We start from the raw sequence: 57671 nt of genomic DNA on the forward strand, positions 1-57671 counted from the left end.
CTTCTGATCCTGATCTTCGGCGTAAAGCTGAACCAAAGCGGGGCCCCGGTGGAAACACCGGGGCCTTTGCCTTTGGAGGAAGCCCCGATCTAAAGACGCCTGATGAGCTGTTCGATGGTCCCGCGCCGTCCAGAGGCCAGGCCAAGGACCCCGGACCTGACCGCGTGATGGACTTGAAGCGACTCCTGAAGCCCGACGGGAACCGCACCGTGGCCGTGCGCGCCGAATGCCGGAACGGCGTCTGGCGCCTGGGCCGGGCGCCCGCCGGCGCGCCCCCCATCACCGACGACGACAGGGCCGTGGCCGCCGCCGGCGTCAACGACCGGCTCGGCGAAATGGACGGCCGCCTGTCCGCCCGGCCGCTGGTCTGGCGCCTGGAACTGATGAAGGCGGCCTTCAGCAACGGCCGCACCACGCCGGGCCTGTCCAGGACCTTCGCCCTCGCCGCCCTGGCGTCGCCGGACCGGCCGCACGACATCGCCGGACCTGCCGGCGAAATCTCGCCCTTCGCCATCGCCGCGGCGTTCCGCAACGCCGGCGCCCGCGTCGGCGGCCGCGGTCTGGCCAGTCTGGCGATCGGGCTTTGCGCGGGCCTGGCGGCCCTTCTCGGCCTCGCCGCCTTCGCCTGGATGGTCCTCCGGACCCTGACCTGGCCCAGCCGCCTGCCCCGGGGGATAACGGTCGCCGTCGCCGTCCATGCCGAAATCGTCAACCGTACGGGCCACATTCTCAGGGTGATCGGGGAGGTCGACCCGGCGACGACAGCCCTGATCATCATCGGACGCCCGCGGATCGGCTTCGACGCCGCCCGGGCGCTGCTGCGGGATCATGGCTGGACCGGCCCGGTGGTCCGCTGCTTCAACCTGGCCTCGGCTCTGCGCGGCCTTCCGGAAGGCCTGCGCCTTGCCGCGGCCGGTCCCGGCGCCCTGCTCGCCGGCGACTACCTGCCCTCGTTCCGGGCCCAGGTGGCCTCGATGTACCGGGTCATCTTCGGGGCCGCGACCGCCCGCTGGTGGATGACCCAGACCGCGCGGCCCGAGGTCGTGGTCTACGGCCACAACGGCCTGGCCGACACGGTGCTGCTCGACCTCGCCCAGCAGCGGGCGGGCGCGCGCACCGTTCACTGGATGCACGGGGTCAGCGCCGGCCGGATCTACGTCGGGGTCTCAAGCCTATGCGTGTTCCAGTGCGGCCACGACGCCCGCTGGCACGACGATCTGGGCCTCTATGACCGCAACCTGAGTTTCCCGGCGCCCCGGCCGGCGTTCCGGACCGGCGCGTCGGGCTGGGTGGTGATGACCAACTTCACCCATCCCGGCTATACCTTCTACCCGTCGGTGGGGCCGGCCCACGAACTGGAACTGATGGACATCGTCGCCGCCGCCGCGGCCCGGTCCGGCGTCTCTCCCGACCAGGTGGTCTGGAAGCCGCACCCCGTCTTCTACCTCGTGGAGCCCGAGACGCGGCGGCGCGTCACCGAGGCGCTCGCGACCCACGGTTTCCAGCTCTGGCCGCAGGACGACCGCGACTTCGCCCGCTGCGCCAACTTCGAGACCATCATCACCACGCCGTCCGGCGTGGCTCTCGACGTGCTCAAGCTCGGCCGCCTTCCGGTGATGGCGGCCTTCCATCCCCTCGATCCCGACCACCTGCTGTCGCGGTTCACCCTTCGGGCGGGCGACGTGGACGGTCTGATCGCGGCGGTCGCCGTGGCGCGGGACCCGGCGCGGGCGCCGGTGATCTTCGACGAAACCTGGAACGCCATCGACCCGGGCCGGACGCCGGGCTTCCAGGACATCGTCGACGCCGCGCGGACGCCCGCCGAACCCTGACCGCCGGGCTTTCTCGGGCTCTGCACCTGAGGCATAGTCGCGCCCGAGTTGGGGGTTTCATCATGTCGTTCGGCTGCATCAACCAGACATCCCTCCCGTGAGGGCGCTCAAGACCTGGCTCAAGCGCGGGCTTCCGAAGCCGCTCTTCGGGGTCGTCCGGGGCGTGTTCTTCTACGTCGAGCGCCTGCGCCACTGGGGTCTGGTCCTGATCCAGCTGCGCGGCGCCGATGCGCGATCAACCCTGCGCCTGTGGCTCAGCGCCCTGGCCGGGCCGGTCACGGCGTTCGGCAAGTTCGACCGGTGGGAGAATCCCAGGCTGCTGTTCGACGTCACGGTGCGGGCCCCGGGCATCGGCCTGTTTCACTGCCGGCCGGACATGGATGACCTGTTTCACGTCCTGCCGGCGGCCCAGGCCGGCGTCTACGGCGCGCTGAAACGGCACCTTGGGCCCGGCATGACGTTTGTCGACGCCGGGGCCAACATCGGCTTCTTCACGGTGCTCGGCGCGGGCCTGGTCGGGCCGCAGGGGCGGGTGCTGGCCGTGGAGATGATGCCCGACACCGCGGCCGTTCTGCGGCGGCACATCGCCGACAACCATATGACCAACGTCGAGGTGGTCGAGAAGGCCCTGTCCGACCGGTCGGGTCAGGAGGTGATCGCCCATACGCCGCGCCTGCACGCCGGTCAGGCGAGTATCGTGGTCGAGGACTTCGAGGGCGACGACACGATCGAGGTCCGGGTGATGACCAGCACGCTCGACGAGGCGACCGCGCACCTGCCGCGGATCGACTTCATGAAGGTCGACCTCGAGGGCGCCGAAACGCCTGCGTTCGACGGCGCCAAGGCCATGTTGGCGCGGACCACGGCGCTGGTGTTCGAATCCCGGCCCGGCGACCCGAGAGGCGCCGAGGCCATGGCCCGCATCGCGGCGGCCGGGTTCGTCCTGACATCGCTCGACGGCTACAACGTCCTGGCGACCCGCGCCTGATCAGGCGCCGGCGTCCGGGGTCTCGACGGTGTCGCGCTCCGGCGACGTCCTGGCCGGGCGCCCTCCGGTGACCAGCCTGTGCATCCAGGCGAACACGGCCACGGCCCGCGCATGGCGTTCCGACAGGCCGAACCAGGCGCCGCCCAGAACCAGGAAGGCGATCAGGAACAGCGGGATCGGCACATCGGCCAGCAGGGCCAGGGCCGCGCCGAGGCCGAGCGTCAGCGAGATCACCGACAGGGTCAGCACCACGCCGGTCGGCGTGAAGCCGCCTTCGAGCATCATGTGGTGGACATGGGTGCGGTCGGCGGCGAACGGCGAGCGGCCGTGGACGATGCGCCGGCCGATCAGCGTCAGGCAGTCGATCACCGGCGGGGCGATCAGGAACGGCGCCAGCACCGGCGTCACCGGGTAGACCGGGTTCTGGGTCAGGCGGAAGGCGGCCCAGGCGATCACCAGGCCGAGGTAGGCGCTCCCGGAATTGCCGAGGAAGACGCTGGCCCGCTTGCGCCAGGGCGTGCGCAGGTTGAAGGCCAGGAAGCCCGCCACCGCGCCGGCGATCAGCGTCAGGCCGTAGGTCAGGTCGCGGTTGCCCGCGTAGACGGACGCCGCGATCAGCATGACCAGCGCGCACAGGGCCATCGACCCCGCCAGGCCGTCCAGCCCGTCGCACATGTTCAGGGCGTTGATCAGCCCCACCGTGGCGAGCACGGTGAAGGGGATCGACAAGCTGCCGAGGGCGAGGGGGCCGAGCCCGAAGATCGGGCCGATCTGTTCCACCTGGACATGGCCGATCAGCGCGATGGCCAGGCCGGCCGCGGCCTGGGCGATGATGCGGATCTGCCAGCGGATGTCGTACAGGTCGTCGATCACCCCCGTGACCAGCAGGATCAGCGCCGCGACGCCGAGCCCCTGAAGCTGGGGCGTCAGGCGTGTGAGCAGAATCGCCGGGATAATCGTGCCCAGGGCGATGGCGATGCCGCCGGTCACCGGAGTCGGGGCCGCATGATCCTTGCGGCCGCCGGGATGGTCCAGCAGGCCGATGCGCCGGGCCAGGGGGTCGAGGAGATAGATGAGCGCGACGACCGCGCTGAAGGCGGCGAGCAATTCAAGCCCGGTCGTCTTCCACACGTTGCACTACTCCCCTGCCGCGACACTGCGCCCGGCCTGCCTCAAGCAGGGACGGACATAGCCCTCTGATCAGAGCATGGCAACCACGCCTCCATCCAGAGCCAATGAAGTAAAACGCGTGTTAGTCATGGTTCCGTCGCCTGTGCGCCAAGATAGTTTCAGGCATGGGAACTTTATCGGCGCCATGACGTTGCCGTGATCAATTCGAAACAGGAGTCGTTCGCAAGGTGAGAAATGCCGTGTTTCGCCTTGACGCTACGGACCCCGTCCCGGATAAACCGGCCGTCGGGTGGGCGGACGCGGCAGCGCGTTGCGCGCTGATCGACCGTGCCTGCCTGCCGCCCGACCCTGGGTTCGGAGCCGGTTTGTGATCGATCTACACTGTCATCTGTTACCGGGGATCGATGACGGCGCGCCGGATATCGAGACGGCGCTGGAAATGGCGCGCGTCGCGGTGGCCGACGGCATCCAGATCACGGCCTGCACGCCGCACATCTATCCCGGCATGTACGACAACAGCGGCCCGGACATCCTGCGCCGTGTCGACGACCTGCAGGTCGCGCTGGACGACGCCGGCATCGCCCTGAAACTGGTCGCCGGCTGCGACGCCCATATCACCGCCTCCATGGTCGCCGAGCTGCGCAGCGGGCACATTCCGACGCTCGCCGGGTCGCGCTACTTCCTGTTCGAACCGCCGCATCATGTGGCGCCGCCCCGACTGGAAGAGACGGTCATGGCGACCGTGGCCGCCGGCTATCACCCGATCATCACCCACCCCGAGCGGCTGACCTGGATCGAGGCGCACTACGACATCATGGCCCGCCTCGCCGCGGCCGGTGTGTGGATGCAGATCACCGCCGGAGCGGTCATCGGCCGCTTCGGAAAGCGGTCTCAGTTCTGGGCCGAGCGGATGCTGGACGAGGGGCTCGTCCATCTTCTGGCGACCGACGCGCATAATTTGCGAAACCGCAAACCCCGCATGGCGGAAGCGGTTGAGGCGGTCGCGGCGCGACTCGGCGAGCGCGCCGCCATGGACATGGTGTTGACGAGACCCCGTCTCGTGCTGGAGAACGCCGATCCGTCACGAGCCCCCGCCCCCGTTGGCGTCCCGAAGTCGCCCGCGAGGTTCAAAGCCTTGCGACGACTGTTCAGCGCCGCTTGATATGGGCGGTTCGTGCGTTGGAGAACCTGATGGTCCGTAAATTCGCTCTCGCCGTGCTGCTTCTGGCCCCGGTCCTGCTGGCCGCGTGCGCGTCCGACTCCGTCGGCACCAACGCCCAGAAGGGCGGCTATTTCGCGCCCCCCGACCCGGTGAAGCTGGCCCCGGCGACGCAGCAGGCCGGCTATCGGGTCGGCCCGATGGACGTGCTCGACATCACCGTGTTCCAGGTGCCGGACCTGACGCGCAGCGTCCAGGTGGACGCAGCCGGCCAGATCATCCTGCCGCTGATCGGCTCGGTGAACGCCGCCGGCAAGACGGTCACCGAGTTGCAGGAAGACGTCTCCACGCGTCTGCGCGAGAAATACCTGCAGTCCCCGGAAGTGACGATCTACGTGAAGGAATTCGCGAGCCAGAAGGTGACGGTCGAGGGCGCCGTGGTCCAGCCGGGCGTCTATCCCATCACCGGCCGCACCACCCTGCTGCAGGCGCTGGCCATGGCCCGCGGCCCTGACCGGGTGGCCAACGAGACGCGGGTCGTCGTGTTCCGCACGATCAACAACCAGCGCATGGGCGCGATGTTCGATATCAAGGCGATCCGGGCCGGCACGGCCGACGACCCCGAAGTCTATGGAAATGACGTGGTGGTCGTGGAACGCTCGGGTATGCGGAGCATCTTCCGCGATGCAACCGGAGCGGTTCCGCTCCTCGGGGTCTTCGGCCCCGCCTTCTAGAACTGCTTGAGACGGCCCGCGCCGCCGGCGCGGGTCGAACGGACTGGACGATTTGCGTGAGGGCCTATGAACCGCGGTGACGACGATCGGAACTGGAACGGGGATCCCGGGGACCGGGGCTACCTGACCACCGCCTCGCCGCGGCCCCTGGTGGTGCGTGGCGGACGTCAGCTCGCCACGGCCGGCCAGCGCTTCGACGAACGGGACGAGGGCGGTCCCGAGATCAACCTGCTGGCCTACTGGCACGTGCTGGTGAAGCACCGGCTGGTGATCGGCGGCATCGTGGCCCTGATGCTGGTGATCGGCGTGATCGTCACCCTGGCCACCACGCCCATCTATCGCGCCAGCGCGACCATCCAGATCGACCGCGAGGCGACGAAGGTCGTCGACATCGAGGGCGTCGAAGCCTCCGAGACCCGCGATCCGGAATTCTACCAGACCCAGTACGCCCTGCTGAAGAGCCGCTCGCTGGCACAGCGCGTCGTCCAGCGCGAGAACCTCGCCAACGACGCCGCCTTCATGAGCCAGAAGTCGACCTCGCCGCTGGCCGGCCTGGCCCGCCTGTTCGGCCGCGAGAAGGCCGCGCCGGCGCTGTCGGGCACGCGCGAACAGCGGGAGCGCCGGGCCACCGGCATCCTGCTGCGCAGCCTGTCGGTCGAGCCGGTCCGCGGCTCGCGCCTGGTCAAGATCAGCTATGAAAGCCCCGACCGCGAAGTCGCCGCCCGCGTGGTCAACGCGCTCTCGGAAAACTTCATCGGGGCCAACCTCGACCGTCGCTTCGACGCCGCCAGCTACGCCCGCAAGTTCCTCGAGGAACGCCTGCAGACGGTGAAGGCGCAGCTGGAATCTTCCGAGCGCGCCCTGGTCGCCTACGCCCAGGCCCAGGGCATCGTGAACGTCGCCGTCGCGACCACCTCGACGACCGGCACCGCCGCCGACACCGCCAGCCAGTCGCTGACGGCGTCCGACCTGGTGGCGATGAACACCTCGCTCGGCATGGCCAAGGGTGAACGCATCCGCGCCGAACAGCGCTGGCGTCAGGCCCAGGTGTCGGGCAACGCCCTGCCCGAGGTCCTGGCCAGCCCGACCATCCAGGCCCTGCGCGCGCAGCAGACGACGCTGCAGCAGAAGTACCAGGAAGGCCTGTCGACCTATAAGCCGGACTTCCCGATGATGGTCTCGCTGAAGGCGCAGATCGACTCGGTCGAAGGCCAGATCCAGCAGGAAGTGTCGACGATCAAGCAGTCGATCCGGGCCCAGTACGAGACCGCCCTGCGTCAGGAACAGCAGATGTCGGGCCAGGTGTCCGGCCTGAAGTCCGGCGTGATGGACCTGCGCAACCGCTCGATCCAGTACAACATCCTGCAGCGCGAGGTGGACACCAACCGCAGCTCCTATGACGGTCTGCTCCAGCGCTACAAGGACATCGGCGTCGCCGGGGCCGTCGGCACCAACAACGTCTCGATCGTCGACCGCGCCGAGCTGCCGCGTTCGCCCTACAAGCCGCAGCTGCTGATCAACCTGGCCATCGCCGGCGGTATCGGCCTGCTGCTCGGCCTGGGCGCCGCCTTCGGTCTGGAAAGCCTCGACGAGACGGTCAAGGTGCCCGAGGACATCGAGGGCAAGCTCGGCCTGCCGCTGCTCGGCGCCATCCCGATGCTGGAGAAGGGCGCCTCGATCGAGGAGGCGATGGCCGATGCGCGAAGTTCGCTATCGGAGGCCTACTACTCCGTTCGAACAGCGCTGCAGTTCTCGACCAACGACGGGGTTCCCCGAAGCCTGCTCGTCACCAGCGCGCGGCCGTCGGAAGGCAAGTCGACCACCGCCGTGGCGCTGGCCCGCAACTTCGCCAAGCTGGGCATGAACGTCCTGCTCGTCGACGGCGACCTGCGGAACCCGTCGCTGCACCGCGCCCTGCGCGCCGACTCCAGCACCGGCATCACCAACTACCTGACCGGCGCGGCGACGCTCGCCGAGCTGGTGCAGGTGACCGACCAGCCGAACCTGGCCTTCATCCCCTGCGGTCCGCTGCCGCCCAACCCGGCTGAACTGCTGGCGGGCGCCAAGATCCGCTCGATGATCGCCGACGCCGAACAGGCCTTCGACCTGCTGATCATCGACGGTCCGCCGGTCATGGGCCTGGCCGACGCCCCGCTGCTGGCCAGCGCCGTCGCCGGCGCCGTGCTGGTCATCGAGGCGGGTCAGACCCGCCAGGGCCTGGCCAAGGCGGCCCTGCGTCGACTGGCGCTCGGCAACGCCCGCATCCTCGGCGGCATCCTGAGCAAGTTCAGCCTCAAGAGCGCCGGCTACGGGTATGGCTACGGGTATGGCTACGGCTACGCCTATGCCTACGACTACGACTACGGCCGCAAGCAGCTTCCCGGAAAGAAGTAGGTCCGTTGATGCCGCCCGGCCCCGCCCGCGGTCCGTTGCGGGTCCGTCGATCGGAAGGCGCTTCCGATGGCGGCCTGCGGGGGCCCGTGTCCCGCCGGACCGACATGCTCTGGCTCGCCGGGCTGCTGATCCTGGGCGTCGCCGCGGCCGGCAGCCTGGTGTCGACGGCGATCGCCGACTACCTGGCCCCTGACCACCCCGCCGCGGCGCTCGCCTGGCGTCACGACTCGGCCACCGCCCTGTCGGGCCTGGCCGAGCGCGAGCTGGAGGCCGGCCGCCTGGCCTCGGCCGAGGCCAACGCCCGCAAGGCGCTCGCCGCCGATCCGCTGCAGGTTCCCGCCCTCAGTGTTCTGGGGCGGGCCGCGGAACAGCGCGGCGAGGCCGCCCGGGCCGCGCCGCTGATGACGGCCGCCGGCGCCCGCAATCGCCGGGATCCGACCCTGCAGCTCTGGCTGCTGCGGCGGGCCGCGGCGACCGGCGACTTCAACGAGGCGTTCGCCCGGGCCGACGCCCTGTCGCGGGCCGAGCCCGACCTGACCAGACGCCTGTTCCCCGTGATGATGGACATGGCCGCGCGGCCCGGCGGCGTCACCGCCCTGGCCGGCCGGCTGGCCCAGGATCCGCCATGGCGCGCGGGCTTCATGATCACCTGGGTGCGCAACGCGCCCACCGCTGACGGCCCGATCAGTTTGATGGACGCCATGGCCGTCCAGGGCGCCCCGGCCACGCCGCTGGAAAAGGGGCTGGTCCAGACCCGCCTGGTCCGCGACGGCCGGTTCCAGCAGGCGTTCGTGCTCTGGGCCCAGGATCTGCCGCCGGCCCAGCTGAACGCGCTGGCGGACGTCAACGACGGCGGTTTCGAGGGCGCGCCGGCCGAAGGGCCGTTCTCCTGGGACATCGAGCGTCCCGCGCGCGGCGTCGCCGACTTCGACAGCGCGCCGGGGCGGTCAGGCAAGGCCCTGCACCTGCGATTCGACGGCCGCCCGCCGCCGCAGATCCTCGTGCGCCAGCTGCTCGTCCTGCCGCCGGGACCGCGGATGCTGACCGGCGAGGTCAAGGCCGACCGGTTCGATACCATCGAGGGGCTGAGCTGGACCCTCCGCTGCGCCGGCGACAGCCATGCGATGATCGTCCAGTCGCCGCCGATCACCGGCGCGGGCGACTGGCGGCGGTTCTCCGTGGCCTTCGACGTGCCGGCCGACGGCTGCGAGGGCCAGTGGCTCTCGCTGACGGTTCTGGGTCAGACGGCCGGGGCCCGCCGCAGCAGCGGCGAGGTCTGGCTCGACAACATCGCGATCCAGCGCTGAGCTAGGCCAGGACCTCGCGATAGACCCCGAGAGTGCGGTCGATGACGATGGTCTCGTCGAACAGCCGCATGGCCTTCAGGCGCGCCGCCTCGCCGAGCCGTCGCGCGAATTCGGGATCGTCCTGCAGCCGCGCGATGGCCGCCGCCAGCGGGGCCGACTCCCGCACGGGACAGAGCAGGCCGTCGACGCCGTCGGTGACCACCTCGCGGCAGCCGGGCACGTCCGTGGTCACCAGCGGCAGGGCGCAGCCGGCGGCCTCGATCAGCGTCTTGGGCAGGCCCTCGCGGTAGCTCGGCAGTACCACGACATCGACCGACGCCAGCAGGCCGGCCATGTCGCCGACATGCCCCAGCCACTCGACCAGGCCCTCGTCGACCCAGCCCTGGAGGTCCGCCGCGGAGGCCGAGGCCGGGTTGCCGGGATCGGGGTCGCCGGCCAGCAGGAAGCGGATCGCGCGGCCCTCGGCGCGCAGGCTGCGGGCGGCGTCGATGAACTCCTGCAGGCCCTTGTCCCACAGCATGCGGGCGGCGAGCAGGACCCGGAGCGGCTGATCAGGGTCGCGCGGGCGGGTGTTGGCGGTGAAGCGGGACAGGTCGACGCCGGAGCCGGGGATGACGTGCACCCGGTCGGGGCGGACCACGCCGGCGCCGACGAACTCGGCATAGTCGTCAGGGTTCTGGACGATCAGCCGCGCGCGGCCGCTGTCGAAGGCGAACCGCGCCAGGGTCTTGACCACCGGCCGCAGCACCCGCGCCTTCAGCGAGTTGCTGATGAACACATAGCCCATGCCGGCGACCGCGTTGACCCGGCCCCGAACGCCGGCGAGCCGCCCGGCCAGGGCGCCGTAGACCGCCGGCTTGATGGTGAAGCCGTGGACGATGTCGATGCGCTCGGCCTTGAGAATCCGCGACAGTCGCCAGACCAGCCGGGCTTCGCCGAAGGGGTTGAGGCTGCGGCGGTTCATCGGCAACGGGCGCCAGTCGAAGCCCATGTCGCGCAGCTTCGGACCGAACTCGCCGTCGGGCGAAAGCAGCACCAGCTCATGGCCCATGTCGCGCAGCCGGCGGGCCAGCGAGAGGCGGAAATTGAACAGGTACCAGTCGGTGTTGGCGAAGAGCGCGATCCGCAGGGGTTCGGGGCCCAGCATCGGTCAGCGCTTTCCGCGCGCGAGGTCGCCGGCCGCGGCCATGAAATCCTCGTCGTACATCGGGGCGTTGCGCCACTGGTCGATGGCGGCGCGGCTGAGCCGCTCGAAGCGCGCCGGGTCGCGCAGCGCCGCGTCCACGTCGGCGACGGCCTGGTCGAGATCGCGATAGACGATGGCGTTCTCGCCGTCGCGGCAGTAGCGGGCCACTTCGCCGACCGGCGTGACCACGGGCACGAGCCCCAGCTGCATGGCCTCGACCGAAGCCATGGCCATGCCCTCGAAATCGCTCAGCTGGACAAACAGGCTGTGGTCGGCGGCCAGGGCGGTGATTTCGTCGAACGACTTCGGTCCGGCCAGGGTCAGGCGGTCGGTGACGCCCAGCTCGGCCGCCAGCTGCCGGATATCCGCCAGCTTGCCGCCGTCGGGGCCGACCAGCGTCAGGCTGACGTCGGGGTGGGCGGGCGCGAGGGCCGCGATCAGCCGGATGGCCCGGTCGATGCGTTTCTGGTGCTTGATCCGGCCCCAGTAGACGAACCGGGGCTCCGGCCGCGTCCGCACCCGGCCCTCGGGCTTGTGCAGGACGAAGGAAATGGCCCGCGCCTTGGGCGAGTCCGCGTCGCGGCCGATGCGCGAGCGCAGGGTTTCCATGGAATCGGCCCAGACCGCGTCGGCCAGCCGCCGGTTCACGGCCGTGACCAGGGCGTCCACGGCATGGCGCGACTCCGCCAGATGGAGAAAGATCACCCGTCGCGCGGGCGGGCCGAAGAAGCGGATGAGCAGGAAGGCCAGCCAGGTCTTCCACAGCGAGAAGACGATCACGTCCGGCTTCATCCGCCGGGCCTCCCTCAGCGCGAACAGGGCGCTGGCCAGGCCGCCCGGTCGACCGCGGGCGTAGACCGCGTGCTCCAGGTGACCGACGGGATCAGTCGGCTCGTGGTCGAGAAACAGCAGCCTTATCCGGCCATCCATGCGGCGCGCGGCGAAGCGCGCGGCCAACTCCACGCCGCCGATGCCGTCGTCGGGAATGATGTGCAATACGCGCGTCATGCGGCCGCCAACTGTGAACCGGGCCGCGGCCCGACGGAGATACGACTGTTTGTTTAGGACGGCCGGGGCAATCGCGGAACCGTGATTGCAGCCCTGAACGGCATTTCTCCCCATCGCCGGCGTCGCTTGAGCGAAATCAACGACCCCGGCGACGGAATGGCGCCCGCTGAGCGTTGGATGTCCAGAGATGATTATTTGGCGCCCGTTTCGGGAACCCGATTTCTACTCATGCGTCTAGGAATGTGGCAGTCAGGCGTCAGGCGAATGAAAACGCCCGTTACCTGCGGACTCAAGTTGCACTGCGGTGCGGCCTGCGGTATTGGGGACTTGCCTGCGGCGTCGTGTCGCAACAGGTCCAGTTTTTGAGGGGTATCACATGATGCGTCGTGTTGCTGTGGCTACCGCCATCGGTCTCCTGTTGGCCGGCCAGGCGATGGCAGCCGAAGTCCGCGTGGGCTCCGTTTCCGGGTCCGTGATGGTCAATCAGAACGGCAAGTTCGCCCCCGCGTCGCGCGGTGCGGTGCTCCAGGCCGGTGACCGGGTCATGGCCACCAATGGTTCGACCAACATCGTCTATGGCGATGGCTGCAACGTCACCGTGGCCGCTCGCTCGATGGCGACCATCTCCGCCGTTTCGCCCTGCGCCGGCGGCTCGAGCAGCCTGGTCAAGGTTTCGACCCAGGACCGCGACCGTGACGGCGGCGCCTACGGCTACAACAGCGACTATGACCTGTGGCTGTGGATGACCTTCGGCATCGTGACCGCCGCCGTCGTCGGCAGCGCGATCAACAACGACGAGAAGCCTTCCAGCCCGTAGGACCCCCTGAAGCTTCAGGCCATCCTTTGGGCATGACGAAACAAGCCGTGCAGAGACCTCGCGACAGCAGCCTCTCTGTGCGGCTTTTTCATGCCTGCGTGTTCGGCTTCCTGGTTCTGGCGATGCTGCTCGGCGGGGCGTCCCGCGCCGACGTTCTCGGACCTGACATCGTCGCCCTCGCCGCGCTGCCCGTCATGGGCATGGCGATCTGGCGGCTGCGATCGTCGTTCGCCGCCGAATGGCGACTGCCTCTGATCCTGCTTGGCGCGGTGATGCTGCTGCCGCTGCTGCAACTGATCCCCCTGCCGCCCGCGATCTGGACCGCGCTGCCCGGTCGCGCGCCGATCGTCGCCGATCTGCGGCTGGCGGCCGTGCCGATCGGCTGGGCGCCCCTCAGCCTCAGCCCGCAGGCCACCTGGGGCAGCTTCCTCGCCCTTTTGACGCCCGCCGCCATGCTGCTCGCGGGCCTGACCCTGTCGCCCGAATGGCGGCGCCGGATGATCTTCTTCATCATCGGCTTCGGCGTGCTCAGCGTCTTTCTCGGCGCGGCCCAGCTGGCCGGCGGCGAGGACAGCCCGCTTCGTTTTTACGCCGTGACCAACAAGAGCGCGGCGGTCGGCTTCTTCTCCAACCGCAATCATTTCGCCTCGCTGCTGATCTGCGTTGTGGTTCTGGCCTCGGCCTGGGCGGCGGACGCCGCGCTCGGCCGGACCGCATCGCGCCGGACCCTCGTGCTGGCGCTGGCGGCCGTGGCGATCGCGGTGGCCGGGGTCGGCATGACCGGATCCCGCGCCGGCCTGGTTCTCCTGCTGCCCGCCGGCCTTGGGGCTCTGGCGCTGGCCTGGCGCAACGGCGTCGGCCGCGGCAAGGGCTGGCGCGTGCTGGCGGTGCTCGGGGTCGGGTTTGTCGTCGCCGCCGTGCTGGTGCAGCTGACCTTCGGGGCCGCCATCGACCGTCTGCAGGCGGGTTTCTCGCAGGATGTCCGGCTGGTCGCCGCTTCCGGCTCCTGGTCGGCGATCAAGGCCTTCATGCCGTTCGGATCGGGCATGGGCACCTTCGTGCCGGTCTACAAGATGTTCGAAAGCACTGAGGCGGTGATCAACACCTACATCAACCACGCCCATGACGACTGGCTCGAGGTCATTCTCGAAGGCGGCGTGGCGGCGGTGCTGCTGCTGCTGGCCTTCCTCGCCTGGTTCGGGCGCGAGGCCGTGCGCATCTGGCGTCCGCTCGGCGTCGAGGCGGGCCCCGCGCGCGCGGCCAGTCTGTGCGTCCTGCTGCTGCTGATTCACTCGCTGGCCGACTATCCGCTGCGGTCGCCGGCCAACGCCGCCCTGTTCGCCCTTTGCTGCGCCACAATGCTGGCCTATCCGGTCCGGACTCGCCGGCTGGCTGTCGTCCGGACCGGCTGACCAGCTCGCTCCACTTCGTTTCTCGGGACCGCTCGCGGCATGTTCATCTACTGGATGCTCTTCCTGGTGCCGGCCCTGGCGAGCATGTCTCCGGCCAGGCTCGACCGACGGTCCCAGCTGATCATGATGGTGATCGCCGGGGTCGTGCTGTCGGTCATCGTCGGGCTGCGGGACGGCATCGGCCGCGACTGGCGCAATTACATCCGGGTGGCCGAGGCGGTCCTCTATGATCCGTTCTGGCGCTCGATGTTCCAGACAGAGCCGGCCTACGGGATGCTCGCCTGGATCAGTGACCGGCTCGGCTGGAGCAACTACGGCGCAAACTACGTCTGCGGCCTGATCCTGACCGTCGGCCTGCTGGCCTTCTGTCGTCGCCAGCCGTCGCCCTGGCGGACCCTGGCCCTGGCCATGCCCGTGCTGGTCATCGGCATCGGCATGAGCGGCATCCGCCAGGCGACCGCGATCGGCTTCCTGATGCTGGCGATGAACGCCTTCGTCGACGGCAAGCTGCGCAGCTACATTCTCTGGGTGCTGGTGGCGGTGACCTTCCACCAGACCTCGGCGGCCTTCCTGCCGCTGGCCTGGTTCATGCGCGGCCGGGTGACGGCCCTGCCGGTGATCGTGGCCGGCGGCATCTTCGTCCTGCTCAGCATCTTCGTGCTGAAGGACTCGGTCAGCTACTACACGGACTCCTACATCGTGGTGTCGCCGGAGGCGAACGGCGCCCTGCCACGGGTGGCCATGAACGTGGCCGCCTCGATCATCTTCTACTTCTTCCGAAAGCAGTGGGCGGAGCGGTATCCCGACTACACGCTGTTCTCGATCCTCGCGCTGATCGGCGTGCCGATGGCCGCGGCGGTGTTCGCCGCGCCGGTCGCCTCCGACCGCATGAGCATGTACCTGATCCCGTTCCAGATCGCGGTCTTCTCGCGCCTGCCCGAGCTGCTGAGGAACCGTAACGAGCGTCAGGCCGCGGTCGTCGGCGTGCTGGCGCTGTACGGCGCCACGCTGGGGATCTGGCTGTTCCTGTCGCCCCAGGCCGAGATCGCCTGGATCCCGTACAACAACGTCCTCTGGCGCTAGGAGCCGGTCGCCACGATGACAAGAACGGTCGCGATCATTCCGGCGCGGGGCGGCTCCAAGGGATTGCCGCGCAAGAACGTGCTGCCGCTGGCCGGCAAGCCGCTGGTCGCCCACAGCATCGACGCCGCCCGGGCCGCGCGGCTGATCGACCGCGTCGTCGTCTCGACCGATGATCCCGAGATCGCCGCCGTCGCCCGCGCCTACGGCGCCGATGTCGTCGATCGCCCGGCCGAACTGGCCGGCGACCTCGCCAGCTCGGAGGCGGCCCTGCTGCATGCCCTGGGCGTGCTGGCCGAAGGGGGCGACACTCCCGACGTGCTGGTCTTCCTGCAATGCACCTCGCCGCTGACCACGGCCGAGGACATCGACGCGGCCGCCGCGGCGGTCATCGAGGGGGCCGACACGGCGCTGACGGTGGCTCCGTTCCACTATTTCCTGTGGACCGCCGACGGCGAGGGCGTGAACCACGACAAGTCCGTCCGGCTCATGCGCCAGCAGCGCAAGCCCGAGTTCCTCGAGACCGGCGCGGTCTACGCCATGCGGGCGCCCGGCTTCCTCGAGGCGAAGCACCGCTTCTTTGGCCGGACGGCGCTGGTCGAGACGCCGATCGAGCGCCGTCTCGAGATCGACGAACCGGAGGATTTCCGGCTGGCCGAGGAGCGCCTCGGCGGCCTGCGGCGGAGGGCGGACGCGGCCAGCCTGCCCGACCCGCTGCACGCGCTGATCATGGATTTCGACGGCGTCTGGACCGATGACCGGGTGTTCGTGAACCAGGAGGGCGTGGAGAGCGTTGTCTGTTCGCGTCGCGACGGCATGGGCCTGGAGCGCCTCAGAAAAGCGGGCCTGCCGATGATGGTTCTGTCCAAGGAGGTGAACCCGGTCGTGCGGGCGCGCACCGCCAAGCTGCAGATTCCGTGCGAGCATGGTCTGGAGACCAAGCTTGACCGGATGCAGGCCTGGCTGGACGAGCGCGGGCTCGATCTCGCGCGGACCATCTACATCGGTAACGACATCAACGACATCGAATGTCTGCGCGCCGCCGGCTGTGGCGTGGCGCCGCGCGACTCCCATCCCGAAGCGCTCGCCGCCGCCGATCTGGTGCTCGACGCCGACGGCGGTCGCGGCGCGCTGCGCCTTCTCTCGGACCTGATCCTGTCGCGGGGCCCCTGACGCAAACAGACGAACGGCGCCCGCAAATCGATCCGACGGGCGGCGCGAACAAAAATCGGCAGTTTTGAAGATGCCTTGCGACGGGCAGGCGTCTAGAAATACGTTTCAAAAGGTCGGGGCCAGATCCCGCCGCAGAGTTACCGGAGTTCAAGATGGTCAAGGCCGCTAAGGTCGTCGCCGAGATCGGCTGCAACCACAAGGGTGAGATGGCGATCGCCAAGGAACTCATCCTCACGGCTGCCGTCTATTGCAAGGCGGACTACGTGAAGTTCCAGAAGCGCAACAACCGCGAGCTTCTGCCGCCGGAACAGTATGACGCGCCGCACCCCAATCCGGCCAATTCCTATGGCCCGACCTACGGCGCGCACCGGGAATTTCTCGAGTTCAGCCCGGAACAACATCGCGAACTCATGGCGTTCTGCGCCGACAACAATATCGGCTACTCGACCTCGGTGTGGGATGTGACCTCCGCCCGCGAGATGGGCGCGCTGCAACCCGAGTTCCTGAAGGTGCCGTCCGCGTCGAACCTGCACTGGGAGATGCTGTCGATCCTCACCGGCGAGTACGGCGGCGGGATCCAGCTGTCGCTCGGCATGACCACCCAGGCCGAGGAAGACCAGATCGTCCAGTTCTTCGAGAAGCGGGGCCGGGCCAAGGACCTCGTCCTCTACGCCTGCACCTCGGGCTATCCGGTGGCCTTCGGCGACATCGCCCTGCGCGAGATCACCCGCCTGAAGGAGAAGTTCGACGGCCGCGTCCAGGCGATCGGCTTCTCCGGCCACCACCTGGGCATCGCCGCCGACATCGCCGCCCTGGCGCTGGGCGCCGAGTGGATCGAACGCCACTTCACCCTCGACCGTACCTGGAAGGGCACCGACCACGCCGCATCGCTGGAGCCGGACGGCCTGCGCCGCCTGTGCCGCGACGTGCGCAATGTCGCCGAAGCCCTTGAGTACAAGCGCGAGGAGATGCTCCCCGTCGAACTCGAGACCCGCAAGAAGCTGAAGTGGGAGCAGGACCGGGACGCGGCCGCCTGAGTTTGTCGTGAAGCTTCTCTATCTCGCCGACAACAGCGACCTGTCCAACTGGGGTTGCCGCGCCACCAGCCTGTCGCTGCGACAGCTGCTGGCGGCGGCCGGGCACGAGATCATCGGAACCGTCACCGGGACGATGATCGAGTCGACCTATCCCGTCGGCAAGCGGGTCCCGGACGGCCTGTGGGCGCGGTTCTCGCGGGCGCTGAATCGCGACAAGGTCCGCAAGCTGCCGCTGACCGGAGCCGTCTTCGACGCCCTGGGCCGCCGCAACGGGCTGAGCCATGACCTGTCGGACAACATCGAGACGCTGAAGCGCGCGCGGGCCTGGGATCCGGCCACCCGCGGCCTGTTCGCCGCCATCGAGGCCTGCGAGGCGGTGGTGGTCAACGGCGAGGGCGACCTGATCTTCGGCAACCCCGCCCGGTCGCGGCTGCTCTACACCCTGACGGTCTGCGAGATGGCGCTGCGGGCCGGAAAGCCGCTCTACTACCTCAACGCCATGGCCTCGGAATGCCCGACGACCGGGCTCAACCGCGAGACCCTGGCCCTGGCCGCCGACGTGCTCGGCCGGTCCGCGGCCTTCACCGTGCGCGATCCGGTGTCGCTGGCGTTCGTGCGCGACAACATGCCGGGCGTCGAGACCCGGATGTATCCGGACGCCGTGTTCGGCTGGAGCCGCCTGCTGGCGCCGGCCGACGGACCCGCGCCCTACGACCGGTCCGCCCTGGCGCCGTTCTTCGAACGGGCTCCGGGCGCGTTGCCGGCGGCGCTGGACGGGCCTTACGCCCTGCTCGGCGGCGGCTCGCGCGCGGCGCGCGACTGGCCGGCGGCCACCGAGGCCTATGTCCGCCTGGTCGAGGCGCTGAAGGTGCTCGACCTGCCGGTCGTGCTGGCCCCGGGCTGTTCCGGCGACCTGTTCCTGCGCGAGGTGTCGATCCGCACCGGCGCGCCGATGATCCCGCTGGAGACGCCGGCCCTGGCGGCCGGCGCGATCCTCGCCAACGCCCGGGTGTTCGTCAGCGGCCGCTGGCATCCCTCGATCATGGCCGTGCTGGGCGGCACGCCCTGCGTCTTCATGGGCTCCAACTCGCACAAGACCCTGACCATCCAGACGATGCTGGAGTCGGCCGACCCGATCGAGTTCACTCCCTGTCCGACCCCGGAGGAATCCCGCCGGATCGCCGCCCGCGCGAAGGCGCTGGTGGATCTGGGCGACGCCGAGCGCGCGCGGATCCTGGCGGTCACCCGCCGCCTGGGCGCCGAAACCGCCGGCATCGTCGAGGCCGTCGGCAAGGTCGCCGGCGCCCGGATCGCGGCGGAATGATCAGGATCAGCGCGGCCATTCCCGGCAGATGTCAGTTGGCCTATCGTCGGAAACCAGCGCTATCGGGTGGAGTGTGGCGGCGATGAGCAACGAGTCCCCGGATATCGAGGCGATGCAGGCGAAGCTGGAGACGGACGGCTATGTCGTCATCCCCGGCCTGTTTTCACCCGAGGACATCGCGCGGCTGAGGACGGCCGTGTCGGGCTTCTTCGAGCGCGGCGGGGTGATCTTCAACCTCGGCCAGACCCAGCCGAACGCGGCCATCGAATGCCCCGAGATCAGCTGGCTGTTCTCCGACCCCCGGGTCGTGTCGCTGTTCCAGTCGCTCTACGACACCCGCAAGGTGCTGTTCACCGGCCACTGCGACATCCACAAGGACATGTTCAGCTCCTGGCACAAGGATACCGGGACGAACGACTGCTACTTCGATGAAGACTGCTTCGTGCCCGACTGCCGCGTGTTCAAGATGGCGGTCTATCTGCAGGATCATCTGGACGGCCACGGCCTGACCGTCGTTCCCGGCAGTCACCATCGCCGCGCCTGGGGCCGCGACGACCGCGAGGGCGTGTCGCTGCAGAGCCGCGCCGGCGACGCGGTCGTGTTCGATGTGCGACTCGACCACCACGGCCGCCTGCCGACCGCGTTCGAGACCTTCATGCTGCGCTCCAGCCGGGTCACCAAGCGTCTGCTTGGCAAGGTGTTCCCCGCCTTCCGCAAGCCCGGCGACATCCGGGCGATCTACGCCCTGCGCCGGCTGTTCGCGCGGCTGACCGGCCAGAGCATGCGGATGAGCGTGTTCTTCACCTTCGGGCCGCCGAACCGGTTCTCGACCCAGTTCGCCCGCAACAACATGGACCGCCAGCTGGCGCAGTACGCCGACGGCATGGTCGGGGCCTATCCGCCCGGCCTGGTCGAGAAGCTGACGGCCCAGGGCGTCGAGGTCTACCGCGGCGAGTCCGCGGCGGCATGACCGCTGCCGGGTCGGGGCGTCTGGAGCCGCTCGACGGCCTGCGCGGCCTGGCGGCCCTGTGGGTCTTCGTCGGCCACGCCCTGAACCTGTCGGGCGCCTGGATCCCGATCCTCGGCCGGCCGCTGCTGGCGGTCGACCTGTTCATGATGTTGTCCGGCGCGCTGATGGTCTACCAGACCACCCTGCGCGACCCGCGCGAGCCGCTGGCCCGGCCCGACACCTGGCTGAAGTTCTGGCTGCGGCGGTTCTTCCGCATCGCGCCGGTGTTCTATCTCGCATTCGCCCTGGCGATGCTGATCGGCCCGTGGCTGTACGGCCTGCGCGAGGCGGCCGGCGTCGAGCGAACCATCGACTGGGCCCGCTACCATGACCACGGCCCGGCCAACGTCCTGCTGCACCTCAGCTTCCTGTTCGGCGTCGTGCCCGGCTACGCTGACCGTTCGCCGCTGCCCGACTGGAGCATCGGCCTGGAGATGCAGTTCTATCTGGTCTTCCCGTTCGTGCTCCTGCTGCTGCGGCGCGTCGGATACGCAGCCGGCGCGCTGATGCTGCTGGCCCTGGTCGGCCTGCTCTGGCTGACCGCCGGCGACTGGCTGTCGGCCTTCTCTCCGCAGCGCCCGGCGGCCCTGCCGCTGCGGCTGAACATCTTCCTCGCCGGCATGCTCGTGATGCGCGCGCGGGACCTGGCGGGCCGGCCGAGACTGGGACTGGTGCTGGCGGCGATCGCCCTGGGCCTCGTCCCGCTGGGGCCGTTCGGCCACTGGAGCGAGCTGGTGGTCCGCGGCCTGAGCGTGGCCGTGCTCGCCGTGGCGATGATCCCCGGGCTGCTGCCGACCGGGCCTCTGGAAGCGCTCGCCAGAGTCGGGCGGGCGCTGCTGTCCTGGACGCCGCTGCGGCGGCTGGGCGACGTCTCCTACGGCGTCTACCTGATCCATCTGCTGGCGCTGATCCCGGCCGTCGTCCTGGTCACCCGCCATCTTCCGGGCGCCGCGCCGCTGGTGCGGGCCGGCGCGGCCTTCATCGGCGCGGCCGCGGTGGTCTATCCGGCCGGCTGGCTGATCTACCGGTTCATCGAGGTCCCGGGCATCAGTCTGGGGCGACGGGTGGTCGGCCGGCTCGGCCCCAGAAACCCGTCTCGATCCCCAGCTTGACCGAGGCGTAACGCCAGACGACCAGATTGCGCAGGGTGACGCTGGAGGCCATCGCCGCCGCCGCGCCGAGCGCGCCGTAGAGCGGCGTCAGGATCAGGGTCAGGATGACATTGGCGGCCAGGCCCACGGCGAAGCCGACCGTGTTCCACTTCTCGTGGTGTGACATGTTGAGGACGGCGTTGGCCGAGCCGAAGGCCGCGTTGACGATCTGGCCCAGGCACAGCAGCACCAGCGGCGGCCAGGAAGCCTCGAAGTCCTTACCCAGCAGCAGCGGCACGCCCCACTTGCCGAACAGGATCAGCGCCAGGGCCACCGGGATGCAGTAGGCGATCGACAGCCGCGCGCCCTGGGTGACGATGCGCTGGGTCAGGACCGTGTCGCCCTTCGCCCAGGCCGCGGCCAGGCGCGGCGCGATGTTCACATTGACCACGGCGTAGCCGAGCTCGGCGAACAGGGCGAACTGGGCCGCCGCCTTGAACACGCCGGTCTCCTCCCGCCTGGCGATGAAGCCGAGGATCAGCACCGCCAGCTCGCCGTCGATCACGTACATGCCGTTGCTGAGGCCCAGCGGCAGCAGGCTGGCGCGCCAGCGGGCCGACTCGTAGGTCGGGGTCGCGGTGCGGGCCTCGCGCGGCCAGAAGCGGGCCAGGATCAGCGCGCCGACCACCCAGGCGACGGCGTTGGCCCCGACGTTGGCGGCCATGGCGGCGGCCGGGGTGTGCACCGCCTGGCCCCAGGCGAACGGCAGCAGCATCAGCAGCAACAGCGCCGTGGGCCGGACGATCTGCTCGGGCGCCTGGCCCAGCACCACCTGGCGAAGGCCGCGCAGGATGCCGCCGCGCAGGGCCGTCAGCGGCATCAGCACCACCAGCCCGACGGCCCAGAACAGTCCCGGCCGGGCGGCCGGCGGAATGAGGTGCGGCAGGAAGATGAGCGTCAGGATCGCCGCCCCGACGATCGGCAGGGACATGAACAGCGAATAGCGCAGCGCCCAGGTCGCCGCGCCGCGCATGCGGCCCCAGTTCTCCGTCGCCTGGGCCGCGCCCACCTCGCGGACCAGCAGCATCGAGGCGCCGAAATTGGCCGGCAGACTGAGCACCGTGACCGCCGACAGCAGGAAGGCGTAGGTCCCGTAGCCCTGCGCGCCGAGCAGGCGGGTCAGCATCATCACCACGAGCCAGGACAGGCCCATGCCGGCGATGCGCATCAGGAAGGACGCCGATGCGCCGCGCAGCAATCCGTCGCCAAGCTTCATTCAAACCGTCCCGGAGCGGGCGTCGCCGACCCCACGCCGAAAGGCTTAGCGGAGGGGCGGAGGCTTGACCAGTTGCCCGCCGGGCGGGGACCGCTTAAGCCCGGAGACCGGAATGGCGAGAACGGTCCCGCGCATGCGTTTTTCAGTGCTCGACAGCTGGCGCGGCCTTTGCGCCCTGTGGGTGGCCCTCTACCATTTCCGCGTCCTCAGCCACGTCAACGACGCCTGGCTGACGCGGCACGGGTTCATCGCGGTGGACTTCTTCTTCGCCCTCAGCGGCTTCGTGATCGCCCACGCCTATGGCGACAAGCTCACCAGCGGCGTCCAGCGCGTGCGGTTCTTCCTGCGGCGGTTCGGGCGGCTGTATCCGCTGCACCTGGCCACCCTGGCGGTGGTGGTGGCGATGGAAACCGCGCGCTGGGCCGCCGGCCGCCAGCTGGGCCACGACATCGGCCGGCCGGCCTTCGAGGGCGAGACCAGTCTTACGGCCCTGGCGGCAAACCTCGTGCTGATCCAGGGGCTGGGGTTCTTCCAGAAGTTCAGCTGGAACATCCCGAGCTGGAGCATCAGCGTCGAGCTGGCGGTCTGCGTGATCTTCGCCGTCACCTCGATCCTGCGCCGGCCGCTGGCGACGGCCCTGGTGCTGGCGGGCGGCGCGAGTGTGCTGCTCTACTGGCTGGCGCACAACGACCCGTGGGAGGGACATACGGCCCTGACGCGCGGCGTCTGCGGCTTCTTCATGGGCGTGCTGGCCCAGCGGCTGCATGGCCTGTTCCGCCAAAAGGGCTGGTCCGTGCCGGGCTGGATCGAATTCACCGCGCCGGTGCTGGCGTTCGGCGCCATGTGGTTCTGGGACCAGACGCTCTGGCCGGCCTCGGCGCTGATGTTCGCCATCATCGTGTTCATCTTCGCCTTCGAGGCCGGCCCGCTGTCGCGGCTGATGAAGATCCCGGCCCTGATGGCCTGGGGCGAGGTGTCCTACTCGATCTACCTGATCCACTATCCGCTGGTGCTGGGCGTGTTCGGCGCGGCGGCGGTGCTTGGGGCCGTGACCGGAACAGACCTGCTGGTCCAGGGCCGGACGCTGGATCTGGACCTCGGCTCGCCCTGGCTGGGGGATCTGGCGACGGTCGGCTTCCTGGCCGTGGTCATCGGTCTGGCCATGCTCAGCTATCGCTGGATCGAATCGCCGGGCCGGCGCTGGTTCAACCGCCAGTCAGACCGGCTCAGCGGCGGCGAACGATAAGCTCGGCCAGGACGCCGAAGAACAGCGTCTGCAGCCCGAACAGGGCGCTGCCCAGCACCAGGTTGACGTTCTCCACCGGCTTGGCCGCCTGGCCCGTCAGGAAGTGGGCGATCTGCCAGGCTGCCACGCCGCCGCCGAGGGTCAGGAAGGCCGCGCCGATCGGGCCGAAGACATTGAGCGGCTTCAGCGACACCAGCAGCCAGAAGATCTGTCCCAGCGCCTTGAACGGATAAGCCAGCGAGACGAACGACCGGCCGGTGGTCCGTTCGCGGAACGCCACGTCGATCTGGGCGAAGCGCATGCCCTTGTGAAACGCGTCGAGCAGCACCTGCTGGGCGTAGTTGTAGCTGCCCGGCAGCACGGCGACCTTCAGATAGTCCCGCGACACGGCGATGATGCCCGGCTGGCTATCCTTCAGCGGCCAGCCGGTCAGGCCGCGCATCAGGGCGCAGAACACCGCGTTGCCCCACCGCCGGACCAGCGGCATGCGGTAGGCGATGCGTCCGAAGCGGCAGCCGTAGACCACCTCCGCCTCGTCCTGGAGGATCGGCGTGATCATGGCCAGAATGTCGGCGGGATCGTGCTGGCCATCGGCGTCAAGCTTGAGCAGCAGGTCGAAGCCCTCGTCACGCGCGCGCTGCAGGCCGGTGCGGACCGCAGCGCCCAGGCCCCGGTTGACCTTGTGGCGGATGACCAGGTCGGCGCCGACCTGGGAGGCGACCGCGCCGGCCCCGTCGATCGAGCCGTCGTCGACGACGATCACGGTCAGGGCCACGCCCGCCTTCACCAGCGAGGGCTGCTGCGCCAGCACCCCGGCGACCACCTGCCCGATCGACTCCGCCTCGTTGTAGGCCGGGATCAGGACAGCGAGCCGCTTCGGCGCGGGCCGGGCGGGCGGACCTTTCGCAGGCCGGTTTCTAGGATCAGGGGCAGGATCACGCATGCGGCGGGGATCATGGGCCAAGCGTAGCGCGGAATGAAGTGGCTGAACGCGGCGAGGAACAGCCCGAGCCCCACGGCGGGGAGCAGGAACACCGCCAGATCGTCCCGCCGCCGCGCCAGCGCCACGACGCCGGCCAGCGCCAGCCAGGCGGTCAGCCCGCCAAGGCCGCGCCACAGGAAGGCCGGCGTCATCAGCAGGTGCAGGTCCGGCCGCCGGCGGATCAGGGCGATGGCCTCGGCCCTGGCGTCGGCGTCGGCCGCCGTCAGCGGGGCGATCCCGCCGGCATGGCGGTCGACCAGCGCCAGGTAGCGGGCCTTGGCGGTGCGATAGAAACTCAGGCCTCCGACCGGCCCTCGCCCGGCCCGGGCCGCGCGCTCCACGGCGACGGGATCGACCGGCGCGGCGCGGCTGAATCGCTGCAGGGCGCCGCCGGGCCCCAGGTCGGTGATCGACGCGCCGGTCAGGCGGCAGACGGCCGGCCGCAGGCGGGAAGGGGCGTAGGCGCACCAGACGCCGCGGTACTCGGCCGGGGTCACCTGGTCCTCATAGGCGCGCAGCAGCAGCACCTCGCCGCCCCGGTCGGTGATCGCGCCGGGTCCGAACAGACGCTGGTTGCGCGCGCTCCAGGGCGTGATGACCAGGGCGGCGGCGAACAGCATGAGCAGCACCGCCACCCCGCGCCGGTCGCCGGGCCAGCCGCGCGCGCGGAGCGCCGCCAGCAGGGTCACGGCCAGGGCCAGTCCGGCCGTGACATAGAGCAGGCTGGCCTTGACCAGGATGCCGAGGCCCAGCGTCAGTCCGGCGGCGATCCACCAGCGCCATCGTCCGCTCGACCAGCCCCGGGCCAGCAGCGCCGAGGCCGTGGTGACCAGGGCCGCGGCAGCGAGGTCCGTGCCGAGGCTGTCGACCAATTCCCGCCGAAGGGCGAAGGCCACCAGGCCCGTCAGGCCCAGCGCCGCGACCGCGGCCGCGCGGGAGCCGCCGAGCGTCCGCGTCGCGCCGAATACGGCAAAACCCAGCAGGGCCAGCCAGGCCAGGTTCTGCCGCTTCAGCCAGATGACCCGCGCGCCGGCGGCCCAGTCCGTGTCCGGGGTCGGGCCGGCGACCGCGTCCGCCACGCGGATCACCAGCGCGCCGGTCAGGGCGGGCAGGGGCTCGCGGAACATGTCCGGCCGCTCGCCCGCCGCGCCGGAGGAGACGATCCCGCGATGCGCGAGGCTGAGGGCCATGTGCAGGTTCTGTTCGCCGTCGGCGGTCACGCGCCGGCCGGTCAGCCAGCCGTCGGCCAGTCCGAGCAGGGCCAGGCCCAGCAGCGCGACCGCCAGGGTCCGGATCGCCCCGCCCCGCGTCACCGGGCCAGCAGGCTGTCGCGCCGCGCCTCGCTGGCGGCCACATGGGCCGGGTCGACCCTTCGGCACCAGCCGTCCTGGGTCAGGATCTCGCAGCGGCCGGCGTCGCGCAGGCGGGCCACCTCGGCGAGGATTCCGCGCAGCACGCCCAGCGTGGCCGGGGCCGAGGCGATGTTCTCGGGATGGGTCCAGTAATGGACCACCTCGCCGGTCCGGGCGGCCCGCTCCAGGAGGCGCCGGGCGCGAAGCCGGCTGACCGCCGGCGGGACCAGTCTGCGGCCGCCGCTCATCCAGTTGACGAAGAAGCCGGCCGGGATCGACAGCGGCTTCGCGGGGCGGGGCGCGCCCTCGGGACGCTCGAAGATGTTGAACTCGGAGGCCAGCGACGCGACGCGGTTCGGGAACGTGCGGGTGGCGCGCAGGCCGGCGATGCCGAAGTCATCGAGCAGGTCGTGATGATCCCCGGCGTTGCGCGGGAAGATATAGGTCGTCGTCCGCGACAGGATCGGCGCCCTGGCCTCGAACAGCAGGCCCAGTTCACGCCGCGCCAGATCCCGGGTCATGCCGGGCCAGGTCCAGGGAATATGGGTCGCGCCGTGCAGGCCGATCTCGTGGCGTTGACGCGCGGCGTCGACCGCCTCGACGGCCCAGTCGCCGGTCCAGCCCTGGCCCGTGCCGCTCGTCATGTCCTCGAGCGCGGGCTCGAGATAGCCGGGCAGGTCGCGGGCCAGATCCGCCAGCGCCGGCCGCAGCGCGGCCAGCCGGTCGGCGGGCAGGCTGAAGGTCCCTACGAAGGCGAAGGTGGCCGGGATGTCGAACTCGGCGAGCGCCGCCAGGATGTCGGCATAGGCCTGGCGCAGGCGCGCGTCTGACAGCGCGGCGTGATCGCCAGGCGTCAGGTGGTCGGCGACGCCCCACTTGCCCTCGCAGTCGAGCGACAGGATGAACCGGGCGGTCATGCTCAGACCGTGTCCGAGTCCAGGTAGGACAGATACCAGTCCTCCGGGCGCGTCATGACCGCGGCCGTGTCCCCGGTCAGGGCCCTGCCGCCGAAGTAGAGGTGGATCGGCCGGATCCGGTCGGGCATCGGCAGGAAGCCGGCCCGGCGGTAGGCGCCGTAATTGGGCGCATGGGGCGCGGCCCAGGCCAGCACGGCGTCGGTCTTCCTGGCGCGCATGTCGGCGATGGCCAGCTTGAGCAGCATGACCGCGTCGGCCCGCGCCTGCGGCAGGTGCATCACCTCCATGATGTAGCCGATGCGGCCGCCGTGCTTGTCGGCCAGGTGAGTGGTGACGAAGGCGCGCATGGCCCCGTCGTCGCCGAACACCGCGCGGGTCTCGTAGTCCGCCGTCGGATGATCGAACAGGCGCCAGTTGAGATAGTCGCTGGCCCGGTCGACGGCGCAGGGGATGTCCGCCGCGAAGGCCTCCCACAGGGCGTCGGCGCGGGCGTCGAAGCGTTCGACCGTCACCGCGCGCGCCGCGCCGACCGGTCGACCGATCAGGGACAGGGGCAGGGCGTCGAACAGCGCGCCGGCCCGGCCCAGCACGCGGCGGGCGAAGTAGCCGGCGTTCAGCGGCTTGACGAGGAAGGGCGGCGTGCCGAGGCGCGTCCAGTCCAGCTTGCCGAACCAGCCGGGCGCGGCGTTTTCATTGGGGAAGCCGTAGGCGATGGTGGTTCCAAGGCCCGCCGCCGCAGCATAGAAGGCGCGGCCGAGGCCGACGAACACGCCCTTGCCCCGACAGACCGGGGCCACGACTGTGTCCAGCGCCTGGTGCGCGATGACGCGGCGCTCTCCGATCCTCAACCGGGCGGGCGCGAAGCCCACCATGCCGACGATTTCATCGTTGAGGCTGGCCGTGGCGATGGCGCCCCTGGCGGCCGGATGCCGCTCAAATTTCCAGATCAACTTGCCGCGCGACACGAGGTCGTCCTGCTGCGGCAGGAGCCGTCCGTAGGCGGCCTGTACGTCGGCATCCAGCGTACGGACGTCGTAGGCGATTTCCATGAAGAACCGTCCTGGAGCGCATCAGCGAAGGTCAAACTAACGCGCTTCAGCGCCCGGTGGTAGCCGCGCGGCGGCCCGCAATCGATGCGAATCCGGCACAGTCGGTAAGGTTAACGCGCCCGGTTCCCCTGTCGGGCGAGTGGCTGCGTTAACATTACACAAAAGCCATAGACGGGCCAAAATCCGCACCCTATAGGTTCGGTGAACGACGTTTTTAACGGCGGGGAGCTGCGCGCGCTCGCCCGTCACTCTACAGGGGGTTGCCTAGATGTCCGGTTCGACCATTACGACCCGTCGCCGTGTATCGCTTTTCGCCAGCTCGTCCCTCGTCGCCGCCAGCCTTGTCGCCGGCGCCGCTTCGGTGTCGACGATCGCCCTGGCGCCGACCATGGCCCTGGCCGCCGATGAGTGCGGCGATCCCACGGTAAACGGGGCGGCGTCCGACTCGTTCCTCTGCACCGGCGTCTACGCCGCGGGCATTGACTACACGACCCAGGGTGACCTGGGTCTGGCGCTCGGCGACAGCGTCGTGATCGGCGCCGGCGGTCTGCATGTGGCCGGCAGCGCCGGGGACCAGATTACGGTCCAGGCGGTCCAGTTCTTCGCCAACGCGGGCGACGTGGTGATCAACAATCCGGGTGGTCGCGGCATCCTGATCACCAGCCCCGACAGCAACATCATCCTTGACCTGACGTCGAACGACGCTGGCGACGGCGCCCCCAGCGTCACCGGCGGCCAGGAAGCGATCCGTCTCGTCAACAGCGGCGGCGCCGGTTCGGTCGACGTCACGATGACCAACGGCCAGCTGATCTCCAACGGCAACGTCGCCCTTCGCGTGCTGGCCGGATCCGGCGGGGCCACCGTTGACCTCGGCGCCACCACCCTCAGCGGCGGCGGCGGTCTCCTCGTCACGACGACGGGTCTGGCCGATGTCTCCTCGACCGGCGCCATCACGACCAACGGCGTCGACGGCGGCGTGTTCGTCCGCGGCGGCGCGCTCGGCGCGACGGTCTCGGTGACGGGCGACGTCAATGCGACCGGCGGCGGCGCGGGCGTGTTCGTCCAGGCCACCGGCGGCGGCGACGTTCTCGCCGAGACGGGCAACATTACCTCCTCCGGCACGGCCCTGTTCGTCCAGAGCGTGGGCCAGGGCGACGTGACCGTCACCAACACCGGCAACCTGAGCGGCTCGGCTGGTCTCGCGGGCACCGTGTCCGGCGCCGGCGTGATCGACATCACCACGGGCGGCACGGTCACCGGCACGGCCGGCGTCGGCGTCGCGATGAACGCCGACAACGGTACGATCACCGTCGACACCACGGCGGGCCAGGTCATCGGTTCGACCAGCGGTATGACGGTCAACACCATCGCGGGCAACGTTGACCTGACCACGGCCGGCGTCACCGGCCAGGGCGGCGTCGGCATCAGCGTCACCGGCACCCTCGCCGACGTGACGATCGACAGCACGGCCGGGGCCGTCCTGGGCAGCACCTCGGGCATCGTCGCGACGACGACGTCCGGCGACATCACGATCGATGCGGCCGACGTCACCGGCACGACCGGGCGGGCCGTGTTCGCCGACTCCTCGACGGGCAACATCAACATTACGACAAGCGGCGTTCTCTCCGCGCCGTTCCCCGTCGTCTCCCCGGCCGGCGGCGTCACGGGCATCGAGACCCGCACGAACGGCGACACGACCATTGTCGTGGGCGGCAACATCACCGCCGGCGGCAACGCGATTATCGCCTGGGGTGTGGGCGGCGGCAGCTACAGCACCGGCGCGATCGACATCACGGTCAATGCGGGCGCGACGCTGACCAACAACACGCCCTACTACAACCTCGTCGCCTACGGCACCGGCGTCACGATCGCCATGAACGGCAACCTGTCCGGCGGCTACAACGGCATCAACACCCAGTCGCTGAGCACGGTCGATATCACGGTCGGCGGCAATATTTCCGGCGTCACCGACCGCGGCGTCAACGCCACCTCGGCCACCGCCATGAACTTCACCCAGACGGCCGGCTCGATCAGCGGTCCGGTCGGCGTCGCCCTGTTCAGCGGCGGCCTGACGACGGTGAACACCACGGCCGGCGCGAGCATCGCTTCGACGACCAGCGTCGGGCTGTTCGTTCAGTCGGCAGACGATCTGACCGGCACGATCAATGGCGACATCTCTTCGGCCCAGGATGACGCGGTGAGAATCAGCGTCACCGGCGCGGGCAACTTCGTCGACCTGACGTTCGGCGGCACGATCGACGGCGGCAACGGCGCGGGTGACGACGGCATCCAGATCGCCACCAACGGCGGCGCCATCACCCTGGTCACCAACGGCACGGTCACGGGCGACCCGGGCGTCGTCCTGAACAGCGCCGGCGGCGTGATCACCTATGACGCCAACAACGACGTCACCGGCACGGCCGGCGGCATCATCACGACCAACACCACCGGCTCGACGACGATCAACGTCAACAACGTCGGCACCGTCATCGAGGGCGACAGCGACGCGAGCGGCGCGGGCGACGGCGTCGCCGCCACCGCGACCACCGGCGCCATCACCGTGACGTCCGATGCCGGCTCGTCGATCATCGGCGGCGTCGGCATCAACATCAGCAACACCGGCGCCGGCGCGCTGACGATCAACACGGCGGGCTCGGTGACCGGCGACGGCACGGGCGGCCTGTCCGACGGCATCCGCGCCAGCTCGACCGGCTCGGCGATCATTGACATCACCACCGCCGACGTCACCGGCGCCGTGAACGGCATCTTCGCCAGCGGCCACAACACCATCGACGTCGACACCACGGCCGGCACGGTCACCGGCTCGACCAACTTCAACGGCACGGGCATCTACGCCACGACCACCTCGGGCGCCGTGACGGTCACCACGGCGGACGTCACCAGCTTCGGCGGCGTCTTCGCCCATAGCGATCTCGGCATCGTCACGATCGACACCACGGCCGGTACGATCAACGCGGCCGGCGGCGCCGGCGGCGCCACGGCCACCAGCGGCGGCGGCGCGGTCAGCGTCACCACGGCTGACGTCGATGGCGGCACGTCGGGTGTCGTGGCCACCACGACGGCCGGCACGGCCACGGTCAACACCACGGCGGGCACTGTCACCACGACGGCCGGCGTCGGCGTTCTCGCCACCACGGGCGACGCCAGCGCGGTGGATGTGGACACCGGCTCGGTTCTCGCGGTCGGCGGCGTCGGCATCAACGCGCAGAGCGCCGGCGGCCTGATCACCGTCGACAACGCGGGCGCCGTCACCGGCACCGTCGGCATCTCGACCGCCAACACCGGTCTGGGCGCCACGACGATCACGACCAACGGTTCGGTCACCAGCTCGGCCGGCAACGGCATCGAGGCCTCCACCACCGGCACCGGCCTGATCACCATCAACACCAACAACACGGTCAACTCGACCGGCGGCCACGGCATCGCGGTCACCGCGACCACCGGCGCCACGGACATCACCGTGGGCGGTGTGGTCACCTCGACGGGCGCGGGTGTCCGCGTCGACACCGACGGCGACGCGACGGTCGTTGTCAGCGCCGACATCAACGCCGGCGAAAACGGCATCTACATCGACAACGGCGGCGTGGACTACGCGGGCGTCATCGACGTCACCGTCGACTCGGGTGTGACGATCACGGCGACCTCGCCGTACTACAACCTCGCCCTCTACGGCTCGGACGTCACCCTGACGATGAACGGCGCGCTCACCGGCGGTGCGGGCGTCCGGATCGGTTCCGAAGGTCCTGTCGACGCCAACATCAACGGCAGCATCACCACCGACAGCCGGGATGCCGTCCAGATCGACGCCGCCGGCCCGGTCACTTTCGACCAGACGGCGGGTTCGATCACCTCCACCGCCGTCGGCTTCGCCGGCGTCGATATCCAGTCGGACAGCACGGTCGTGGCCAACACCTCGGCCGGCACGAGCATCACCGGTGAGGGCGTCGGTCTGGCCATCCAGGCCGGCGGAGACATCTCCGGCCTGGTCAACGGGAACGTGACCTCGGGCGGCGGCGACGCGGTCCACATCGACGCCCTGGGCGTGGCCACGGTCAACATGACCTTCGGCGGCACGCTTGACGGCGGCCAGGACGGCCTCGACGTCTCGGCCATCACCGGCGACGTCACCCTGACCACCAACGGCGTGATCCTGGCCGACGACACCGGCATCCGCGCCGACTCGGCCGGCGACGTCACCGTCAACGTCAACAACGATATCACCGCCGGCGTTGCGGGCGTGGTCGCGGTCTCCTCGGCCGGCGCTTCGACGGTGACCCTCGGTGCGGGCGTGACGATCGATCCCGACGACTACGGCGTGTTCAACGTCGCGGCCACCGACGCCACGGTCACCACCGGCGCCGGCACGGTCATCGACATCAACAACACCGACGCCGACACGATCGCCATCGGCATCTACAACGAGAGCGCGGCCGCGACGGACACGGCGGCGCTCGACCCCTCGGTCGAAGTTTCCCTCGGCGCCACGACGACGATCACCGTCGATGACGGCGCGCTCGGCGAAGCCGACGGCGGCATGGGCGTCTACGCGCTCAACAGCGGCGGCGGCGACGGCAGCGTCAGCATCACGGTCGCTGACGGCGTGGACATCGTTGTTCGCGGCGACGGCACCGGCGGTATCATCGGCGACACCCAGGCTGGCACGGGCGACATCACGATCACCGTCGGCACCGGCGTGATCACCACCATCGCCGGCAATGACGCCGACTCGGCCGGCCTCCTGCCCGCCAGCGTCGGCATCGGCGCCCTCTCGGGCGGCGGCGACATCGTCATCACCAGCAGCGCTGACGTCCAGGCCGGCTCCGTCGGCCTCGGCGCGGTCGAGGCGGCCGGCATCGGCGCGGTCACGGCCGGCGCCGGTACGATCACCATCACCACCAACGCCGGCAGCAACACGGCGGGCGGCGACTACGGCATCGTGGCCAACAGCGACAACGGCGATGTGATCGTCACCACCAACGACGGCGTCACGGGCATCGCCCAGGCGGGCATCACCTCGACGACCCTCGCCGGTGACATCACCATCACCAACAACGACACCGTCGACGGCGGCACCACCGGCATCGGCGCCGAGACCGACACCGGCCAGATCACGATCAACGCCAACAGCGCGGTGACGGCGTCGGCCGGCAACGGCATCGATCTCATCGCCCACCTCGCGGGCGGCGCCATCGACGTCAACACGGCGGCGGGCGCCACGGTCACCGGCACCGGCGGCTTCGGCATCATCACCACCACCGTTGACGGCCTGACCACGGTCACCACCGACGGCAACGTCGTCGGCGACACCGGCGGCATCCGCTCGACCAGCACGACCGGCGTCATCGACATCGAGACCAACGGGACGGTGAACAGCTCGGCCGGCACGGGCGTGTTCGCCCAGTCGGGCGGCAACGTCGACGAGGACATCAACAACGACGTCACCGGCGCGGTCAGCGGCGTGGTCGGCTCCTCCACCGGCGGCGGCACGGTCACGATCAACACCGCGGCCGGAACGACCGTCACCGGCACGGGCGGCGCGGGCGTGGCCGGCGGCTCGACCACCGGCACGATCGACATCACGACCAACAGCGTGGTGCTGGGCAACGTCGGCGTCTTCGCGCAGAGCGGCTCGGGCAACGTGTTCATCGACACGCTGGCCAACGTGACCGGCACCGGCGCGGGCGGCATCAACGCCCAGACCGGCGGCGCGGGCAACGTCGACATCGACGTCCTGGGCGGCAACGTCCGGGGTCAGACCTTCGGCATCCGCTCCGTCGCCACCGGCACGGGCACGTCGGACGTCCAGGCCACCAGCGCGGCGACCACGATCACGGGCGTGACGCTCGACGGCATCATCACCTCGACGGTCAGCGGCGCGAACACGGTCAACACGGCCGGCTCCGTCTCGGGCCAGATCAACGGCATCAACGCCACGAGCACCTCCGGCGACATCAGCATCACCACCGCCAACGGTTCGGTCTCCGGCGTCACCGGCGACGGCATCAACGCCCTGACGGGCGGCGTGGGTTCGTTGGTCGTCAACGTCAACAGCGGGGCGACGACCAGCGGTGTCATCGGCATCGACGCCGAGGCCACCGGCACCGGCAACGTCACCGTCCACAACAACGGCGGCGGCCTGATCACGGCCACCGGCGACGACGGCATCCAGGCCAACGCCCATTCCGGCAACGTCCTGGTGACCAACAACGGTCCGATCGGCGCGGCCGACGTCGGCATCCTGGCGGCGACCAACTTCGCCGGCACGGTCGACGTGACCAACTCCGGCGCGATCACCTCCGGCGGCCACGGCATCAGCACGGTGACCAACGGCGGCACGAACACGGTGCTGAACAACGCCGGCGGCACGATCAACGCCGGCGCCAACGGCATCCGGGCGATCTCCAACAGCGGGGTCGTCACGGTCACCACCAACGCCGCCGTCACGGCCGCCAACACCGGCATCGAAGCCGACACCGGCACGGCCGGGACCTCGACCGTCAATGTCAACGCCAACATCGGCGCGGGCGACGACGGCGTGGCCTCGACCACCGAAGCGGGCCTGAACACGGTCAACTTCAACAGCGGCACGATCACCGCCGTGTCCCAGGGCATCCAGGCCCGCACGACCGACGGCGGCGGCATCATCGTCAACGCCCTGGCCGGCACGGCCATCCTGGGCACCGCGATCGACGGCATCTCGGCCACGGCCACGGGCGTCACCAACAATGACGTGGTGGTCGACTCCGCGGCCCTGATCGGCACCGCCGGCAACCATGTGACCCGCTACGGCATCCTCGGCGCGATCGCGGGCGGCGGCTCGGGCGACATCGACATCACCAGCACGGGCGCGGTCTACGCCGACATCGTCGGCCTCTTCGGCTCGACCACCGGCACGGGCGACGTCACCATCGACAGCTCGGCGACCGTCACCGGCCATACCCGCGGCATCGTCGCCACGGCGACCTCGGGCAACGTCGACGTCACGAGCAGCGCGGCCGTCACGGCCACGACCAGCGACGGCATCACGGCGACCACCGGCGGCGCCGGCACGGTCGGCGTGACCAGCTCGGCGGCCATCACGGCCGGCAATGTCGGCATCCTGACCACGAGCGGCACGGGGGCGATCACCATCGCCAACAACGCCGGCAGCGTGATCAACGCCACCAACGTCGGCATCTACGCCAACAGCGTTTCGGGCTCGATCGAGATCGACAGCGCGGCGGCGATCACCAGCACGGCCAGCGACGGCATCTACGCCGCCACCGGCGGCGCGGGCGGCGTCGACATCGCAATCACCAACGGCGACGTCTCGGGCCAGATCAACGGCATCGAGGTGTCGGTGACCGGCACGGGCACGTCCTACATCCTCGCCAACAACAGCCTCGGCACCATCTCCGGCGCGACCGGCGCGGGCATCACGGCCGTGACCAACAGCGGCGCCAACACGGTCAACACCTTCGGTTCGGTGCTCGGCCAGACCGACGGCATCAACGCCACCAGCACCTCGGGCACGGTCATCGCCTCGACGGGCTTCGGCCTGACGCGCGGTGTGACCGGCGACGGCGTCAACGTGCAGACGGGCGGCGCCGGCAACGGCACCGCGGCGCTGTTCGGCAACACCCAGGGCGTCCAGGGCGTCGACGTGAACATTACCGGCACGGGCTTCGGCAAGGTCGAGGGTGATCAGCCGGGGATCTCGATCACCAGCACGGCGGGCGACGGCATCCACCTGCGCACCGTCAGCGGCACGGCCACGGTCGACCTGAACAACTCGGCGGGTTCGATCAACGCCACCGGCGGCGACGGCATCGATGTCGCCACCAGCGGCGGCGGCCTGATCCAGATCGACAACATCTGGACCATCGACGCGACCAACGGCATCGGCATCCGCGCCGACGCCTCGGCCGGCGGCGGCATCACGATCAACTCGAGCGGCAACATCGGCACGTCCGGTGACCACACGGCCAGCGGCGGCATCATCGCCAACCTGGGCGGCGGCGCCGGGGCGATCACCATCGTCTCCAGCGGCGGCATCTACACGAACGGCACCGGCGTCGGCGCCTTCAACAACGGCACGGCGGGCGTGGCCAACGTCACCTACAACGGCGGCACGCTGGTCGCGGGCCAGTACGGCGTCATCGCGGCCGTCACCAACGCGGCCAACGCCAGCAACGCGACGACGACCGTCGGCGCGGGGTCGACCATCACCGCCACGAACAACTACGCGGCGGGCGCCCAGACCTTCGGCGCGGGTAACGCCACGGTGACGATCGGGGCCAACTCGGACCTGACCTCGACCGGCGGCCGCGGCGTCTACGCCGCCGCCTCCGTCAACGACGCGACCGCGACCATCGGCGCGGGCACGAACATCACGGCCTTCAACGAGGGTGTCACGGTCTCGGCCGGCGACGACGCCACGCTGATCATCGGCAACAACGTCACGATCGACCCCAATGACTACGGGATCCTCGTGACGGGCGGCGGCGACGCGACCATCACCGCCGGAACCAACCTCAACATCGACGTCAACAACACCGACGCCGACGCCGTGGCCGTGGGCATCTACGCTCTCAGCGGCCAGGCGGCCGACGTGGCCGTGGGCGACCCGACCGTCGACATCAACATCGGCGACGGCCTGGTGATCCGCGTCGACGACGGCCTGGGCGGCGAGGCGGACGGCCTCTCGGCCATCCGCGCCATCGCCCTGGGCGGCGGCGGCGCCAGCGTCAACGTCGACCTGGGCTCGGTTGACATCCAGACCCACGGCGACAACAGCGCCGGCATCTTCGCCGGCGCCGCCTCCGGGGCCGTCAGCGTCACGGTCGGCAGCGGCAATGTCTGGGTCTATGGCGGCAACGGCGTCGACAGCGCGGGCAACTACACGGCCTCGACCGGCATCAGCGCCGTCTCCAGCGCCGGCAACGTCGACATCACCAGCAATGCCTACGTCTACGTCGAGGATAACGTCGGCGCGGCGAACGCCACCGGCCTGAACGCCGTCACCGGCGGCGCGGGCACGGTGACCATCGTCAGCAACAATGAGGTCGCCGCCTACGGCATCGGCATCAACGCGGCGTCGGTCAACGGCGCGATCAGCATCGACAGTAACAGCTACGTGTTCGCCTACGGCACGGACGGCATCTCGGCGGTCTCCACCACCGGCGCTATCCTGGTCGACCAGTCGAACGCCGGCTACATCTACGCCTACGATGACGGCATCTTCGCCAGCACCACTTCCGCCGGCGACGTGCACATCATCAACGCCGGCCAGATCTACGCCGACGTCAACGCGACGGGCGGCTACGGCATCAACGCCGTCAACGCCGGCGCGGGCAACGTGATCGTCGCCAACTCCGGCCAGATCGAAGGCACGGCGGATCGCGGCATCTCGGCCTACAGCAACGGCACGGGCAACACCGACGTCACCAATACCGGCCAGATCGGCACGGTGGGCGACTCGGTCGACGGCTACGGCATCGTCGCCGTCTCCGGCGCCGGCACGACGACCGTCACCAACTCGGCGGCCATCTACTCCGCCGGCTATGGCATCGTGACGAGCACCACCACCGGCGCCACGACGATCCACAACAACGCCGGGGGCGTGATCAACTCGGTCAACGACGGCATCAACGCCTTCTCGAACTCCGGCGCGATGGTGATCACCAACGCGGCGGCGATCACCTCCACCGGCGGCTCGGGCATCGTCTCGAGCACGGCCGGCGCGGGAACGTCCTCGGTGACCAACTCGGCGGCCATCACGGCGGCCGGGCGCGGCATCTCGGCGGCGACCAACGGCGGCGCGAACACCGTGACCAACAACGCCGGCGGCGTGATCAACGCCGGCAACGATGGCATCCTCGCCACCGCGGCGGGCTCGGCGGCGGTCACCGTGACCACGGCGGCCACCGTCACCTCCACCGGCGCTGACGGCATCGAAGCCAGCTCCGGCGGCGGCGCGGTCATCGTGACCAACAACGCGGTGGTCACCGGCGCGGCCAACGGCATCCTGACCGGCAACTCCGGGACGGGTACGACCAACGTCAACGTCAACGCCAACATCAGTGGTTCGGCCGCGGCCGGCTTCGCGGGCGTCAACACCGTGACCACCGGCACGGGCGCCACCACGGTGGCGGTCGCCAACAGCCTGACGGTCAACGGCAACAACGGCAGCGCCATCCGCACCTCCAGCAATGGCGGCGCGGTGGGCGTGACCCTCGGGACCAACGCCCTGGCGGTCAGCCTCGGCGGCGGCGCGAACAGCTGGGTCATCGACCTGGCCAACAGCGGCGCCGGCGTCAGCACGCTGAACATCGGCACGGGCGCGGTTGTCCGGTCCTTCGACACGGCGACCACCGGCTACGACGACCTCGCGATCCGCGGCGTCGGCGGCAGCGCGGTGATCAACAACGGCGGCCGCATCCAGGGCCGGGTCAACTTCTCGGGCCTGACCGGCAACGTGGTGTTCAACAACACCTCGACCTTCAGCTGGCACACCACCGGGGCCTCGACCTTCAGCCCCGGCGCCGACACGCTGAACAACACCGGCACGATCTTCACCAACGCCGGCGGCGTCGCCACCTCCTGGGACTTCCTGGGCGGCAGCGACACCTTCGCCAACAGCGGCACGCTGGTGGTGGGCGAGCCCACCCTGGCCGCCTCGACGCTGACGATCACCAACCTCGAAACCTGGAACAACTCCGGCACGATCGTGTTCGGCAGCTCCGGCTCGGTGAACTCCGACCTGGCCGCTGACGACCGCATCTTCGCGGCCAACACGACCTTCAACGGTACGGGTTCCAGCAAGCTGGTGATGGACGCCAACCTCGGCGCCCTGGTCCAGACGAGCTGCGCGGTGCTCAACGGCGCCGACTGCCTCAGCTTGACGGGCGGCACGACCACGGGCAGCACGCTGATCAAGGTCACCGACATCAGCGGCAACCTGTTCGGGGCCTACAACCCGGTCGGGATGGTGCTGGTCGACGTGAGCGGCGCCGGCACGACCGCCGACAGCCACTTCTCGCTGGACCACAGCTCGTCGTTCTGGCGCGCGGACCTGAACTCGTCCGACGGCGTGCTGGACAAGGGTCTGTTCTTCTACGACCTGACCACCAACCTGAACAAACAACACGTCCTGGTCGGCCTGCCCGACAGCGAGGCGTTCGAGTTCACGGTGGCGGGCACGGCGGCGCAGAACGCCTGGTACCAGTCGACCGGCACCTGGTACGACCGCCAGGCCGACCTGCGCGACCAGCTGGGCGACGTCGACGCCAGCGGCGCGGGCGTGTGGGTGAAGATCGCGGGCGGGGCCACCAGCCGCGACCTGATCAACAGCTACGACCTGTTCGGCAAGACCTACAGCTTCGACACCAGCTACGCGCAGGACACCATCTCGCTCACGGGCGGCGTGGACTTCATCAGCGCCAACACCGGTGATCGTCAGTGGGTCGTCGGCGGCATGATCGGCTACGTCGACACCAACGTGAACTTCGACGCCTCGAACACCATGATCTCGATGGACGGCCTCACGGTCGGCCTCTACGGGACCTACGTGGCGAAGAACTTCTTCGTCGACGGCATCATCGCCGGGAACTTCCTGGACGTCCTGCACCAGGCCCCGTCGCTGGCCGCCGCGCCGAACAACCGCTTCACCAGCGAGGCCAACTCGGTCGGTGGTCAGATCGAAGGCGGCTACACCGTCGCCCTCGGCGAGAACGCCTTCTTCGAGCCGCTGGCCAGCCTGTCCTACGTCAAGACCACGTTCGACGACATCACCGTCCCGGGCGCGGTCATCGCCTATGACGACCAGACGAGCCTCCGCGGCAGCCTCGGGGCCCGCCTCGGCGCCACCCATGACTTCGACACCTTCACCTCCAAGTTCACGATCACGGCCCGCATCTGGGACGAGTTCGAGGGTGACAACGGTCTGGTCATCGACAGCGCCGGTCCGGACCTTCCGCTGACCGACGACTTCAGCGGCAGCTTCGGCGAGGTGTCGGGCAGCGTGAACGTGTTCAGCAACGAGGCGGCCTTCTCCGCCTTCGTGAACGCGGGCGTGAAGTTCAAGGACGACTACCAGTCGACGGACGCCTCGCTCGGCTTCCGCTGGCGCTGGTAGCCGCGGCCAACACCAACGGGGGGGCCGGTCGCGAGACCGGCCCTCTTCGTTTCCACCTTCCGTTTTCATGACTAGACTGGGGCCGGGCCCGGACGATGACGTCCCGCAGCCCCTCAAGGAGACCTCCATGTCCAAGGCCACGCTGACGGGCGCCGAACTGCGTTACGAAGACCGTCCGGAACTGAGCGAAACCTTCGCCGACACCGTGCAACGCATGACCTTCGACGGCCGCACCCTGCGGATCGAGTTCTGCGCCGTCCGCATGGACGACCCGGACGCGAAGGCGAAGAAGCGCACCGGCAAGTCGGTTCCGGTCAGCCGCATCGTTCTCGATCTCGACGGCGCCGTCGACATGCTCAACAAGATGAACAGCCTGCAGGCCGCCCTGAAGTCGAGCGGCGTGATCACCACCAGCGCGGCCCCGGCTCCCGCCGCCCCCGCGCCCGCGCCGGCGGCCAAGGCGGCCGGCAAGTCGAAGTCCTGACCTCCAACCCACGCGGGAGACGCCCCATGCGCACCCTGATCCTGGCCACCCTGATCGCCGCCGGTTTCACCGCGACGGCGGCCCAGGCCGCCGCCCCGGCGGTTCCGACCGCGCCCGCCGCCCCGGCCGCGCCCGCGGCGCCGCTCGGCCCGCCGCGGGCCTTCCAGGGCTACAGCCAGCCCGAGATCACGCCGGTCTACTGCCGGGTGGTCAACGCCGGCCAGACCACCTGCACCCTCCCGGCGATGACTGCCGGCCGCTATCTGGTGAAGGCGTCGGGCACCTCGACCGCCCAGGGTGAAGGCGCGGCCCAGCAGCTGACGATCCTCGTCGGCAACCGGGCCTGTGGCCCCGCCACGCGCAAGCCGGCCCCGGCCGCGCCGTGGACCGCCGGACCCAAGACCATCCGCCTCAACTGCGAGATCCTGGTTCTGACCGACCGTCCGCTGGCCGTGACGGCGGCCTATGCCGACGCCAAGGCGACCAAGGCGGCGGCCGGCCCCACCCTCACGCTCGAGCGGATGCCCTGGGAAGGGGTCCTGGACGTCACCGCGGCGCCCACGCAGCAAGATCCCTAGCCGCAAACAGGGTTCCCTCTTGCCAGCCCGCGCGGGATCGTCGATTGCCGAGGGGTGGGCAAGAGGCGCCCGCGCGTAAGGGTTCGCCGCATGATGATTCCCGCTGACGCCCGCATCTGTGTTCTTGGACTGGGCTACGTGGGCCTGCCGCTGGCGGTGGCCTTCGGCGCCGACCACGACACCCTCGGCTACGACCTGGATTCCGGCCGCATCGCCGAGCTCCGGCGCGGCGAGGACCGCACGCTCGAGGTCGACCCGCACGAGCTGACCGGCAATTCCCGCCTGCGCTTCAGCGACCAGGACGCCGACCTCGGCGATCGCAATGTCTTCATCGTCACCGTGCCGACGCCGATCGACAACGCCCGGCGGCCGGACCTCGGCGCCATCTCCGCCGCCAGTCGCGCCATCGGCCGGCATCTCAAGCCCGGCGCGGTGGTGGTGTACGAATCCACCGTCTATCCCGGCTGCACGGAGGAGGTCTGCGTCCCGATCCTCGAACAGGTTTCGGGTCTGACGTTCAACGTCGACTTCTTCTGCGGCTACAGCCCCGAGCGGGCCAACCCCGGCGACCGGCAGCACCGCCTGTCGACCATCACCAAGGTCACCGCCGGCTCGACGCCGGAGGCCGCGGCCTTCGTCGACGCCCTGTATCGCGCCATCGTGCCGGCCGGCACCCACCTGGCCAGCTCGATCAAGGTCGCCGAGGCCGCCAAGGTGATCGAGAACACCCAGCGCGACCTGAACATCGCGCTGATCAACGAATTCGCGCTGATCTTCAACAAGCTGGGCATCGACACGCTCGAGGTCCTCGAGGCGGCCGGCACCAAGTGGAACTTCCTGCCGTTCCGCCCCGGGCTGGTCGGCGGCCACTGCATCGGCGTCGACCCCTACTATCTGACCCACAAGGCCCAGGAAGCCGGCTACCACCCCGAGGTGATCCTCGCCGGGCGGCGCATCAACGACGGCATGGGCGCCTATGTCGCCGACCAGGTGCTGCGGCTGATGGTGCGCAAGGGCATCAATCCGGTCGGCGCGCGGGCGCTGGTGCTCGGGCTGGCGTTCAAGGAGAACTGCCCCGACCTGCGCAACACCAAGGTCGTCGACATCATCGCCGAGCTGGCCGAGCACCGGCTGGCGGTCGACATCCACGACCCCTGGGTGGACGCGGCGGAGGCCCGGCACGAGTACGACCTGGACCTGACCGAAGCCCCCGACACCGACGCCTATGACGTGGTCATCCTCGCCGTGTCGCACCGCCAGTTTCTCGATCTCGGCGTCGACGGGGTGCGCGCCTTCGGCAAGGCCGAGAGCGTGCTATACGACGTCAAATCCGCCCTGCCGCGCGCGGCCGTGGACGGCCGGCTCTAGCCAGCAGCGAGTATCCCTATGAAGGTCATGGTCACCGGCTCGGCCGGTTTCATCGGTTCGGCCACCAGCCTGCGCCTGCTGGCGCGCGGCGACACGGTGATCGGCGTCGACAGCCTCAACGACTACTATGACCCGGCGCTGAAGCGCGCCCGGCTGGCCCGGACCATTGATCATCCCAACTACACCCAGCTGACCATCGACCTCAGCGACCGGGCGGCGATGGAGGAGGCCTTCGCCACCCATCGGCCGCAGCGGGTGATCAACCTCGCGGCCCAGGCTGGCGTGCGGTACGCGGCGACCAACCCCCACGTCTATGTGCAGAGCAATGTCACCGGCTTCCTGCACGTGCTGGAAGGCTGCCGGCACAACGGCGTCGAACACCTGGTGTTCGCCTCGACCAGCTCGGTCTACGGCGCCAACACCAAGATGCCGTTCTCGGAGCATGACAGCACCGAGCATCCGCTGACGCTCTACGCAGCGACCAAGAAGGCCAACGAGCAGATGGCCCACAGCTACGCCAACCTGTTCAACCTGCCCTGCACGGGCCTGCGGTTCTTCACCGTCTATGGCCCCTGGGGGCGCCCGGACATGGCGCTGTTCATGTTCACCAAGAAGATCCTCGCCGGCGAACCGATCCAGGTCTTCAACCACGGCAAGCACAGCCGCAGCTTCACCTACATCGACGACATCGTCGAAGGCGTGATCCGGGCGATGGACAATGTGCCTGGCGTCAATCCCGACTGGGACGGCCAGAACCCCGACCCGGCGACCAGCGGCGCGGGCCCCTACCGGATCTTCAACATCGGCGCCGAGGAGCAGGTCGAGCTGCTGCGCTACATCGAGGTGCTCGAAGAGTGTCTCGGCCGCAAGGCGATCATGGAAATGCTGCCGCTGCAGCCGGGCGACGTGCCCGACACCGTCGCCGATGTCACCGAACTCCAGCGCATCGTCGGCTACAAGCCGAAGGTCGCGGTCGAGGAAGGGGTGAAGAACTTCGTCGAGTGGTACCGCGGCTACAACGGCGTGCTCTAGGCGGCGGGTTTGCGCCGCAGGCCCCGGATCAGGCGCTGGGCCGGCCGTTCGAACAGGCGATAGCTCGCCTCGCCGAGCGGCAGGCTGACCGCCAGGCAGATGGTCATCCAGACCAGCGGCCCGCCCAGCGCCCGCCCCACGCCGCCGACCTGTTCCATGATCAGCAGCACGGGCACGTGCAGCATGTAGGTCGAGTAGGAAATGTCCCCCAGCCACATCAGCGGCGGCAGGCTGAGGAACCGTCCGGCCGCGCCCGGGCTCACGGCCAGGGCGTAGATCAGCAGCGGCAGCAGCGGCAGACAGAACCACGGCGGCTCTGCGATGAACCGCGCGAAGGCGAAGGCCACCACCAGCACGCCCACCCCCAGCGCGCCGGCCAGCCAGGTCGGCGGAACCCAGCGGTTCGGCGCGATGCTCAGTCGCCAGGCCGCCCAGCCGGCCAGAAACCCGGACAGTCCCCGGGCGAAAGCCGGCCAGCCGCGCGTCACGTGCACGGCGGGGTCAAGGCTGAGCCACAGCGCCAGCGCGCCCGTCACGATCAGCGCCAGCGCCACGGCCCCCCGCGCCGGCAGCCGCCAGGCGGCCAGGGCCAGCACGGGAAACAGGGTGAAATAGACCCACCACTCGATGCCGATCGACCAGGATGGATTGTTCCACACCACGTCCGATCCGATGACCGGCAGCGGCGAGGTGAGCAACAGTTCCTGGATCACTTGCCCGAAATTGAAGGTGGCGTTTGGCAGGACCTTGCCGGCCCGGATCGCCAGCGCCGCCCCGACCAGACCCAGCGCCGTCGCCGTGGCCAGATGCAGCGGATAGATTCGCGCGAACCGCGCCAGGCCGTAGCCCTTCCAGTCCGAGACGCCCCGGCCGCCCTCGCCCAGGTAGGTCAGCGAAATCACAAACCCGGACAGGACAAAGAACAGGTCCACCGCGACCTGGGCCGGAAAGGTGTGGGCGCCCGACCGGGACCACAGCTCCGCATGACCGAGCAGGACAACCAGCGCGGCAAGGCCGCGGATGCCCGTCAGCGGCGCGACCTCGCGCGCGGATCTCGAGGGCGCGATGGCCATCCGTGAAAACGTCCCCCGGGATCGCGCGACCCGCGACTAGTCGCCAGTCTCCAGCCACGCCACGATACGTTCCGCCGCCTCGACCGGCGACAGGGTCGTGGTGTCCACGACCAGTTCAGCGTTTTCGGGGGCTTCATAGGGACTGTCCACCCCCGTGAAGTTTTTCAGCTGCCCGGCGCGGGCCTTCTTGTAGAGGCCCTTCACGTCGCGCTGCTCGGCGACGGCCAGCGGCGTCTCGACGTAGACCTCGACGAACTCGCCGTCCTCCAGCATCTCGCGGGCCATGCGGCGCTCGGCGCGGAACGGGCTGATGAAGGCGGTCAGCACGATCAGGCCGGCGTCGACCATCAGCCTCGCCACCTCGGCGACGCGGCGGATGTTCTCGACCCGGTCCTCCTCGGTGAAGCCCAGATCCTTGTTCAGGCCGTGGCGGACATTGTCGCCGTCGAGCAGGTAGGTGTGCCGGCCCAGGGCATGCAGCCGCTTCTCGACCAGGTTGGCGATGGTCGACTTGCCGGCGCCGCTGAGCCCGGTGAACCAGACGACGCGGCCCTTCTGGCCCTTCTGGGCGGCCCGGGCGGCCTTGTCGATATCGGTGGCCTGCCAGTGGATGTTGTCGGCGCGGCGCAGGGCGAAATGCAGCATGCCGGCCCCGACCGTGCGATTGCTCAGCCTGTCGATGAGGATGAAGCCGCCCAGGTCGCGGTTGTCCTTGTAGGCCTCGAACGGGATGGCCCGGTCGAGCGACAGGTTGCAGACGCCGATCTCGTTGAGCTCCAGCCGCTTGGCGGCGATGTGCTCAAGGGTATTCACCTGCACCCGGTACTTGGGCTCGGTGATCGAGGCGGTCACCGTCTGGGCGCCGATCTTCATCAGATAGGGCCGGCCGGGCAGCATCGGCTCGTCGTCCATCCAGACGATGGTCGACTCGAACTGGTTGGCCACGGGGCTGGGGTCATCGGCGCCGACCAGCACGTCGCCGCGCGAGACGTCGACCTCGTCGGTCAGGGTGATGGTCACCGACTGGCCGGCCTGGGCGCTGTCCAGGTCGCCCGGCAGGACGACGATGCGCGCCACGCGGCTTTCGCGGCCCGAAGGCAGCACCTTGACGCGATCGCCGGGCCGGACCGTGCCGGCGGCGATCTGGCCGCTGAAGCCGCGGAAGTCGAGGTTGGGCCGGTTCACCCATTGCACGGGCATGCGGAAGGCGCGCGAGGGCAGGTCGTCCTCGACCTCGATGGTCTCCAGCCAGCGCATCAGCGGCGGACCGTCGTACCAGGGCGCGGACTCGCTGTGCTCGGTGATGTTCTGCCCGTCGAGGGCGCTCATCGGGATGGCGGTGAACTCGGCCAGGCCGATCTGGTCGGCGAAGGCGCTGTACTCCTCGACGATGGCGTCGAAGACCGACTTGTCCCAGCCGACCAGGTCCATCTTGTTGACCGCCAGCACGATCTTGCGGATGCCCAGCAGGTTGACGAGGTAGCTGTGCCGCCGTGTCTGGGTCAGCACGCCCTTGCGCGCGTCGATCAGCACCACGGCCGCGTCGGCCGTCGAGGCGCCGGTGACCATGTTGCGCGTGTACTGCTCATGGCCGGGCGTGTCGGCGACGATGAACTTGCGGTTGTCGGTGGCGAAGAAGCGGTAGGCGACATCGATGGTGATGCCCTGTTCGCGCTCGGCGGCCAGGCCGTCGACCAGCAGGGCGAAGTCGATCGCTCCGCCCTGGGTGCCGACCTTCCTGCTGTCCGCCTCCAGCGCCGCCAGCTGGTCCTCGAAGATCATCTTGCTGTCGTAGAGCAGCCGCCCGATCAGGGTCGACTTGCCGTCATCGACGCTGCCGCAGGTGATGAAGCGCAGCAGGCTCTTGTGCTGGTGCTGCAGCAGATAGGCGTCGATGTCCGTCTCGATGAGATCGGCGGGCTTGTACGCGCTCATCAGAAGTAGCCTTCCTGCTTCTTCTTCTCCATCGAGGCGGCCTGGTCGTGGTCGATGACCCGGCCCTGGCGTTCGCTGGTGGTGGTCAGCAGCATTTCCTGGATGATCTCGGGCAGGGTCGAGGCGGTGCTCTCGACGGCCCCGGTCAGCGGGTAGCAGCCGAGCGTGCGGAACCGCACCGACTTCATCTGCGGAACCTCGCCGGGCTTCAGCCGGAAGCGGTCGTCATCGACCATGATCAGCGTGCCGTCGCGCTCGACCACCGGCCGGACGCCGGAGAAGTACAGCGGCACGATCGGGATGTTCTCCAGGTGGATGTATTGCCAGATGTCCAGCTCGGTCCAGTTGGAGATCGGGAACACGCGGATGCTCTCGCCCTTGTTCTTGCGGGCGTTGTACAGCCGCCAGAGTTCGGGCCGCTGGTTCTTGGGGTCCCAGCGCTGCTCGGCCGAGCGGAACGAGAAGATGCGCTCCTTGGCGCGGCTCTTCTCCTCGTCCCGGCGGGCGCCGCCGAAGGCCGCGTCGAAGCCGTACTTCTCGAGCGCCTGCTTGAGGCCCTCGGTCTTCCACAGATCGGTGTGGGCGGGGCCGTGGTCGAACGGGTTGATGCCACGGGCCTCGGCGTCGGGGTTCTTGTGCACCAGCAGATCGAAGCCGAGTTCGCGAGCCATGCGCTCGCGCATTTCGTACATCGCCTGGAACTTCCAGGTCGTATCGACGTGCAGCAGCGGGAACGGCGGCTTGCTCGGATAGAAGGCCTTGGCGGCCAGGTGCAGCATGACCGCGCTGTCCTTGCCGATGGAATAGAGCATCACCGGGCGCTCGGTCTCGGAGACCACCTCGCGCATGATGTGAATGCTCTCCGCCTCGAGGCGCTGGAGGTGCGTCAGGCGGGCGGGGGAAATGCTCATCAGCTCATCGAACAGGGGTTGGCGCGCGGGCGCAAGGGACGGGTATGCTCAGAAGTCTTGAGGCCGCCCGTGGACTCCGGGAGGCCTGTTCGGGTGTGCAGGTAAAGGCGGGGCTGGTCCGGCGCAAGCCAGCGCCCGTGGCGCGGCCCGCAGATTTCCTGACAGCCTATCCCGAATTCCGGCAGGCTCCGTCGAGCGCCGAGACCGCGCTGATGATGTGATAGAGCGAACTGCCCGGGGCCGGCTCGTCGACGAAGGTCCCGTCGGGCAGCAGCCGGTCGCGCCACAGACCCGGCACGGGAACGTCCAGATAGCCTTGCAGCCCGGCCGCGCCGGCCAGGACGCCGGCCCAGTCGCGGTTCGCCGCATGGGCGTGCAGCCGCTCGGTCTGCGACCAGAGCCGCGCCGAGCGGTCCCGCGCCGCGAGCGTCTGGTCGAGGCTGAAGATGGCCACGCCCTGCGCGATGCCGCGGGTCTCGCCGATCTCGATCAGGCGCTCGGCCTGCGGACAGTGACCGCGCAGATGGGCGAGCAGCAGCCAGCCCCATTCGAACTGGTGGCCCGGTTCGACGTCGGCGTCGGCCAGCGGGCGCCAGTCAGTGTCGAACAGCTCGATCAGCCCGCCGGTGCGGGGATCGATCAGCCGGGCGAGGGCGGTGTCGGCGATCGTGTCGGCGAGCCGCCGCCAGTCGGAATCCTCGCCGACGTCCGCCCAGGCCTGCACGGCCTCGAACAGGTGCATCATCGGGTTGGCGCGCAGCAGGCCGTCGTCGAGCACGCCGCCGTCCGGCCGCAGCAGGCCGGCGTCCTTCATGGCCTCGCGGGTGCGGATCGCTTCCAGCTCCCGGCCGGCGCCGCTCAGGGCCAGCATAGCGAAGGCCTGCTCGTAGGGATTGGCGGTCTCGTCCAGCGAGGTTCCGTCCGGCGCGGCCAGGATGCGGTACAGGCCGTCGTCGCGGGCGAAGGTGGTGGTCAGCGCTTCCAGCGCATGGTCGCGGGCCTGCCGCCAGGGACCGCTCCAGCCCAGCCGGCCGGCCTCGGCGTAGACCCAGGCCTGCCGGGCCGCGACGCGGGCCCGCCGCGGGCCCTCGATCGCGCGGCCGTCCTGGCCGATCTTCTCGAAACAGCCGCCCTTGTCGCGGTCAAACCCGACCTCCCACCACAGCGGCAGGGCGTGATCGAACAGCCAGGCCTTCAGGCTGTCGTTCAGATCCAGAATCTCGGCGGGTACGGCCACTCTCTTCTCCGCTCATCCCCGCGAAAGCGGGGACCCAGGTGTTTTAACGTTCAGCGCCGCGTTGTCAGGAAAAAAGCCGGGGTCCCCGCTTTCGCGGGGATGAGCGGGTGTTATGCAGAGGCATGGCCGAAACCGCGCGAAAGTTCATGGTGATCTTCGATCGTGACGGCGTGCTCAATGTCGACCACGGCTACGCGTTCAAACCCGAGGAGCTCGAATGGGTTCCGGGCGCGAAGGCGGCCGTAGGGCGGGCCAACGCGGCCGGGGCGATCACGGTCATCGCCACCAACCAGTCGGGCATCGGCCGCGGCTACTACACCGAAGCCGACATGGAAGCCTTCCATGCCGAGATGCTGCGCCAGCTGGCCGCCGAGGGCGCGCGGATCGACGGGATCTATTTCGCGCCGCATCACGAGGCCGCCGCCGAGGAGCGCTACCGCGTCGCCGATCACCCCGATCGCAAGCCCAATCCCGGCATGCTGTTGCGCGCGCTGGCGGACTTCGGCGTGGCCCCGGCGGACGCCTTCATGATCGGCGACAAGCCGTCCGACATGGAGGCCGCGCGCCGCGCCGGGGTCCGCGGGGTGTTCTACGAGGGTCAGGATCTCGAGGCGCTGGTCGGCGCCGAGCTGGATCGTCTGACGGGCACGGGCGTTTCGCGTTAGGCCGCGCCGGCGCTTTCGTCATGCCCCGATCCGGGCTATGCCGGGGTCATCCTTTCCCCAACGGCAGTGTTTCATGACCCTACCCGCGATGGCGAAATCGGCCCTGGACCTGATCGGCGATACGCCGATGGTCGAGGTCACCCACATCGACACCGGCCTGTGCCGGCTGTTCCTCAAGCTCGAAAACCAGAACCCCGGCGGCTCGATCAAGGACCGCATCGCCCGCGCGATGATCGAGGCGGCCGAGGCCGACGGCCGGCTCAAGCCCGGGGGAACCATCGTCGAGGCCACCGCCGGCAACACCGGCCTGGGCCTCGCCCAGGTGGCCAGCGTCAAGGGCTACAGGCTGATCCTGGTGGTGCCTGACAAGATGGCCCGGGAGAAGATCCTCCACCTGCGGGCCATGGGCGTGGATGTACGCATCACCCGCTCCGACGTCGGCAAGGGCCATCCGGAATACTACCAGGACATGGCCCAGACGATCGCCCAGTCGACGGGCGGCTTCTTCGTCAACCAGTTCGAGAACCCCGCCAACCCGCTGGCGCACGAGACCACGACGGGGCCGGAAATCCTCAGCCAGATGGGTGGCGATCTCGACGCCGTGGTCGTCGGCGTCGGCTCGGGCGGCACGCTGACGGGGCTCGGCCGTTACTTCAGGGCGCACTCGCCGAAGACGAAGATGATCCTCGCCGACCCGGTCGGCTCGATCCTCTACGATTACGTCAACACCGGAACCTACGGCGAGGCGGGCAGCTGGATCGTCGAGGGCATCGGCGAGGACTTCATCCCCGACAACGCCCAGATGGACCTGGTCTCGAAGGCCTACGCTATCTCCGACCGCGAAAGCGTCGAGAGCGCCCGGCTGCTGCTGGAGAAGGAGGGCATCCTCGCCGGCTCCTCCTCGGGCACCCTGTTCGCGACCGCCCTGCGCTACTGCCGCGAACAGACCACGCCGCAACGCGTTGTCAGCCTGGTCTGCGACACCGGCGGCAAGTACCTGACCAAGATGTTCAACGACATGTGGGTCGCCGCCCACGGCTTCGAGGACCGGCCGAAGTACGGCGACCTGCGCGACCTGATCGCCCGTGACTTCTCCGAGGGCGGCGTGATCGCGACGGGTCCGGACGACAGCCTGCTGACGGCCTACAACCGCATGCGCGCGGCCGACATCAGCCAGCTTCCGGTGATGGATCACGGCAAGCTGGTCGGCATTCTCGACGAGAGCGACATCCTCGCCGCCGTCGGCGGTCGCGAGGGCCGGGCCGACCGCTTCGGCCAGAAGGTCGCCGACGCCATGACCCGCGAGGTGAACACCCTGCAGGTCCAGCAGTCGCTCGATGAGCTCCGGCCGCTGTTCGACCGCGACGAAGTGGCGGTGGTGATGGACGGCGAAAAGCTCGTCGGCCTGATCACCCGCGTCGATCTGATCAACCACCTGCGGCGGACCGCCTGATGACCAACGACGGCAAGAACCGCCTGGCCTTCGCCACGCGCACCATCCACGGCGGCCAGGCCCATGACCCGACCACGGGCGCGGTGATGGTCCCGATCTACGCCACCTCGACCTACGCCCAGGAGAGCCCGGGCGTGCACAAGGGCTTCGAATACGCCCGCAGCCAGAACCCGACCCGCTTCGCCTTCGAGCGCTGCGTGGCGAACCTGGAGAGCGGTGTGGCGGCGTTCGCCTTCGCCTCGGGTCTGGCGGCCGCCTCGACGACGCTGGAGCTGCTCGACAGCGGCGCCCATGTGATCGCCTCGGACGACCTCTACGGCGGCAGCTACCGGCTGATGCAGCGGGTGCGGACGCGCTCGGCGGGCCTCGCCTTCAGCTTCGTCGACATGACCGATCCGGCGGCCATCGAAGCGGCCATCCGTCCCGAGACGAGAATGATCTGGGTCGAGACGCCGACCAATCCGACCCTGCGCCTGGTCGATCTCGCGGCCGCCGCGGCGGTGGCGAAGAAGCACGGCCTGATCAGCGTCGCCGACAACACCTTCGCCAGCCCGTACGTCCAGCGGCCGCTGGAGCACGGCTTCGACCTGGTGCTGCATTCGACGACCAAATACCTCAACGGCCACTCCGACATGGTCGGCGGCGTCGTGGCGGTCGGCGAGAACCAGGCGCTCGAGGAGCAGATGCGCTTCCTGCAGAACGCCGTCGGCGCCGTGTCCGGACCGTTCGACAGCTTCCTCGCCCTGCGCGGCCTCAAGACCCTGGCCCTGCGCATGGAGCGCCACTGCCAGAGCGCCCTGCGCATCGCCCGGTGGCTGGAGGCCCGCGACGACGTCGCCCGGGTGATCTATCCAGGCCTCGAAAGTCATCCGCAGCACACGCTGGCGCAGCGTCAGATGAACGGCTTCGGCGGCATCATCTCGGTGGAGATCGCCGGCGACCTGGCGCGGGCGCGGCGGGTGCTGGAGCGGACGCAGTTGTTCACCCTGGCCGAGTCGCTCGGCGGGGTGGAGAGCCTGATCGAGCATCCGGCTATCATGACCCACGCCTCGATCCCGCCCGAGCAAAGGGCGGCGATCGGCATCAGCGACACCCTGATCAGGCTTTCGGTGGGGATCGAGGACTGCGACGACCTGCTTTCGGATCTTTCGCAGGCGTTTTCGACCTGAACAGGGAGCGGTGCGGGATCGGCGCCGACTGGTCCACGGCGCTCGACGGCCGGGGCGGCGCCAGCACGCAGGCCGGATCCTCCGACAGCAGGTGCGCGGCCAGCATCAGGTCCGTGCGCACGGCCGAGACGTCGTCGCGCACCACCCAGACCCGCACGGCCGCCTGGGCGAAGGCCTCGGTCAGGTCGATCACCTCGATCAGCGGCGGCGGCTCCTTGCGCACCCGGGGGTCGCTCTCGACCCGCTCGCGCAACCGCTGCAGCACCGCGATGATGTCGGCCTTCAGCGGGACCTTGAAGACCACGTCGACGCGGCGTTTCGAGTGGGTGCTGTAGTTGAGGATGACGTCGCCGAACACCTTGCCGTTGGGAATGACGACCTTGATGTTGTCGGCGGTGGCCAGTTCGGTGACCAGCAGGTCCAGGGCCCTGACCGTGCCCTGGCGGCCGGCGCTTTCGATCACGTCCCCGACGCGGTAGGGGCGAAAGATCAGGATCATCACCCCGGCGGCGATGTTCGACAGCGCCCCCTGCAGCGCCAGGCCGATGGCCAGCGACGCGGCGGTCAGGACGGCGAGGATCGAGGTCGCCTGAACCCCCAGCTGCTGCAGCACCGCCACCAGGCCCATGGCCAGGACGCCGAACCGGACCACCGATCCGACGAAGGTCTGCAGCGTCGGGTCGGTCGGGTGACGGGCCGAGTGCAGCCTCGCCAGCGCGCGCTGGACCAGCCGCGAGGCCCAGCCCGAGGCCCAGACCGCCAGGGCCAGGATCAGCGCGGCGGCGATGAGGTTGACCGCCAGTCGGCCGCCGACGTCCCGGAACTGGGTCAGCAGGGCCTCTCCGGTCGAGAGGTGGCGAAGCAGTTGCGGGTCGACCGCGTCCGGCAGAATGTTCATACGGTCTGGCTTGCTGTGTGACGCCCCGTCCGTCAACGGTCACGACAATCGCCGGGTTCCGGGACCGGCCGCAACGCAACAACCGGTTACAGGGTTTGTGTCGAACCCCGGCCCGTCCACCGCTATGAGCCGCCCCATGAGCATCGCCTTCATCGACCTCGCCGCGCAGCAGCGCCGCATCCGCGACCGCCTCGACGCGGCCATCGCCAAAGTCCTCGACCATGGCGGCTACGTCATGGGCCCGGAGGTCCGCCAGTTCGAGGCCGAGCTGGCCGCTTTCGGCCAGGCGCCGCTGGCCCTCAGCTGCGCCAACGGCACCGACGCCATCGCCCTGCCGCTGATGGCCTGGGGCATCGGCGAGGGCGACGCGGTCTTCTGTCCGTCCTTCACCTTCACGGCCACGCCGGAAGTCGTGCCGTGGGTCAACGCCACGCCGGTGTTCGTCGACGTGCTGCCGGACACCTTCAACCTCGACCCGGCGAAGCTCGAGGCCGCCATCGCGGCGGTGAAGGCCGAGGGCAGGCTGAAGCCCGCCGTGGTCATCGCCGTCGACCTGTTCGGCCAGCCGGCCGACTATCCGGCCCTGCGCGCGATCTGTGACAAACACGGCCTGAAGCTGGTCAGCGACAGCGCCCAGGGCTTCGGCTGCACCCTGAACGGCCATCACCCGATCCACTGGGCCGACGTGGCCACCACCAGCTTCTTCCCGGCCAAGCCGCTCGGCTGCTACGGCGACGGCGGGGCGGTGTTGCTGAAGGACCAGGCCCTGTGGGACCTGATGGACAGCTACCGCGTGCACGGCAAGGCGGTCGCCCAGGACCTCAACGGGCGGGTCTTCGACCACGACCCCAAGTACCTCAATGCCCGCGTCGGCATGAACTCGCGCCTCGACTCGATCCAGGCGGCGATCCTGATCGAGAAACTGGCCATCTTCGCCGAGGAGATCGCGATGCGGCAGGTCGTGGCCGACCGCTACGCCGAGGGCCTCAAGGGCTCCGTCCTGTCGACGCCGAAGGTCATAGACGGCGGCCAGTCGGTCTGGGCCCAGTACGTCATCGAGCACGACAACCGCGACGGGCTCGCCGCCCACCTGAAGACCCAGGGCGTGCCCACGGCGGTCTACTACCCCGTGCCGATGCATGTGCAGGAGCCCTACGCCCACTTCCCGCGCGGCGCCGGCGGCCTGCCGGTCACCGAGGCCCTGGCCGAAAAGGTCCTGGCCCTGCCGATGCACCCCTACATGGACGCGGCGACCCAGCAGCAGATCATCGACGCGGTGAAGGGCTTCAACGGCTAGTCGAGCATCCGCTCCAGCGTGGCGAGTTCATCCGCTTCCCGCGCCGGCTTGTCCCAGCGGATGCGGCTGATGCGGGGGAAGCGCATGGCCACGCCGCTCTTGTGGCGGGTCGAGCGCTGCAGGCCTTCGAAGGCCACCTCCAGCACCAGGCCGAAGTCGCGGTTGGCGGTCACCGACCGGACGGGACCGAACCGGTCGATGGTGTTGTCGCGCACGAACTTGTCGAGCTGCTTCAGCTCCTCGTCAGTGAAGCCGAAGTAGGCCTTGCCGACCGGCGTCAGGGCCTGGTCGCCGTTGGCGTCCTCGCGCCAGACGCCGAAGGTGAAGTCGGAGTAGAAGCTCGATCGCTTGCCGTGACCCCGCTGGGCGTACATCAGCACCGCGTCGATCAGGTGCGGGTCACGCTTCCACTTGAACCATGGCCCCTTCGGCCGCCCGGCCTCGTAGGGGCTGTCCCAGCGCTTGAGCATCAGCCCTTCGGCGATGCGCGGGTCGCCGTCCGGCGGCGCGGCGCGCAGGCCGGCCAGCGTCTCCCAGGTATCGAACGGTTGTAGCGGCGAGAGGTCAATTCGGGGGCTATTGGCCGCCAGAATGAACGATTCGAGGCGTTTTCGTCTTTCCCCAAAGGAAAGCGCGCGAAGATCATCCTCGCCGTCCAGCAACAGGTCGTAGGCCCGGATCGCGGCGGGAAACGCCGCCAGCAGTTTCGCGTCGACGGTCTTGCGGTTCAGCCGCTGCTGCAGGTCGCCGAAGGGGGCGACCTGTCCGTCCCGCATGACCAGCAGCTCGCCGTCCAGCGCTCCCTCGAAGCTCATCGCCGCGAGCACATCGGGAAAAGTGTGGCTGATGTCGTCGCCAGTGCGGGTGTAGAGCCGCGCCTCACCGCGTTCGCGAACCGCCTGGACCCGGATGCCGTCCCACTTCCATTCGGCCGCGTAATCGGCCGGGTCGAGGCGGGCGAAGTCGACGGCCTCGTCGATCGGCTGGGCCAGCATCACCGGCCGGAAGCGGCCGGGATTGTCCGCGCTCGGCGGCCCGGAGCGGCCCTCCAGCCAGGCGAACAGGTCGTCGTAGGGCGCGGCCAGCGCGTGCCAGACTTCCTCGATCTCGGCGACCGTCACGCCGCCGAGGTCGGCGCAGGCCTGCCGCGCCAGGCGGGCCGAGACCCCGACCCGCAGGCCGCCGGTCAGCAGCTTGAGCAGCGCCCAGCGTCCGTCGGGATCGAGCGCATCGAGCCAGCGCTCGATCAGCGGCTGGACCTCGGCCCGCGTCGCCGTGCGCAGCGCCTCGACCACTTCCGACAGCTCAGGCTCGCGGTTGGCGCCCGGCCGGGCCGGCCAGACCAGGGCGACGGTCTCGGCCAGGTCGCCGACATAGTCGTAGGACCAGCCGAACAGCACCGGGTCCATGCGCGCCTCGACGGCCTTGCGGATGGCGGCGGGCTTGGCGGCCGAGAAGCTCAGGCCGCCGGTCAGCGCCGCCAGCGCCCAGCCCCGGTCGGGGTCGGGCGTGTCGCGCAGGAAGTCGCGCACCAGCCGCAGCTTCGCGTTGCGCGAGGCGGTGAAGGCGAGACGGTCCAGCAGATGGGCGAAGGCGCGCATGGTGATGGAATGTAGTCCATGCCGGACAGGTTGCCTCCCTCCCCTTCATGGGGAGGGAGCCGGTCAACGCTCGGCCAGCTCGCCCAGGATGGTGATCTTCTGCCAGATCTTGCGGCCGAGGTCGGTGCAGAGGTTCTCGACGTCGCTGGCCGCGGCGATCACCACATGGTCGTGGCTCTCGCCGGCGTAGAGGGCCGACAGCTTGCCGGTCAGGGCCAGCATCTCGGCGCAGTATTCGAGATAGCGGGTCAGCTCGAAGCGCGTCATCCGCCGCTCCGGCGAGGAGGGGGTGGAGCCGCCGCCGCCCAGCAGGACCGTCGGGTCCTTGGTCAGCTGGTGCATGTCGACCACGTGGGCGAACGAGCGCAGTTCGTGCAGGGCCGTCTGGGTGCGGGCCCGCTTCCAGCGTTCCTCCAGGGTCAGCAGGAACCACAGGCCGGCGCCCATCAGGACGATCAGGTTGACGCTGGATTCCAGCGTGCCGGACAGGGTCGGGTCGTCGCGGTGTTCCACCAGGCCGGACCAGTCGACATCCTTCAGGATCAGCACGAAGCCGGCGATCCCGGCCGCCGCCACGAGGAAGACCAGTGTCCGCAGGACCAGGTAGGGGCGGGACAGGCCATGCGCGCGCCGGGCGGTGTCGCGCGCGGTGTCCAGCAGCTGCGCGGCCGCCCCGGTCAGGCCGGAGTCGGGAAACCGCTCGGAGATCCGGTCGGCCAGCTTGCCCACCGTCCTGACGATCTCGGCGGCGTTCAGCGAGCGATAGTTGCGTGCGGCCTTGCGGGTCATGGTCTGGCGTTCAGCGTCGCCGCGGCGCGGCCCCTGACGCCGAGACAATCACGCGGCCGCCGCCCGCGCCAGTCCATGCGCGCGGGAGCCGAAACGCAAATCGCCGGCCGCGGGGGTCCGCAGCCGGCGATCCAGGGGCCCTGGCCCGGTCTCGTGACTAGAAGCCGACCTTGAAGCCGACCGTGAAGCGGCCGTCGTCATAGCCCGGGATCTGGTGGATGCCCGAAGAGTCCTGGGTCGAGAAGTCGTAGGCGGCGGTGAACTCGGCGTTGGGGGCCACCTTCCAGGCGGCGGACACGCCGGCGGCGCCGGTAGTGTCCTCGCGGTCGCGGTTGCGGTGGTCGTCCCACTCCTCGCTGACATAGGCGCCGACCTTGAAGTCGGGCGTGTAGCTGTGGGTCACGCGCACGCCGACCGCCGTCGCCTCATAGAACGGCGAGAAGGACACGGTCGTCTCTTCCCAGGTGCGGGCGGCCGACAGGACAACGGTGGTGTCCTTGCTCGGGGTCCAGGTCAGCTCGCCGCTGAACAGCACGCCGGTCTCGTCGTCCCACGCGGGATTGTCGAACGAGCGGGAGCCCCAGTCGGCCTTGATCTCGCCGGTCAGTTCATCGGTCATGTTGAAGGTCACGCCGCCGCCGACGATAACCGTCTTCGAATCGCGGTTGTGCAGCACGGCCGGCGGGACCAGGTCGTAGTCGATCTGGGTGGCGACCACTTCGCCGAACCACGACACATCGGCGTCGGGCGAGCCGGTCAGGCGCAGGGTTTCGGTCCAGGTCCCGCGATCGCGGAAGTCCTGGTCGACCACGGCGTTGGTGACCCGGCGCCGGGCGTCCTCGAAATCGTTGGTCACATAGTCGGCGCGGGCGGTCAGGCCCATGCCGCCGACCCTGGTGTTGATCCCGAAGTTGACGCTGTCGACGGTGCTTTCGGTCGGGCTCTTCGTGTCGCGGCGGGCCGTGACCTTGTGGCGGTCCTCGGTGGTCAGGGCGTGGCTGGCGCCGGCGAAGACGTCGCCCCCGGCGATCTTCAGCGAGCCGTTGGCGCCGAACGCGTAGTCATCGGCGTTCTCGTCATCGTTGTCGGCGTAGTGGGTCAGGTCGAAGCTGCCGAACAGCGACAGGCTGCCGGCGTCGCTCTTGGTGGCCAGGGTGACCTTGCCGGCCGCGCCATAGACGGTGTCGCTCTGTTCATTGGCGGCGGCCGCCAACACGTTCGACGTGGTCCCGAGGGACGCGCCGACCGAACCCTTGACGGTCCAGTCCTGGGCGTGCGCCGCGAACGGGGCCGAGGCCAGGACCAGGGCGGTCGTGGCGAAAAACACTCTCTTCATGGGTATCCCCCTGTCTTCGTGACGCCGGCGTCGGCGTCTCGTCCCGCCCGCGGCCCAGACAACAGAAATGCGCCAGCCCGGCATGGGCCGATGTCATTCCTGTGCTTGAACACAAGGCATACCGGACGCGCCGGTGCTTCCGGCGGCGCCCCCCAAATCTCGGCGAGACCCTAGTCATCCCCGGGCGGGCGGGAACAGAACGACG

General features: G+C 69.6%; 40 protein-coding genes. 24 read left to right on the plus strand and 16 right to left on the minus strand.

All coding sequences use genetic code 11. From position 1 onward, the window contains the following. Nucleotides 1-173: 173 nt before the first annotated feature. Together AC1RN0_RS16400 and AC1RN0_RS16405 are read left to right on the plus strand one after the other, a co-directional pair. Complete coding sequence (locus tag AC1RN0_RS16400) at nt 174-1832, plus strand: hypothetical protein (RefSeq protein ID WP_492788536.1); 1659 nt, start codon at nt 174-176, stop codon at nt 1830-1832. A gap of 97 nt (nt 1833-1929) precedes the next feature. After that, nucleotides 1930-2820, plus strand: a complete 891-nt coding sequence (locus tag AC1RN0_RS16405; protein ID WP_492788537.1) for an FkbM family methyltransferase — start codon at nt 1930-1932, stop codon at nt 2818-2820. On the opposite strand, the gene AC1RN0_RS16410 is transcribed toward AC1RN0_RS16405, so the two are convergent. Beyond that, nucleotides 2821-3951 (minus strand): MraY family glycosyltransferase, encoded by a 1131-nt coding sequence (locus tag AC1RN0_RS16410; protein WP_492788538.1) that lies wholly within the window; start codon nt 3949-3951, stop codon nt 2821-2823. A gap of 289 nt (nt 3952-4240) precedes the next feature. On the opposite strand from AC1RN0_RS16410, the gene AC1RN0_RS16415 reads away from it, so the two are divergent. The 4 genes from AC1RN0_RS16415 to AC1RN0_RS16430 all read left to right on the plus strand — a co-directional run bounded on the left by AC1RN0_RS16415 (nt 4241) and on the right by AC1RN0_RS16430 (nt 9545). Next, entirely contained in the window at nt 4241-5113 is an 873-nt protein-coding gene (locus AC1RN0_RS16415; RefSeq protein WP_492788539.1) for a tyrosine-protein phosphatase, read from the plus strand. A 29-nt stretch (nt 5114-5142) separates the two neighbouring features. Further along, a complete protein-coding gene (locus AC1RN0_RS16420; protein WP_492788540.1) occupies nt 5143-5844 on the plus strand; it encodes a polysaccharide biosynthesis/export family protein in 702 nt (233 codons plus the stop codon). 66 nt (nt 5845-5910) lie between these two features. Continuing rightward, entirely contained in the window at nt 5911-8238 is a 2328-nt protein-coding gene (locus tag AC1RN0_RS16425; RefSeq protein ID WP_492788541.1) for a GumC family protein, read from the plus strand. Between the two features lie 86 nt (nt 8239-8324). Beyond that, complete coding sequence (locus AC1RN0_RS16430) at nt 8325-9545, plus strand: hypothetical protein (protein WP_492788542.1); 1221 nt, start codon at nt 8325-8327, stop codon at nt 9543-9545. Between the two features lies 1 nt (nt 9546). On the opposite strand, the gene AC1RN0_RS16435 is transcribed toward AC1RN0_RS16430, so the two are convergent. Beyond that, nucleotides 9547-10692, minus strand: a complete 1146-nt coding sequence (locus AC1RN0_RS16435; RefSeq protein ID WP_492788543.1) for a glycosyltransferase family 4 protein — start codon at nt 10690-10692, stop codon at nt 9547-9549. 3 nt (nt 10693-10695) lie between these two features. Then, nucleotides 10696-11739 (minus strand): glycosyltransferase family 4 protein, encoded by a 1044-nt coding sequence (locus tag AC1RN0_RS16440; protein WP_492788544.1) that lies wholly within the window; start codon nt 11737-11739, stop codon nt 10696-10698. A 475-nt stretch (nt 11740-12214) separates the two neighbouring features. Between AC1RN0_RS16440 and AC1RN0_RS16445 the strand changes: the two genes are divergently transcribed. From AC1RN0_RS16445 to AC1RN0_RS16480, 8 genes are all read left to right on the plus strand, one after another. Beyond that, the gene (locus AC1RN0_RS16445) at nt 12215-12556 is read left to right on the plus strand and encodes a hypothetical protein (protein WP_492788545.1); all 342 of its coding nucleotides are present in this window, start codon (nt 12215-12217) and stop codon (nt 12554-12556) included. Nucleotides 12557-12633: 77 nt separating this feature from the next. After that, entirely contained in the window at nt 12634-13968 is a 1335-nt protein-coding gene (locus AC1RN0_RS16450; protein WP_492788546.1) for an O-antigen ligase family protein, read from the plus strand. A gap of 39 nt (nt 13969-14007) precedes the next feature. Continuing rightward, complete coding sequence (locus tag AC1RN0_RS16455; RefSeq protein ID WP_492788547.1) at nt 14008-15051, plus strand: EpsG family protein; 1044 nt, start codon at nt 14008-14010, stop codon at nt 15049-15051. Nucleotides 15052-15066: 15 nt separating this feature from the next. Next, nucleotides 15067-16221, plus strand: coding sequence for a cytidylyltransferase domain-containing protein (locus AC1RN0_RS16460; protein WP_492788548.1), 1155 nt, complete (start codon nt 15067-15069; stop codon nt 16219-16221). A 152-nt stretch (nt 16222-16373) separates the two neighbouring features. Further along, a complete protein-coding gene (locus tag AC1RN0_RS16465) occupies nt 16374-17258 on the plus strand; it encodes an N-acetylneuraminate synthase family protein (RefSeq protein WP_492788549.1) in 885 nt (294 codons plus the stop codon). 7 nt (nt 17259-17265) lie between these two features. Beyond that, on the plus strand, nt 17266-18582 hold the full coding sequence (locus tag AC1RN0_RS16470) for a polysaccharide pyruvyl transferase family protein (protein WP_492788550.1): 1317 nt from the start codon (nt 17266-17268) through the stop codon (nt 18580-18582). Between the two features lie 82 nt (nt 18583-18664). Further along, on the plus strand, nt 18665-19552 hold the full coding sequence (locus tag AC1RN0_RS16475) for a phytanoyl-CoA dioxygenase family protein (protein WP_492788551.1): 888 nt from the start codon (nt 18665-18667) through the stop codon (nt 19550-19552). After that, nucleotides 19549-20703 (plus strand): acyltransferase family protein, encoded by a 1155-nt coding sequence (locus AC1RN0_RS16480; protein ID WP_492788552.1) that lies wholly within the window; start codon nt 19549-19551, stop codon nt 20701-20703. Before AC1RN0_RS16475 ends, AC1RN0_RS16480 begins: the two co-directional genes overlap by 4 nt. On the opposite strand, the gene AC1RN0_RS16485 is transcribed toward AC1RN0_RS16480, so the two are convergent. Beyond that, nucleotides 20639-21958, minus strand: a complete 1320-nt coding sequence (locus tag AC1RN0_RS16485) for a lipopolysaccharide biosynthesis protein (protein ID WP_492788553.1) — start codon at nt 21956-21958, stop codon at nt 20639-20641. The two genes, AC1RN0_RS16480 and AC1RN0_RS16485, sit on opposite strands and share 65 nt — an antisense overlap. Before the next feature lie 112 nt (nt 21959-22070). Between AC1RN0_RS16485 and AC1RN0_RS16490 the strand changes: the two genes are divergently transcribed. Beyond that, nucleotides 22071-23204, plus strand: a complete 1134-nt coding sequence (locus AC1RN0_RS16490; RefSeq protein ID WP_492788554.1) for an acyltransferase family protein — start codon at nt 22071-22073, stop codon at nt 23202-23204. Here AC1RN0_RS16490 and AC1RN0_RS16495 read toward each other — a convergent pair. Genes AC1RN0_RS16495 through AC1RN0_RS16510 form a run of 4 tightly spaced genes read right to left on the minus strand, consistent with a single transcriptional unit; the run spans nt 23185 to nt 27504 of the window. Beyond that, complete coding sequence (locus AC1RN0_RS16495) at nt 23185-24147, minus strand: glycosyltransferase family 2 protein (RefSeq protein ID WP_492788555.1); 963 nt, start codon at nt 24145-24147, stop codon at nt 23185-23187. The two genes, AC1RN0_RS16490 and AC1RN0_RS16495, sit on opposite strands and share 20 nt — an antisense overlap. Beyond that, on the minus strand, nt 24063-25499 hold the full coding sequence (locus AC1RN0_RS16500; RefSeq protein WP_492788556.1) for a glycosyltransferase family 39 protein: 1437 nt from the start codon (nt 25497-25499) through the stop codon (nt 24063-24065). Before AC1RN0_RS16500 ends, AC1RN0_RS16495 begins: the two co-directional genes overlap by 85 nt. After that, nucleotides 25496-26455: a polysaccharide deacetylase family protein gene (locus AC1RN0_RS16505; RefSeq protein WP_492788557.1), complete on the minus strand. Its 960-nt coding sequence runs from the start codon at nt 26453-26455 to the stop codon at nt 25496-25498. Before AC1RN0_RS16505 ends, AC1RN0_RS16500 begins: the two co-directional genes overlap by 4 nt. 2 nt (nt 26456-26457) lie before the next feature. Beyond that, nucleotides 26458-27504, minus strand: a complete 1047-nt coding sequence (locus AC1RN0_RS16510) for a GNAT family N-acetyltransferase (RefSeq protein ID WP_492788558.1) — start codon at nt 27502-27504, stop codon at nt 26458-26460. Nucleotides 27505-27772: 268 nt separating this feature from the next. Here AC1RN0_RS16510 and AC1RN0_RS16515 point away from each other — a divergent pair, with 268 nt between their 5' ends. From AC1RN0_RS16515 to AC1RN0_RS16535, 5 genes are all read left to right on the plus strand, one after another. After that, a complete protein-coding gene (locus AC1RN0_RS16515; RefSeq protein WP_492788559.1) occupies nt 27773-39640 on the plus strand; it encodes a hypothetical protein in 11868 nt (3955 codons plus the stop codon). Nucleotides 39641-39767: 127 nt separating this feature from the next. Continuing rightward, the gene (locus tag AC1RN0_RS16520) at nt 39768-40124 is read left to right on the plus strand and encodes a hypothetical protein (protein WP_492788560.1); all 357 of its coding nucleotides are present in this window, start codon (nt 39768-39770) and stop codon (nt 40122-40124) included. A gap of 26 nt (nt 40125-40150) precedes the next feature. Continuing rightward, the gene (locus tag AC1RN0_RS16525; protein WP_492788561.1) at nt 40151-40702 is read left to right on the plus strand and encodes a hypothetical protein; all 552 of its coding nucleotides are present in this window, start codon (nt 40151-40153) and stop codon (nt 40700-40702) included. Between the two features lie 90 nt (nt 40703-40792). Then, the gene (locus AC1RN0_RS16530) at nt 40793-42070 is read left to right on the plus strand and encodes a nucleotide sugar dehydrogenase (RefSeq protein ID WP_492788562.1); all 1278 of its coding nucleotides are present in this window, start codon (nt 40793-40795) and stop codon (nt 42068-42070) included. 18 nt (nt 42071-42088) lie between these two features. Further along, nucleotides 42089-43102 (plus strand): NAD-dependent epimerase, encoded by a 1014-nt coding sequence (locus AC1RN0_RS16535; protein ID WP_492788563.1) that lies wholly within the window; start codon nt 42089-42091, stop codon nt 43100-43102. On the opposite strand, the gene AC1RN0_RS16540 is transcribed toward AC1RN0_RS16535, so the two are convergent. The 4 genes from AC1RN0_RS16540 to AC1RN0_RS16555 all read right to left on the minus strand — a co-directional run bounded on the left by AC1RN0_RS16540 (nt 43099) and on the right by AC1RN0_RS16555 (nt 48258). Then, nucleotides 43099-44175, minus strand: coding sequence for an acyltransferase family protein (locus tag AC1RN0_RS16540; RefSeq protein ID WP_492788564.1), 1077 nt, complete (start codon nt 44173-44175; stop codon nt 43099-43101). The two genes, AC1RN0_RS16535 and AC1RN0_RS16540, sit on opposite strands and share 4 nt — an antisense overlap. A 36-nt stretch (nt 44176-44211) precedes the next feature. Then, nucleotides 44212-46110: a sulfate adenylyltransferase subunit CysN gene (gene cysN, locus AC1RN0_RS16545; protein WP_492788565.1), complete on the minus strand. Its 1899-nt coding sequence runs from the start codon at nt 46108-46110 to the stop codon at nt 44212-44214. Beyond that, entirely contained in the window at nt 46110-47021 is a 912-nt protein-coding gene (gene cysD, locus AC1RN0_RS16550; protein ID WP_492788566.1) for a sulfate adenylyltransferase subunit CysD, read from the minus strand. The genes cysN and cysD overlap by 1 nt, the downstream gene beginning before the upstream one ends. Nucleotides 47022-47187: 166 nt before the next feature. Beyond that, on the minus strand, nt 47188-48258 hold the full coding sequence (locus AC1RN0_RS16555) for an AGE family epimerase/isomerase (protein WP_492788567.1): 1071 nt from the start codon (nt 48256-48258) through the stop codon (nt 47188-47190). Nucleotides 48259-48380: 122 nt separating this feature from the next. On the opposite strand from AC1RN0_RS16555, the gene AC1RN0_RS16560 reads away from it, so the two are divergent. From AC1RN0_RS16560 to AC1RN0_RS16570, 3 genes are all read left to right on the plus strand, one after another. After that, nucleotides 48381-48923 (plus strand): D-glycero-alpha-D-manno-heptose-1,7-bisphosphate 7-phosphatase, encoded by a 543-nt coding sequence (locus AC1RN0_RS16560; protein ID WP_492788568.1) that lies wholly within the window; start codon nt 48381-48383, stop codon nt 48921-48923. A gap of 73 nt (nt 48924-48996) precedes the next feature. After that, the gene (locus AC1RN0_RS16565) at nt 48997-50376 is read left to right on the plus strand and encodes a pyridoxal-phosphate dependent enzyme (RefSeq protein WP_492788569.1); all 1380 of its coding nucleotides are present in this window, start codon (nt 48997-48999) and stop codon (nt 50374-50376) included. Further along, nucleotides 50376-51545: a trans-sulfuration enzyme family protein gene (locus tag AC1RN0_RS16570; RefSeq protein ID WP_492788570.1), complete on the plus strand. Its 1170-nt coding sequence runs from the start codon at nt 50376-50378 to the stop codon at nt 51543-51545. The genes AC1RN0_RS16565 and AC1RN0_RS16570 overlap by 1 nt, the downstream gene beginning before the upstream one ends. Here the strand turns inward: AC1RN0_RS16570 and AC1RN0_RS16575 are convergent. Beyond that, nucleotides 51475-52443, minus strand: coding sequence for a mechanosensitive ion channel family protein (locus tag AC1RN0_RS16575; RefSeq protein ID WP_492788571.1), 969 nt, complete (start codon nt 52441-52443; stop codon nt 51475-51477). The two genes, AC1RN0_RS16570 and AC1RN0_RS16575, sit on opposite strands and share 71 nt — an antisense overlap. A 136-nt stretch (nt 52444-52579) precedes the next feature. Between AC1RN0_RS16575 and AC1RN0_RS16580 the strand changes: the two genes are divergently transcribed. Continuing rightward, on the plus strand, nt 52580-53740 hold the full coding sequence (locus tag AC1RN0_RS16580) for a DegT/DnrJ/EryC1/StrS family aminotransferase (RefSeq protein ID WP_492788572.1): 1161 nt from the start codon (nt 52580-52582) through the stop codon (nt 53738-53740). Here the strand turns inward: AC1RN0_RS16580 and AC1RN0_RS16585 are convergent. From AC1RN0_RS16585 to AC1RN0_RS16595, 3 genes are all read right to left on the minus strand, one after another. Next, nucleotides 53737-55347 (minus strand): cisplatin damage response ATP-dependent DNA ligase, encoded by a 1611-nt coding sequence (locus AC1RN0_RS16585; RefSeq protein ID WP_492788695.1) that lies wholly within the window; start codon nt 55345-55347, stop codon nt 53737-53739. The genes AC1RN0_RS16580 and AC1RN0_RS16585 overlap by 4 nt on opposite strands. A gap of 57 nt (nt 55348-55404) precedes the next feature. Next, nucleotides 55405-56130 (minus strand): hypothetical protein, encoded by a 726-nt coding sequence (locus tag AC1RN0_RS16590; protein ID WP_492788573.1) that lies wholly within the window; start codon nt 56128-56130, stop codon nt 55405-55407. A gap of 157 nt (nt 56131-56287) precedes the next feature. Continuing rightward, nucleotides 56288-57466, minus strand: a complete 1179-nt coding sequence (locus tag AC1RN0_RS16595) for an outer membrane beta-barrel protein (RefSeq protein ID WP_492788574.1) — start codon at nt 57464-57466, stop codon at nt 56288-56290. Nucleotides 57467-57671: the final 205 nt, after the last annotated feature.

Source organism: Caulobacter sp. GW821-FHT12F03 (assembly GCF_058806855.1).

What these genes read in the sequence shown, in the direction of transcription:
- AC1RN0_RS16480 (WP_492788552.1), top strand. Translation starts at nt 19,549, where the DNA reads ATGACCGCTGCCGGGTCGGGGCGTCTGGAGCCGCTCGACGGCCTGCGC.
- AC1RN0_RS16565 (WP_492788569.1), top strand. Translation starts at nt 48,997, where the DNA reads ATGACCCTACCCGCGATGGCGAAATCGGCCCTGGACCTGATCGGCGAT.
- AC1RN0_RS16535 (WP_492788563.1), top strand. Translation starts at nt 42,089, where the DNA reads ATGAAGGTCATGGTCACCGGCTCGGCCGGTTTCATCGGTTCGGCCACC.
- AC1RN0_RS16595 (WP_492788574.1), bottom strand. Translation starts at nt 57,466, where the DNA reads ATGAAGAGAGTGTTTTTCGCCACGACCGCCCTGGTCCTGGCCTCGGCC.
- AC1RN0_RS16515 (WP_492788559.1), top strand. Translation starts at nt 27,773, where the DNA reads ATGTCCGGTTCGACCATTACGACCCGTCGCCGTGTATCGCTTTTCGCC.
- AC1RN0_RS16540 (WP_492788564.1), bottom strand. Translation starts at nt 44,175, where the DNA reads ATGGCCATCGCGCCCTCGAGATCCGCGCGCGAGGTCGCGCCGCTGACG.
- AC1RN0_RS16440 (WP_492788544.1), bottom strand. Translation starts at nt 11,739, where the DNA reads ATGACGCGCGTATTGCACATCATTCCCGACGACGGCATCGGCGGCGTG.
- AC1RN0_RS16510 (WP_492788558.1), bottom strand. Translation starts at nt 27,504, where the DNA reads ATGGAAATCGCCTACGACGTCCGTACGCTGGATGCCGACGTACAGGCC.
- AC1RN0_RS16435 (WP_492788543.1), bottom strand. Translation starts at nt 10,692, where the DNA reads ATGCTGGGCCCCGAACCCCTGCGGATCGCGCTCTTCGCCAACACCGAC.
- AC1RN0_RS16420 (WP_492788540.1), top strand. Translation starts at nt 5,143, where the DNA reads ATGGTCCGTAAATTCGCTCTCGCCGTGCTGCTTCTGGCCCCGGTCCTG.
- AC1RN0_RS16560 (WP_492788568.1), top strand. Translation starts at nt 48,381, where the DNA reads ATGGCCGAAACCGCGCGAAAGTTCATGGTGATCTTCGATCGTGACGGC.
- AC1RN0_RS16590 (WP_492788573.1), bottom strand. Translation starts at nt 56,130, where the DNA reads ATGACCCGCAAGGCCGCACGCAACTATCGCTCGCTGAACGCCGCCGAG.
- AC1RN0_RS16530 (WP_492788562.1), top strand. Translation starts at nt 40,793, where the DNA reads ATGATGATTCCCGCTGACGCCCGCATCTGTGTTCTTGGACTGGGCTAC.
- cysN (WP_492788565.1), bottom strand. Translation starts at nt 46,110, where the DNA reads ATGAGCGCGTACAAGCCCGCCGATCTCATCGAGACGGACATCGACGCC.
- AC1RN0_RS16485 (WP_492788553.1), bottom strand. Translation starts at nt 21,958, where the DNA reads ATGAAGCTTGGCGACGGATTGCTGCGCGGCGCATCGGCGTCCTTCCTG.
- AC1RN0_RS16580 (WP_492788572.1), top strand. Translation starts at nt 52,580, where the DNA reads ATGAGCATCGCCTTCATCGACCTCGCCGCGCAGCAGCGCCGCATCCGC.
- AC1RN0_RS16525 (WP_492788561.1), top strand. Translation starts at nt 40,151, where the DNA reads ATGCGCACCCTGATCCTGGCCACCCTGATCGCCGCCGGTTTCACCGCG.
- AC1RN0_RS16495 (WP_492788555.1), bottom strand. Translation starts at nt 24,147, where the DNA reads ATGCGTGATCCTGCCCCTGATCCTAGAAACCGGCCTGCGAAAGGTCCG.
- AC1RN0_RS16425 (WP_492788541.1), top strand. Translation starts at nt 5,911, where the DNA reads ATGAACCGCGGTGACGACGATCGGAACTGGAACGGGGATCCCGGGGAC.
- AC1RN0_RS16490 (WP_492788554.1), top strand. Translation starts at nt 22,071, where the DNA reads ATGGCGAGAACGGTCCCGCGCATGCGTTTTTCAGTGCTCGACAGCTGG.
- cysD (WP_492788566.1), bottom strand. Translation starts at nt 47,021, where the DNA reads ATGAGCATTTCCCCCGCCCGCCTGACGCACCTCCAGCGCCTCGAGGCG.
- AC1RN0_RS16505 (WP_492788557.1), bottom strand. Translation starts at nt 26,455, where the DNA reads ATGACCGCCCGGTTCATCCTGTCGCTCGACTGCGAGGGCAAGTGGGGC.
- AC1RN0_RS16445 (WP_492788545.1), top strand. Translation starts at nt 12,215, where the DNA reads ATGGTCAATCAGAACGGCAAGTTCGCCCCCGCGTCGCGCGGTGCGGTG.
- AC1RN0_RS16475 (WP_492788551.1), top strand. Translation starts at nt 18,665, where the DNA reads ATGAGCAACGAGTCCCCGGATATCGAGGCGATGCAGGCGAAGCTGGAG.
- AC1RN0_RS16520 (WP_492788560.1), top strand. Translation starts at nt 39,768, where the DNA reads ATGTCCAAGGCCACGCTGACGGGCGCCGAACTGCGTTACGAAGACCGT.
- AC1RN0_RS16465 (WP_492788549.1), top strand. Translation starts at nt 16,374, where the DNA reads ATGGTCAAGGCCGCTAAGGTCGTCGCCGAGATCGGCTGCAACCACAAG.
- AC1RN0_RS16575 (WP_492788571.1), bottom strand. Translation starts at nt 52,443, where the DNA reads ATGAACATTCTGCCGGACGCGGTCGACCCGCAACTGCTTCGCCACCTC.
- AC1RN0_RS16460 (WP_492788548.1), top strand. Translation starts at nt 15,067, where the DNA reads ATGACAAGAACGGTCGCGATCATTCCGGCGCGGGGCGGCTCCAAGGGA.
- AC1RN0_RS16570 (WP_492788570.1), top strand. Translation starts at nt 50,376, where the DNA reads ATGACCAACGACGGCAAGAACCGCCTGGCCTTCGCCACGCGCACCATC.
- AC1RN0_RS16455 (WP_492788547.1), top strand. Translation starts at nt 14,008, where the DNA reads ATGTTCATCTACTGGATGCTCTTCCTGGTGCCGGCCCTGGCGAGCATG.